The sequence below is a fragment of the Streptomyces sp. NPDC041968 genome (assembly GCF_055589025.1).
Map to the genome: position 1 here is coordinate 1 of NZ_JBVJCB010000017.1, position 56,716 is coordinate 56,716.

General features: G+C 72.8%; 48 protein-coding genes, 1 tRNA gene and 1 pseudogene (1 of these 50 cut by a window edge). 15 read left to right on the plus strand and 35 right to left on the minus strand.

The features are described 5' to 3' along the window. The 3 genes and pseudogenes from proY to clpS form a co-directional block, all read right to left on the minus strand. Window positions 1-282, minus strand: a pseudogene (proY, locus tag ACZ6EG_RS31490) (proline-specific permease ProY); the annotation flags it as partial. A gap of 352 nt (window positions 283-634) precedes the next feature. Continuing rightward, window positions 635-1,249: a DUF2017 domain-containing protein gene (locus tag ACZ6EG_RS31495; RefSeq protein WP_391968204.1), complete on the minus strand. Its 615-nt coding sequence runs from the start codon at window positions 1,247-1,249 to the stop codon at window positions 635-637. Between the two features lie 41 nt (window positions 1,250-1,290). Beyond that, window positions 1,291-1,608, minus strand: a complete 318-nt coding sequence (gene clpS / locus ACZ6EG_RS31500; RefSeq protein ID WP_030180153.1) for an ATP-dependent Clp protease adapter ClpS — start codon at window positions 1,606-1,608, stop codon at window positions 1,291-1,293. Window positions 1,609-1,706: 98 nt separating this feature from the next. Between clpS and ACZ6EG_RS31505 the strand changes: the two genes are divergently transcribed. Together ACZ6EG_RS31505 and ACZ6EG_RS31510 are read left to right on the plus strand one after the other, a co-directional pair. After that, a complete protein-coding gene (locus ACZ6EG_RS31505; RefSeq protein WP_361011098.1) occupies window positions 1,707-3,062 on the plus strand; it encodes a nicotinate phosphoribosyltransferase in 1,356 nt (451 codons plus the stop codon). An 84-nt stretch (window positions 3,063-3,146) separates the two neighbouring features. Continuing rightward, the gene (locus ACZ6EG_RS31510; RefSeq protein ID WP_361011101.1) at window positions 3,147-3,734 is read left to right on the plus strand and encodes a nicotinamidase; all 588 of its coding nucleotides are present in this window, start codon (window positions 3,147-3,149) and stop codon (window positions 3,732-3,734) included. A gap of 53 nt (window positions 3,735-3,787) precedes the next feature. Here the strand turns inward: ACZ6EG_RS31510 and ACZ6EG_RS31515 are convergent, their stop codons facing one another. Both ACZ6EG_RS31515 and ACZ6EG_RS31520 read right to left on the minus strand, forming a co-directional pair. Further along, window positions 3,788-4,129, minus strand: coding sequence for a hypothetical protein (locus tag ACZ6EG_RS31515; protein ID WP_391968205.1), 342 nt, complete (start codon window positions 4,127-4,129; stop codon window positions 3,788-3,790). A gap of 146 nt (window positions 4,130-4,275) precedes the next feature. Beyond that, complete coding sequence (locus tag ACZ6EG_RS31520; RefSeq protein WP_469609779.1) at window positions 4,276-6,627, minus strand: immune inhibitor A domain-containing protein; 2,352 nt, start codon at window positions 6,625-6,627, stop codon at window positions 4,276-4,278. A gap of 409 nt (window positions 6,628-7,036) precedes the next feature. On the opposite strand from ACZ6EG_RS31520, the gene ACZ6EG_RS31525 reads away from it, so the two are divergent. Next, the gene (locus tag ACZ6EG_RS31525; RefSeq protein ID WP_391968207.1) at window positions 7,037-7,327 is read left to right on the plus strand and encodes a hypothetical protein; all 291 of its coding nucleotides are present in this window, start codon (window positions 7,037-7,039) and stop codon (window positions 7,325-7,327) included. Window positions 7,328-7,363: 36 nt separating this feature from the next. Here ACZ6EG_RS31525 and ACZ6EG_RS31530 read toward each other — a convergent pair whose 3' ends face one another. Beyond that, entirely contained in the window at window positions 7,364-8,185 is an 822-nt protein-coding gene (locus ACZ6EG_RS31530; RefSeq protein ID WP_391968208.1) for an RDD family protein, read from the minus strand. A 324-nt stretch (window positions 8,186-8,509) separates the two neighbouring features. Next, the gene (locus tag ACZ6EG_RS31535; protein ID WP_469609784.1) at window positions 8,510-10,144 is read right to left on the minus strand and encodes an RDD family protein; all 1,635 of its coding nucleotides are present in this window, start codon (window positions 10,142-10,144) and stop codon (window positions 8,510-8,512) included. A 253-nt stretch (window positions 10,145-10,397) separates the two neighbouring features. Here ACZ6EG_RS31535 and ACZ6EG_RS31540 point away from each other — a divergent pair, with 253 nt between their 5' ends. Next, on the plus strand, window positions 10,398-10,817 hold the full coding sequence (locus tag ACZ6EG_RS31540; RefSeq protein WP_391968210.1) for an SsgA family sporulation/cell division regulator: 420 nt from the start codon (window positions 10,398-10,400) through the stop codon (window positions 10,815-10,817). A gap of 19 nt (window positions 10,818-10,836) precedes the next feature. On the opposite strand, the gene ACZ6EG_RS31545 is transcribed toward ACZ6EG_RS31540, so the two are convergent. After that, window positions 10,837-12,297 carry an FAD-binding oxidoreductase gene (locus ACZ6EG_RS31545; protein WP_469609787.1) on the minus strand — a complete coding sequence of 487 codons (1,461 nt, stop codon included), beginning with the start codon at window positions 12,295-12,297 and terminating at the stop codon, window positions 10,837-10,839. Window positions 12,298-12,395: 98 nt separating this feature from the next. Here ACZ6EG_RS31545 and ACZ6EG_RS31550 point away from each other — a divergent pair, with 98 nt between their 5' ends. Continuing rightward, window positions 12,396-13,793, plus strand: a complete 1,398-nt coding sequence (locus ACZ6EG_RS31550) for a tetratricopeptide repeat protein (protein ID WP_391968212.1) — start codon at window positions 12,396-12,398, stop codon at window positions 13,791-13,793. 14 nt (window positions 13,794-13,807) lie between these two features. Here ACZ6EG_RS31550 and hppD read toward each other — a convergent pair whose 3' ends face one another. After that, on the minus strand, window positions 13,808-14,953 hold the full coding sequence (gene hppD, locus ACZ6EG_RS31555) for a 4-hydroxyphenylpyruvate dioxygenase (RefSeq protein ID WP_356603905.1): 1,146 nt from the start codon (window positions 14,951-14,953) through the stop codon (window positions 13,808-13,810). Window positions 14,954-15,078: 125 nt separating this feature from the next. Between hppD and ACZ6EG_RS31560 the strand changes: the two genes are divergently transcribed. The 5 genes from ACZ6EG_RS31560 (at window position 15,079) to ACZ6EG_RS31580 (ending at window position 19,329) form a co-directional block, all read left to right on the plus strand. Next, window positions 15,079-15,561, plus strand: coding sequence for an Lrp/AsnC family transcriptional regulator (locus tag ACZ6EG_RS31560; protein WP_356603907.1), 483 nt, complete (start codon window positions 15,079-15,081; stop codon window positions 15,559-15,561). 28 nt (window positions 15,562-15,589) lie between these two features. Continuing rightward, window positions 15,590-16,237 carry an ABC transporter permease gene (locus ACZ6EG_RS31565; protein WP_356603909.1) on the plus strand — a complete coding sequence of 216 codons (648 nt, stop codon included), beginning with the start codon at window positions 15,590-15,592 and terminating at the stop codon, window positions 16,235-16,237. Then, on the plus strand, window positions 16,230-17,480 hold the full coding sequence (locus ACZ6EG_RS31570) for a betaine/proline/choline family ABC transporter ATP-binding protein (protein WP_391968213.1): 1,251 nt from the start codon (window positions 16,230-16,232) through the stop codon (window positions 17,478-17,480). The genes ACZ6EG_RS31565 and ACZ6EG_RS31570 overlap by 8 nt, the downstream gene beginning before the upstream one ends. Further along, on the plus strand, window positions 17,477-18,328 hold the full coding sequence (locus ACZ6EG_RS31575) for an ABC transporter permease (protein ID WP_469609794.1): 852 nt from the start codon (window positions 17,477-17,479) through the stop codon (window positions 18,326-18,328). The genes ACZ6EG_RS31570 and ACZ6EG_RS31575 overlap by 4 nt, the downstream gene beginning before the upstream one ends. Before the next feature lie 113 nt (window positions 18,329-18,441). After that, window positions 18,442-19,329, plus strand: a complete 888-nt coding sequence (locus ACZ6EG_RS31580; RefSeq protein WP_391968296.1) for a glycine betaine ABC transporter substrate-binding protein — start codon at window positions 18,442-18,444, stop codon at window positions 19,327-19,329. Between the two features lie 14 nt (window positions 19,330-19,343). On the opposite strand, the gene ACZ6EG_RS31585 is transcribed toward ACZ6EG_RS31580, so the two are convergent. The 4 genes from ACZ6EG_RS31585 to ACZ6EG_RS31600 form a co-directional block, all read right to left on the minus strand. Further along, window positions 19,344-20,123, minus strand: coding sequence for a S16 family serine protease (locus ACZ6EG_RS31585; protein ID WP_391968215.1), 780 nt, complete (start codon window positions 20,121-20,123; stop codon window positions 19,344-19,346). A gap of 94 nt (window positions 20,124-20,217) precedes the next feature. After that, window positions 20,218-20,877 carry an IclR family transcriptional regulator gene (locus ACZ6EG_RS31590; protein ID WP_383640130.1) on the minus strand — a complete coding sequence of 220 codons (660 nt, stop codon included), beginning with the start codon at window positions 20,875-20,877 and terminating at the stop codon, window positions 20,218-20,220. Between the two features lie 314 nt (window positions 20,878-21,191). Then, complete coding sequence (locus ACZ6EG_RS31595; RefSeq protein WP_383640127.1) at window positions 21,192-22,988, minus strand: DEAD/DEAH box helicase; 1,797 nt, start codon at window positions 22,986-22,988, stop codon at window positions 21,192-21,194. Between the two features lie 153 nt (window positions 22,989-23,141). Then, the gene (locus ACZ6EG_RS31600; protein ID WP_469609799.1) at window positions 23,142-24,593 is read right to left on the minus strand and encodes an MFS transporter; all 1,452 of its coding nucleotides are present in this window, start codon (window positions 24,591-24,593) and stop codon (window positions 23,142-23,144) included. Between the two features lie 218 nt (window positions 24,594-24,811). Between ACZ6EG_RS31600 and ACZ6EG_RS31605 the strand changes: the two genes are divergently transcribed. Next, window positions 24,812-24,883: transfer RNA gene (locus tag ACZ6EG_RS31605), tRNA-Cys, on the plus strand. On the opposite strand, the gene ACZ6EG_RS31610 is transcribed toward ACZ6EG_RS31605, so the two are convergent. The 10 genes from ACZ6EG_RS31610 to ACZ6EG_RS31655 all read right to left on the minus strand — a co-directional run bounded on the left by ACZ6EG_RS31610 (window position 24,855) and on the right by ACZ6EG_RS31655 (window position 36,919). Next, window positions 24,855-25,457, minus strand: a complete 603-nt coding sequence (locus tag ACZ6EG_RS31610) for an SUKH-4 family immunity protein (RefSeq protein WP_391968217.1) — start codon at window positions 25,455-25,457, stop codon at window positions 24,855-24,857. The two genes, ACZ6EG_RS31605 and ACZ6EG_RS31610, sit on opposite strands and share 29 nt — an antisense overlap. A 170-nt stretch (window positions 25,458-25,627) precedes the next feature. Further along, complete coding sequence (locus ACZ6EG_RS31615; RefSeq protein WP_391968218.1) at window positions 25,628-27,943, minus strand: xanthine dehydrogenase family protein molybdopterin-binding subunit; 2,316 nt, start codon at window positions 27,941-27,943, stop codon at window positions 25,628-25,630. Further along, window positions 27,940-29,913 (minus strand): 2Fe-2S iron-sulfur cluster-binding protein, encoded by a 1,974-nt coding sequence (locus ACZ6EG_RS31620; protein ID WP_391968219.1) that lies wholly within the window; start codon window positions 29,911-29,913, stop codon window positions 27,940-27,942. The genes ACZ6EG_RS31615 and ACZ6EG_RS31620 overlap by 4 nt, the downstream gene beginning before the upstream one ends. Then, window positions 29,910-30,803 carry an FAD binding domain-containing protein gene (locus ACZ6EG_RS31625; RefSeq protein ID WP_053131793.1) on the minus strand — a complete coding sequence of 298 codons (894 nt, stop codon included), beginning with the start codon at window positions 30,801-30,803 and terminating at the stop codon, window positions 29,910-29,912. Before ACZ6EG_RS31625 ends, ACZ6EG_RS31620 begins: the two co-directional genes overlap by 4 nt. A 262-nt stretch (window positions 30,804-31,065) precedes the next feature. Further along, the gene (locus ACZ6EG_RS31630; protein WP_469609805.1) at window positions 31,066-32,676 is read right to left on the minus strand and encodes a beta-N-acetylhexosaminidase; all 1,611 of its coding nucleotides are present in this window, start codon (window positions 32,674-32,676) and stop codon (window positions 31,066-31,068) included. 4 nt (window positions 32,677-32,680) lie between these two features. Next, window positions 32,681-33,526: a carbohydrate ABC transporter permease gene (locus tag ACZ6EG_RS31635; RefSeq protein ID WP_361011141.1), complete on the minus strand. Its 846-nt coding sequence runs from the start codon at window positions 33,524-33,526 to the stop codon at window positions 32,681-32,683. Next, complete coding sequence (locus tag ACZ6EG_RS31640; RefSeq protein WP_391968221.1) at window positions 33,523-34,488, minus strand: carbohydrate ABC transporter permease; 966 nt, start codon at window positions 34,486-34,488, stop codon at window positions 33,523-33,525. Before ACZ6EG_RS31640 ends, ACZ6EG_RS31635 begins: the two co-directional genes overlap by 4 nt. Next, the gene (locus ACZ6EG_RS31645) at window positions 34,485-35,783 is read right to left on the minus strand and encodes an extracellular solute-binding protein (RefSeq protein ID WP_469609810.1); all 1,299 of its coding nucleotides are present in this window, start codon (window positions 35,781-35,783) and stop codon (window positions 34,485-34,487) included. Before ACZ6EG_RS31645 ends, ACZ6EG_RS31640 begins: the two co-directional genes overlap by 4 nt. A 187-nt stretch (window positions 35,784-35,970) precedes the next feature. Beyond that, window positions 35,971-36,264, minus strand: coding sequence for a DUF3039 domain-containing protein (locus ACZ6EG_RS31650; RefSeq protein WP_162492103.1), 294 nt, complete (start codon window positions 36,262-36,264; stop codon window positions 35,971-35,973). Window positions 36,265-36,346: 82 nt separating this feature from the next. After that, entirely contained in the window at window positions 36,347-36,919 is a 573-nt protein-coding gene (locus ACZ6EG_RS31655; protein ID WP_391968223.1) for a YqgE/AlgH family protein, read from the minus strand. Window positions 36,920-37,154: 235 nt separating this feature from the next. Here ACZ6EG_RS31655 and murA point away from each other — a divergent pair, with 235 nt between their 5' ends. Further along, a complete protein-coding gene (murA, locus tag ACZ6EG_RS31660; protein WP_053131822.1) occupies window positions 37,155-38,501 on the plus strand; it encodes a UDP-N-acetylglucosamine 1-carboxyvinyltransferase in 1,347 nt (448 codons plus the stop codon). A 188-nt stretch (window positions 38,502-38,689) separates the two neighbouring features. Here murA and ACZ6EG_RS31665 read toward each other — a convergent pair whose 3' ends face one another. The 6 genes from ACZ6EG_RS31665 to ACZ6EG_RS31690 form a co-directional block, all read right to left on the minus strand. Further along, entirely contained in the window at window positions 38,690-38,971 is a 282-nt protein-coding gene (locus ACZ6EG_RS31665; protein ID WP_003990598.1) for an HU family DNA-binding protein, read from the minus strand. Between the two features lie 352 nt (window positions 38,972-39,323). After that, on the minus strand, window positions 39,324-40,739 hold the full coding sequence (locus tag ACZ6EG_RS31670) for an NAD-dependent malic enzyme (RefSeq protein ID WP_391968224.1): 1,416 nt from the start codon (window positions 40,737-40,739) through the stop codon (window positions 39,324-39,326). A 434-nt stretch (window positions 40,740-41,173) separates the two neighbouring features. Beyond that, window positions 41,174-43,501 carry a HelD family protein gene (locus tag ACZ6EG_RS31675; RefSeq protein ID WP_469609815.1) on the minus strand — a complete coding sequence of 776 codons (2,328 nt, stop codon included), beginning with the start codon at window positions 43,499-43,501 and terminating at the stop codon, window positions 41,174-41,176. A gap of 82 nt (window positions 43,502-43,583) precedes the next feature. Continuing rightward, window positions 43,584-44,363: a zf-HC2 domain-containing protein gene (locus ACZ6EG_RS31680; protein WP_391968226.1), complete on the minus strand. Its 780-nt coding sequence runs from the start codon at window positions 44,361-44,363 to the stop codon at window positions 43,584-43,586. 71 nt (window positions 44,364-44,434) lie between these two features. Continuing rightward, entirely contained in the window at window positions 44,435-44,959 is a 525-nt protein-coding gene (locus ACZ6EG_RS31685) for a sigma-70 family RNA polymerase sigma factor (protein WP_007450155.1), read from the minus strand. Window positions 44,960-45,143: 184 nt separating this feature from the next. Continuing rightward, on the minus strand, window positions 45,144-45,734 hold the full coding sequence (locus ACZ6EG_RS31690) for a CGNR zinc finger domain-containing protein (RefSeq protein WP_391968227.1): 591 nt from the start codon (window positions 45,732-45,734) through the stop codon (window positions 45,144-45,146). A gap of 215 nt (window positions 45,735-45,949) precedes the next feature. Between ACZ6EG_RS31690 and ACZ6EG_RS31695 the strand changes: the two genes are divergently transcribed. Continuing rightward, the gene (locus ACZ6EG_RS31695) at window positions 45,950-46,171 is read left to right on the plus strand and encodes a hypothetical protein (protein ID WP_391968228.1); all 222 of its coding nucleotides are present in this window, start codon (window positions 45,950-45,952) and stop codon (window positions 46,169-46,171) included. After that, entirely contained in the window at window positions 46,171-46,353 is a 183-nt protein-coding gene (locus tag ACZ6EG_RS31700; protein ID WP_469609819.1) for a hypothetical protein, read from the plus strand. Before ACZ6EG_RS31695 ends, ACZ6EG_RS31700 begins: the two co-directional genes overlap by 1 nt. Window positions 46,354-46,394: 41 nt before the next feature. Here the strand turns inward: ACZ6EG_RS31700 and ACZ6EG_RS31705 are convergent, their stop codons facing one another. The 6 genes from ACZ6EG_RS31705 to ACZ6EG_RS31730 form a co-directional block, all read right to left on the minus strand. Continuing rightward, entirely contained in the window at window positions 46,395-47,546 is a 1,152-nt protein-coding gene (locus tag ACZ6EG_RS31705; protein WP_469609822.1) for a uroporphyrinogen-III synthase, read from the minus strand. A gap of 104 nt (window positions 47,547-47,650) precedes the next feature. Further along, on the minus strand, window positions 47,651-49,012 hold the full coding sequence (locus ACZ6EG_RS31710) for a nitrate/nitrite transporter (RefSeq protein ID WP_391968231.1): 1,362 nt from the start codon (window positions 49,010-49,012) through the stop codon (window positions 47,651-47,653). A 144-nt stretch (window positions 49,013-49,156) separates the two neighbouring features. Next, window positions 49,157-50,575, minus strand: a complete 1,419-nt coding sequence (locus ACZ6EG_RS31715) for an acyltransferase family protein (protein WP_391968232.1) — start codon at window positions 50,573-50,575, stop codon at window positions 49,157-49,159. After that, the gene (locus ACZ6EG_RS31720) at window positions 50,572-52,767 is read right to left on the minus strand and encodes a bifunctional polysaccharide deacetylase/glycosyltransferase family 2 protein (RefSeq protein ID WP_391968233.1); all 2,196 of its coding nucleotides are present in this window, start codon (window positions 52,765-52,767) and stop codon (window positions 50,572-50,574) included. Before ACZ6EG_RS31720 ends, ACZ6EG_RS31715 begins: the two co-directional genes overlap by 4 nt. Then, the gene (locus ACZ6EG_RS31725) at window positions 52,767-54,194 is read right to left on the minus strand and encodes a DNA polymerase III subunit gamma/tau domain-containing protein (RefSeq protein ID WP_469609827.1); all 1,428 of its coding nucleotides are present in this window, start codon (window positions 54,192-54,194) and stop codon (window positions 52,767-52,769) included. Before ACZ6EG_RS31725 ends, ACZ6EG_RS31720 begins: the two co-directional genes overlap by 1 nt. Window positions 54,195-54,705: 511 nt before the next feature. Beyond that, window positions 54,706-55,677 (minus strand): LysR family transcriptional regulator, encoded by a 972-nt coding sequence (locus tag ACZ6EG_RS31730; protein WP_391968235.1) that lies wholly within the window; start codon window positions 55,675-55,677, stop codon window positions 54,706-54,708. Between the two features lie 83 nt (window positions 55,678-55,760). Between ACZ6EG_RS31730 and ACZ6EG_RS31735 the strand changes: the two genes are divergently transcribed. Further along, window positions 55,761-56,716: the 5' portion of an MFS transporter gene (locus tag ACZ6EG_RS31735; protein WP_391968236.1), read on the plus strand. It continues 358 nt past the right edge of the window; 956 of the gene's 1,314 nt are visible here — the first part of the coding sequence; its start codon is at window positions 55,761-55,763; its stop codon lies off the right edge, out of view.

Genomic DNA, 56,716 nt, shown 5'->3' on the forward strand with positions numbered 1-56,716 from the left:
GGGGCCGAGGAACTCGCGCGAGTACTCGGCGAAGGAGCCGGAGACCGGTCGGTAGAGGAGCAGCTCGCCGAGCGCCCGCATGATGAAGAAGATGATCACGCCCGCGAGGGCGTACATGAGGATGATGCTGGGGCCGGCCTTGGCGATGTTGGCCCCGGCGCCCAGGAAGAGGCCGACGCCGATGGCGCCGCCGATCGCGATCATCTGGACCTGGCGGCTGTTGAGTCCGCGTTCGTACCCCTCTTCGGGGGCCTTCTCCGTGTCGACCTGCGCAGAGGTCATGTGTGGTGCGCCTTTCTCCATGCCGAACCGGGCCTTCTCGCGGCCTCGGATCGGGTCTCGATCCCCCCGGATGATGGAGCTGAGCGGGCCTCACGTCCCGCTCGGTGCCTGGCCGGCGATCCGCCGGCTCGGTGGCGCACCCGGCCGAACATTCGGGTGGTGTTCGCCGGGCGGTCGTGAAGATTTACCACGACGGCCCGGCTGATCACAGGGGCGCTCTGTGACGTGTCCCATAGGCAGAAGCGGACAAAAACCACCCATGGGGTGCAAAAAAGGGCATCGTTTTGACAGGATCGTTATCCGGATTTGAGGGTCCGCTGAGCGGACACTCAGCGTGCCCGTACCGCCACGTTCAGGGCATAAGGGTCGCGACGAGGGACTCCTGGAGACCGCCGAGCCACAGGTAGGCCATCACCATGGGCTTGCGCGGGTCCTCGTCGGGCAGCCGGTAGAGCAGGTCGGTGTCGTCCTCGTCGGCGATCTCCAGCCGGGAGCCGATCGCCAGGCGCAGGTCGTTGAGGGCGCTCAGCCACTGCCGGGACTCCGCGACCGACAGCTTCAGCACCGCGCCGTCCTCGCCCGCCCCCGCGCTCGCCGAGGCGAGGGCGTCCAGGGTGCGGATCACCGCCAGCGCGTTGTCGCGCTTGCCGGCGCGCAGGTCGTTCTCCGTGTAACGGCGGAACTCGGCGGAGTGCGCCCGCTGCTCCTCGGCCTCCGCGGCCTGGGGGGTGCCCTCGGGATCGCCGTAGGCGTCGGGGAACAGGCGGCGCAGCACCGGGTCGGTGGGCGGCTCGCTCGGACCCTCGGCGAAGAGCTCGGCGAGCGGGTCGGCGGAGGCGTCCTCGGCGGGGCCGGGGCCGATCAGCTCCAGGAGCTGCACGGCCAGGGACCGGATGATGGAGATCTCGACGTCGTCGAGGGCGACGGCCGCGCCGCCGCCGGGGAGCGGTTCGAACTGTCCGGGCATCGAGGTGATTCAGCTACTTCCGTCCTGCGGGCGGGCGTGGGTCATTTCCGGTCCTGCTGGAGGGTGGCCCACAGGCCGTAGCCGTGCATGGCCTGCACGTCCCGCTCCATCTCCTCGCGGCTGCCGCTGGAGACGACCGCCCGGCCCTTGTGATGGACGTCCATCATGAGCTTGGTGGCCTTGTCCTTCGAGTAACCGAAGTAGGACTGGAAGACGTACGTCACGTAGCTCATGAGGTTGACGGGATCGTTGTGGACGATCGTCACCCAGGGCACGTCGGGCTCGGGTACGGCGAAGACCTCCTCCGCCGACTCGGTCTTCTCGATCTCCATGGGTGCGGCTGCCGTCACAAGGCCCATGCTGCCACCACAGGGGGGCGGCCGCACAAACGGGTCTGTGGGCCACGCCATGCGACCCGAAATCGTCAGTCTGACGAAATGGGGGTACGATTCCTGCCATGAACACAGCGGACCTTGGGCTGCCGGTGGACGTTCCCTCGACGGCGCTCTTCACGGACCAGTACGAGCTGACCATGCTCCGAGCCGCCCTGAAGGCGGGCACGGCCGAGCGGCGCAGCGTCTTCGAGGTCTTCACGCGCCGGCTGCCGGACGGGCGCCGCTACGGCGTCGTGGCGGGCACCGGACGGGTGCTGGACGCGGTGGAGAACTTCCGCTTCGACGCGGACGTCCTCACCTTCCTGCGCGAGCGGGGCATCGTCGACGAGGAGACGCTGGACTGGCTGGCCCGGTACCGCTTCAGCGGCGACATCTGGGGCTACCCCGAGGGCGAGGTGTACTTCCCGGGCTCGCCGATCATGCGGGTCGAGGGGACCTTCGGCGAGTGCGTGCTGCTGGAGACGGTGATCCTCTCCATCCTCAACCACGACTCGGCGATCGCCGCCGCCGCGTCCCGCATGTCCTCGGCCGCCGGGGGGCGTCCGCTGATCGAGATGGGCGCCCGCCGCACCCACGAACTGGCCGCGGTGGCCGCCGCCCGCTCCGCCTACGTCGGCGGCTTCGCGACCACCTCCGACCTGGCCGCCGGGTTCCGCTACAACATCCCCACCGTCGGCACCTCCGCCCACGCCTTCACCCTGCTGCACGACACCGAGCGCGACGCCTTCCAGGCGCAGGTGGAGTCCCTCGGCCGCGACACCACGCTGCTGGTGGACACCTACGACGTCACCGAGGCCGTCCGCACGGCCGTGGAGGTCGCCGGGCCCGAGCTGGGCGCCGTGCGCATCGACTCCGGCGACCTGCTGCTGGTCGCCCACCGGGTGCGCCAGCAGCTGGACGAGCTGGGCGCCACGGAGACGAAGATCGTCGTCACCTCCGACCTGGACGAGTACGCCATCGCCTCGCTGGCGGCGGCGCCCGTGGACGCGTACGGCGTCGGCACCCAGCTGGTGACCGGGTCCGGGCACCCGACGGCCTCGATGGTCTACAAGCTGGTCGCCCGGGCCGAGTCCGGCGCCCCCGCCGACGCCGCGGGGCCGCTGGTGGCGGTGGCGAAGAAGTCCAGCGGGGGCAAGACGTCGATCGGCGGCCGCAAGTGGGCCGCCCGGCGCCTGGACTCCCACGGGTACGCCGAGGCCGAGGTGGTCGGCACCGGGCCGGTGCCCGAGGACCTCGCCGACCGGCAGCTCCTCGTGGAGCTGGTCAGGGGCGGCGAGGTGGTCGCCCGCGAGCCGCTGGACGCCGCCCGGGACCGGCACGCGGCCGCCCGCGCCAACCTGCCGCTGTCCGCCACCCAGCTCTCCCGAGGGGAACCCGTCATTCCGACGGAGTACGTGCACGAGGGCTCGGGTAGCTAAAGCAGGTGCGGGCCGCGCAGGCCCGCGTCAGCCGCCCGTCCGTCCCCTCCCGCCCCCAGTCGACCCAGTCGAAGGACACCGACCATGCGCCGCGCCCTGATCGTCGTAGACGTGCAGAACGACTTCTGCGAGGGAGGCAGCCTCGCCGTGACCGGCGGTGCGGACGTGGCCGCCGCCATCACCGAGCTGATCGGGCAGGCGCCCGCCGGCTACCGCCACGTGGTGGCCACCCGCGACCACCACATCGCGCCGGGCGGCCACTTCGCCGACAACCCCGACTACGTCCACTCCTGGCCGGCGCACTGCGTCGCGGGCACGGAGGGGGTCGGCTTCCACCCGAACTTCGCCCCCGCCGTCGCCTCCGGCGCGATAGACGCCGTCTTCGACAAGGGGGCGTACTCGGCCGCCTACAGCGGCTTCGAGGGAGCCGACGAGAACGGCACGCGGCTCGCCGACTGGCTGCGGACCCGGGAGATCGACGAGGTCGACGTCGTGGGTATCGCCACCGACCACTGTGTACGGGCCACCGCCCTGGACGCCGCCCGCGAGGGCTTCCGCACCCAGGTGCTGCTCGACCTGACCGCCGGGGTGGCCGCGCAGAGCACCGAGCGCGCCCTGGAGGAGCTGCGGGAGGCGGGCGTGGAGCTGTCCGGGAAGCCGGTCGTGCACTAGCGGGCGTCGAGCCGTCCGGGACGGCGGTCGGCCTCCGGCGGCCGCGTGCTCCGCTACGCCTGGGGCGCCGGGCGTCTGAGCAGGGCGCGGATCGGGTGCCACAGCTCCTGGACCGGCTCCGGACCGCCCGGGACGGCGGCCACCGGCGCCGTGCGCCAGATCAGGCCGTCCGGGTGGTGCAGGACCGCGGTGATCTCGTCGGGGGACGGCGGGGCCGCGTTGCCCCGCAGGTAGACCGCGCGCAGCCCCAGATTGCGCAGCCTGGTCAGGGCGCGCGCCCGGTTCTGGGCGTGGACGAGAAAGCGCAGGCTGCCGTCCGGGCGGGCGGGGCTGGGCAGGTTCAGCGCCACCACCACCGTGCCGTTCGGCAGCTTGCAGAAGCCTCCTGCGGCCATGCGGTCATACCCCCGTGTCTGCCGGTGCCGGTCCGGATGTCGGACCAGGTGTCAATAAGAGAACCACAGGACGCACCTAAACACGGATCGGCGGCGACCCGCCAGGGGGTCACCGCCGATCACGCTCTGACCTGGGCAGATGCTGTTTACCTGCCCGCGGAGCCAACCTCCAGCTCGATCGTCGAGCCGTTCTTGGCCTCCTTCAGGATCTTGATCTTCGTGTTGGTGTCAGTGATCTTGACGCCGCCGGTGGGGTTCGACTCGTCGTAGTAGTCGCTCTTGCGGTCGTTGAAGACGGAGACGCCCTTCGAGCCCGGGAAGTACTTCGCCACGTCGGCCTTGTGCAGCGTGATGGCGTCCGTGCGGTAGAGGCTGAACGGCGAGTCGTACGACTGGATGCGGTTGCGCAGCAGCGTGCCGTCCTTCCACTTCATCGCGGTCGGGTGCGAATCGACGGGCAGGACCAGGCCGGTGCCAGGGTGCTGGCTGGTGTTGTTGTCCGCCTGGGAGGTGTCCCACTTCCAGATCAGCAGGCCGTTCTGGTACGGGTAGTGCTCCACCCAGTCCGGGCGCTCTGTGAAGCCGAAGTTGTACGGGCCGGTCTTCAGGGTCTTGTCGTACGACACGTACTGCCGGTTCTCGGCGAGGTAGTACTGCGCGTAGTCCTTGGTGAAGGAGGCGCCGACGCGGGAGAAGCCGGTGGCCGTCCAGGCGGCGTCCGCGGTCTCGGCGTTGTCGGTGAAGAGCGCCTGTCCGTCCGCGGTGACCGTGATGGCGTCGGCCGTGAAGCCCTTCTGGGCCACGCCGCCGTCCGTCTGGTAGCGGAAGCGGACGTCGACCTTCTGGCCCGCGTAGGCGTCGAGGGAGTACGCGAACTTCTTGTGACCGTCCAGGGTTCCGTGCAGGGCCGGCTTGTCGGCGGCGTCGCGCGGGATCGGCTGACCGTCCACCGTGCCGTCGACGGCGGTCCAGTTGGCGCCGCCGTCGGTGGACACCTCGGTGTAGAGGTAGTCGTAGTTGGCCTCGATGTCGTACCAGCCGTCGAAGGTCAGCTCGGCCTTCGCCTTGCCGGTGAGGTCGACCGAACGGCTCAGCGTGTTCTTGAGGTTGTCACCGCTGCCGCTCCACCACTGCGTGGCGCCCTCGGCGGGCGTGACGATCTCGGTGGTGACCGCCTTCTTCGGCAGCTCGACGACCAGGCCCTGCTTGTGCTTGGTGTTGTACTCCGCCACGCCCAGCTTGTGCCAGGAGCTGACCCCGGCCTTGGCGGTGTCGTAGTTCAGCCAGCCGAGCTGGAGCTTGTCCCAGGCGGTCATGTCGCCGGGCAGGTCGCCGATCTCGTTGCGGCCGGTGCCGAGCCACGAACCGGACGACATCAGTGTCCAGAAGCCGGTGGAGTTGTCGCCGCCGGCGGTGTCGTAGTGGTCCGGCAGACCGAGGTCGTGGCCGTACTCGTGGGCGTAGACGCCGAGTCCGCCGTTCTCCGGCTGGATGGTGTAGTCGCCGACCCAGACACCGGTGGAGCCGATCTGCGAGCCGCCGAGCTTGTTCTGCTCGGGGCCGGTGGCGCCGGCGTCGGTGCCGAAGGCGTACCAGCGGTGGGCCCAGATGGCGTCGGTGCCCTGGGCGCCGCCGCCCGCGGACTCGTCCTCGCCGGCGTGCACGACCTGGAAGTGGTCGATGTAGCCGTCGGGCTCGTTGAAGTCGCCGTCGCCGTCGAAGTCGTAGCGGTCCCACTCGTCGAAGCGGGCGGCGTCGGCCTTGATCTGGGCGTCGGTGCGGCCGGCCGCCTTCTGCTGCTCGACCCAGGCGTTCAGGCCGTCGCTGACGACGTTCCACACGCTGGGGCAGTTGGTGTCGCCGCAGGCGTTGTTGCCGTAGCGGGCCTCGTTGTAGGGGACCTTCACCCAGTCGGAGACCTCGCCCTCGACCGAGTAGCGGCCGGAGGACTGCTTCTCGTAGTACGTCTTGACCGAGTCGACGCCTTCGCCGGAGCCGAAGTACAGGTCCTGGAAGTGCTGCTGGTCGTAGTCCTCCTTCCAGGCCGTGGAGTTGTCGGTCTTGCGGTTGGGCTTGGCGATCTGGTTGTGCAGCGGGCCGGCGTCGCCGCCGTAGCGGCTGTCGACCTTGTCGCCGAACTCGACCAGGATGGTGAAGATCTTGTCCGTCTTCTCCCGGCCCAGCTCGACGTACTTGCTGTCGCCCTTCTTGCTCTTGAGCTGGACGACGTTCGAGCCGTCCTTCTTCTGCACGGAGGCCTTGCCGGATATGACCTGGTTGAGGGCCTCCTCGCGCTGGGCCTTCTGCGTGTCGCTCAGGGGGCCCTTGAGGTCATGGGAGTCCATGCCCTTCGCGGGGTGCGGGTCGTGGCGGTCCACGGCCTCCGGTCGGGCGGGCGAGTCGGCCTGCGCCACACCGGCCGCGGAGAGCGTGGCGGTGGCGGCGGCCAGGGCGACGGTCGTCGCCGCCGTTCTGAACGTCCAGGATCTTCTGGTCACTTGAGTTCCTCCCCCGCGTGCACGTGCGCGGATGGGGGGCCAAGGACAGAGCAGAGTCCGCGCACACGTGGTCAACGCGTGTAGTCAAGTGACGACATTTGACTAGAGGTTCACCGGAAAAGACAGACCTTGACTTGAGCAGGACAAGTGCACTATGCGGAGGGCGGGTTCGCTTTGCGGACACCCCACCGGGACCCGAGCGGCGCCGGACGGGCGCGCGGGACCGTCCACTGACCGGGCACCATGAATCCGTGCGCCCCCCGTGCATCGGCCATGCCGGTTAGGTCACGCTTACTGCTGGTTCCACTCGGGCACACAGCGGGTTAGAGTCGCTTGGCACCACGCCCGGAAGCCGGCGGAAAGCCAGGCTGACAGCCCGTCTCACCCCAGATTGTCTTCCGAGGACACGATGGCCATGCCCCGTCCGACTGCCGCACAGTTCGCCTACGGTACGTGCACCGTGATCTTCTCGACGCTCGCCATGCTGCTGCTGTCCCGGACGAGTTCGGGCCCCGGAGTCGCCGTCGTCGCCGTGGCCGCGCTCGCCCTCGGGCTGCTGGTCGCCCTGCGCGTCCCCCAGACGAGGACGCGCAGGGTGGCCGCCGTGCCGGCCCGCCGGCCCGCCGCGGACCGGGAGCCGGTGCCGGCGGCGCGGGTCTCCGCGGGTGCGGGCGAGACGGCCCGCGGTCGCGCCGCCTGACGCCTCCGTGCCGCCCGGGGCGCCGGCCCCGGGCCGTCAACGGGCGCTGACCACCACCGTCTTGGCCGCCTTGTCGTGCAGGCCCTGCTTGTAGGGCCGGTCGAAGAAGCTCCAGCCGCCCGCGATGATCGTCCAGACGCAGGCGCAGCAGAAGGCGAACGGGATCCACAGCACCAGGGCGCGGATCAGCGACGTCTGCACCGAGGGGGTGGCGCCGTTGTCCAGGTTGGCCACCCGCAGGCCGAGCCACTTCTTGCCGAGGGTCTGGCCCGACTTGCTGGTCATGTAGGTGTCGTAGGCGATGTAGAGCACGGCGGCGATCAGGGACTGCCCGAAGGACTTGCCGACCGAGATGTCGTCGCCGTCCACCTGGTACTCCTGGACGTCGAACGCCCAGCTCAGCAGCCACACGACGATGCCCACGAGGATCATGTCGATGATCCGGGCGAGCGTGCGCCGGCCGCTGTCGGCGAGCGGGGGCATGCCGACCAGTGGATCGGTGGGGTGGTTCCCGCCGCCGTACGGGTCACCCCCGGCGGGACCTCCACCGCCCGGGGGCGGGGCGCCGTAGGGCCCACCGCCGCCGGGGGGCGGAGCACCGTAGGGACCGCCGCCGCCCGGAGGCGGGGCACCGTACGGGCCACCGCCGCCCGGAGGCGGGGACGCGCCGCCGGGGGGCGGGGGCTGGCCGGTGCTGCCGTGCGGGGGTGGACCGTCGTACGGCGAGCCCGTGCCGCCCGCGCCCGGGTCGGGGCCGGGGCCGGGTTCCTGGCCCGGTCCGGGGAACGGGGGACGCTTCCTGAACGGGTCGTCTTCCGGCGGCTGCCCGCCGGAGCCGGGGGGCGGTTCGCTGCTCATGGCCCGAGTCGACCGCGATCACCCCGCGCGCGCATCCGGCGAGCGGCCGTCCGGAGTACGAGCGCCTCCGGCGGTGCCCCGGGGTGGGGCTGCCGGGGCCTGACCCCGGGCCCTGTGCGGGGCCCCGCCGACGGTCCGGAGACGGAACCGCGTCCGCCGGCACGGGAGGGCGCGCACCTGCGGTACAGGCGGGACGTCGGCGTCATGGCTCAGCGGGGTTCCGGGGCCCGTTGGGGCGCGGGCCGGGCCGTGGCTCCGCTCGGGGCGGACGGGGACGCGGCGGGCCCGGCCGCGCGAGCGGTACGGGGGCTGTGCGGGGCCGGGTCAGCCCGCCACGAAGGTGCGGGACGCCTTGTCGTGCCAGCACTGGCGCCACGGCCGGTCGAAGAGGCACCACGCGACGCCGACGACCCCGACCACCAGGAGACCGGGGACGCTGTAGACCAGCCAGCGGCGCAGGGCGGCGCCCAAGGACGGGGGCTCGTGCGCCTCGATGTCCCGCACCTCCAGACCGAGGAGCTTCTTGCCCAGGGTGCGGCCCCACTTGGCGGTGGGCAGCGCCTCGTAGACGACGCCGAAGAGCAGCAGGACGGCCAGCACGATGCCCAGGTACGTGGAGGTCGTGCCGTCCAGCAGCCAGACCGTCACGGTCTCGCCGGAGAGCCTTGCCTCGTCGATCTTGGCGTCGACGTGGTCGATCGCCTTGGTGCCGAGGGGTACGGCGGCGACCGCGGTGACGCCGGCCAGGACGACGGTGTCGATCAGCCGGGCGGCCAGCCGCTTGCCGAGTCCGGCGGGCCGGGCCGCCGCCTGGCGCCGCGCGGCGGCCTGGAACACGTCCTCGACCGGCGGCTTCCAGGGCGCGACGGGCTGCTCGTCCCCGGCCGCGCCCGCGAGCCGGTGCACCTGCTGCGCCCACGAGGACTGGCCCCCGCCGGGGCCGGGCGCGATCGGGGCGGAGGCCGCGGGCCGGGGGGCGGCTGCCTGGTGCGGGACCGCCGGGCCGCCCGGCGTCCCCGGGCCCGCGGGCCCTCCCGGGGCGCCCGTCCGCTGCGGACCGGACGGCGCCGTCGGGGGCTGCGCGGCGGCGCGCGCGGCGGCGGCCTGGCCGGCGGCGAAGCCGGGGGTGCCCGGGGCGGCCGCGCCGGGGCGCTGGGCGCCCGCGCGCGGGGAGACCGCGCGGAAGGTCATGGTGCCCTCGTCCTCCGCACCGCCGTCCGGGGCCGGGGTGTTCCGCCCCCCGGTCACCGGGCGCCGGAAGACGAAGGTGTTGCCGGACTCGCCCCCCGTCCCGCCGGACGCGTTCGCCGCCGGCGCGGAGCGGGCGTCGTCGCCCTGCGCGGGCCGGCCGCCGGCCACGGAGCCCGCGGTACCCGGCGCGTCCGCGGAGGCGCCACCCGGCACCTCACCGGACGCATCACCGGCCGGGGCCCCCGGCCCGCCGGCCGCCCCGCCCGACGCCCCGGCACGGGCACCGGCACGGGCACCGGTCGGGCCCGCGCCACCGTCGGCACCGGGCTCACCGCCGGTGCCCGGGCCGCCGGCCCCGGCCGCCGCTCCCCCGGCCTGACCCGCACCCCGCGCGTGCGGCACCCTCGGGTCCGCGCCCTGGGCGGTCCCCGGCCAGGCGACCCGCTGGTCGGGGCCGTCGGCGAAGCCGGACTGGCGGGAGCGGTCGGCGCCCCAGGCCGTGGCGGGTTCCGGGCGGCTGCCGTGCTGGGACGCGGCGGGCGCCTCCTCGACCGGGTCCTCGTCGAAGAAGTGCGGGCCGGTCTCCTCCACCGAGGGCCGCGCGCCGGCCGGCGGCGCGAGCGGTTCGCCGTCCTCGGGCGCGGGGCGGCTGGTGCCCGGCACCCAGGAGGCGCCGTTCCAGTACCGGACGTATCCGGGGATGGAGGGGTCGGGGTAATACCCTTCGCGGGGCCTGTCGTCGCCGGGGGCCGGGGTTGGGGCGCTCATGTCCGTCGTCCCGTATCTGCTCGGGGGTTGATATGGGGGCTCAACATCTATCAGACGGGCGCAATCCGCACCGCCGGTCCCGCCGGTCCCGCCCCTTTCCGGGCAACCTCGTGCATGGACCTTCACACGCGGGACAGAGGTGGGGGAAAAAGTTCCGCGAACCCGCGTAACGCTCACGGCCCTCGCCGCTCTCCCTCGTGCGGGTCCGGTCCAGGCGGCCCGTGCGGACCCGTACGAGAGAGGACACCCCGCCATGCACCCCAACCCCGCCGTCGTGGAGCGCGAGCTGGAGCTGAGGCTCATCCTGTCGCCCGAGCGCGGCATCCCGGTGCCCGCGCTGCTCGGCTACGCCTCCGACGACCCGTATGCCGTGCACATCACCTTCCACATCGACTCCGGCCATCCGGTGCACTGGACGTTCGCCCGCGACCTGCTGGTGGAGGGGGTGTTCCGGCCCTGCGGGCAGGGGGACGTGCGGGTGTGGCCGTCGAAGGCGGACGGGCGCGGTGTCGTGCTGATGGCGCTGAGCAGCCCGGACGGCGACGCCCTGCTGGAGGCGCCGACGGCGCAGGTGTCGGCCTGGCTGGAGCGCACCCTGCTGACGGTGCCGCCGGGCACCGAGGGCGGGCGGCTCGGCATCGACGACGGGCTGGCCGAACTGCTCGCCCGGTGACGGACCGCGGGCACCGCGGTCAGAAGAGCTTGCCCGGGTTGAGGATGCCCAGCGGGTCGAAGACCTCCTTGACGCCCCGCTGCATCTCCAGGCCCACCGGACCGATCTCCCGCGCCAGCCATTCCTTCTTCAGCACCCCCACGCCGTGCTCGCCGGTGATGGTGCCGCCGAGTTCCAGCCCGAGGGCCATGATCTCGTCGAAGGACTCGCGGGCCCGCCGGGACTCGTCGGGGTCGGAGGCGTCGAAGCAGACCGTCGGGTGCGTGTTGCCGTCGCCCGCGTGGGCGCAGAGGCCGATGGTGAGGTCGTACTTCGCGGCGACGCGTTCGACGCCTTCCAGCATGTCGCCGAGCCGGGAGCGGGGCACGCACACGTCGTCGATCATCGTGGTGCCCTTGACCGCTTCGAGGGCGGTGAGGGACAGGCGCCGTGCCTGGAGGAGGAGTTCGGACTCGGCGGCGTCGTCGGCCGGGACCACCTGCGTGGCGCCGGCGGCCTCGCACAGGGCGCCGACGGCGGCGAGGTCCGCGGCCGGGTCGGCGGTGTCGAAGGCGGCGAGGAGCAGGGCCTCGGTGGTCTCCGGGAGCCCCATGTGGGCGAGGTCGTTGACCGCCTTGACGGTCGTACGGTCCATCAGTTCGAGGAGGGACGGCACGTGCCCGCCCTCCATGATCCGGCAGATCGCGTCGCAGGCGGCGGACGCGGAGGCGAACTCGGCGGCCAGCACCAGCTGCTCGGGCGGCTTGGGGCGCAGCGCGAGGACGGCCCGTACGACGATGCCGAGCGAGCCCTCGGAGCCGACGAAGAGCCGGGTGAGGTCGTAGCCGGCGACGCCCTTGGCGGTGCGGCGGCCGGTGGACATCAGGCGGCCGTCGGCGAGGACGACGTCGAGGCCGAGGACGTACTCGGCGGTCACGCCGTACTTGACGCAGCACAGACCGCCGGAGGCGGTGCCGATGTTGCCGCCGATGGTGCACGTCTCCCAGCTGGAGGGGTCGGGAGGGTAGTACAGGCCGTGTTCGTTCACCGCGCGGGAGAGCGTGGCGTTGACGACGCCCGGTTCGACGACGGCGACGCGGTCGACCGGGTTGATCTCCAGGATGCGGTCCATCCTGGTCAGGGAGAGGACCACGCAGCCGTCGGTGGCGTTGGCGCCGCCGGACAGGCCTGTGCGGGCACCCTGCGGGACGACCGGGACGCGCAGCTCGGTGGCGGTGCGCATGACGTGCTGGACGTCCTCCACGGTGCGCGGCAGGACGACCACCGCGGGGGCGCCGGCGGGGCAGAAGCTCGCCATGTCGTGGGCGTAGGAGGCCGTGACGTCGGGGTCGGTGAGGACGGCGTCGGCGGGCAGGCCGGCGAGCAGCCGGTCGACGAGGGTGCCTGAGGCCGCGGGCGTCCGGACGGCGGCGGCTGCGTCGGCTGCGGCGGCCTCGACGACCGCGTCGGCCTCGTCGCGAGGCGCTTCGATACGGCTCATGATCTCAGGTTCGCACCCGGGGCCATCGGTGTGAACCCCGTGGACGGCAAGCGGAGCAAGCCCGGGTGTGCTCGTCGTACTGACGCACAGTGAGCGGCATGGAGATCACACGCGGGTGGCCTGCCCGCCGCGGGCGCCGGGTGCTGACCGCCTCCGTCGCCGGGGCCGTCGTGCTCGGCGGGGTCCTGGTGCTGCTTCCGTGGCGCGGGGGTGAGGACGCTCCGCCCGCGCCGGGGCCGGCCGCCCTGGCGCGGGGGGCGGTGACCACGGGGGTGCCGGCCGCGCTGCCGGACCTGGCGGTGCTGATCGGCGACCGGGAGCGGCACCTGCGGGCGCATCCGCTGGACGGGGTGTCGTGGGCGGTGCTCGGGACGGCGTACGTCGAACAGGGGCGCCGGACGGCCGACGCCGCGAACTGGCCGAAGGCCGAGAAGGCGCTGCGCACCTCGCTGAAGGTGGGGGCGGAGCGCAATCCGCAGGCCCTGGAGGGGCTGGCGGCGCTGGCGGTGGCGCGGCGGGACTTCCCCGCGGCGAAGAAGTGGGGCGAGGACGCGGTGAAGGCGGCGCCGAAGCGGTGGACGGCGCACGCGGTGCTGATCGACGCGTACACCGGACTCGGCGACCACGAGGGCGTGGGCCGGGCCCTGGACAAGGTGATGAAGCTGCGTCCGGGGACGCCGGCCGTGGGGGCGCGGGCCGCGGCCGTCTACCGGGACCGGGGCTGGCGGGAGGACGCGGCGGCGCGGATCTCGGACGCGGCGGCGGCCGCCGAGGCACCGGCCGAGCGGGCGGCGTACCTGGAGCAGGCGGGGCGGCTGGCGTTCGAGCGCGGGGACCGGGAGGAGGCGCTGCGGTTCTTCCAGGAGGCGCGGCGCATCGACCCCGACCAGCGGGCGGCGCAGGCCGGGCAGGGGCGGGCGCTGGCCGCGCTGGGCCGGACGACCGACGCGCTGTCGGCGTACCAGGCGGCGCTGGCCAAGCGGCCGAGCCCGGAGTACGCCCTGGAGCTGGGCGAGCTGTACGAGTCGCTGGGGCTCGACCAGGCCGCGCGGGTGCAGTACGACCTGCTGCGGGCGCGGGTGCGGGAGGCGGGGGCGGCCGGGGCCGACGAGGAGCTGGTGCTGGGGCGGTTCGAGGCGGACCACGGTGATCCGGAGGCGGCGGTGCGGCGGCTGCGGGAGGAATGGGGGCGGCAGCCCGGGACCGCGGTGGCCGACGCGCTGGGCTGGGCGCTGCACCGGGCCGGTGAGGACGAGGAGGCGCTGGAGTTCGCGACGATCGCGACCGACGGCGAGCAGGGGGGCGGGGTGCGCAGCGCGCCCTACGCGTTCCACCGGGGGGTGATCGAACGGGCGCTGGGACGGTACGGGCCCGCGCGGCGGCACCTTCGGGAGGCGCTGACGATCAACCCGTACTTCTCGCCGCTCGGGGCGCCGGAGGCCGAGCGGGCGCTGGCGGAGCTGGGCGAGCCCTCGGTCGAGGACCCGCCCGGCTGAGCCCTGCGGGGTCGTCAGAGGTTGCCGCGCTTGGCCTGCTCGCGCTCGATCGCCTCGAAGAGGGCCTTGAAGTTGCCCTTGCCGAAGCCCATGGAGCCGTGCCGTTCGATCAGCTCGAAGAAGACGGTCGGGCGGTCCTGGACCGGCTTGGTGAAGATCTGCAGCAGGTAGCCGTCCTCGTCGCGGTCGACGAGGATCTTCAGCTCGCGCAGGGTGTCCACGGGCACCCGGGTCTCGCCCGCCCACTCGCCGAGGGTGTCGTAGTACGAGTCGGGGGTGTCGAGGAACTGGACACCGGCCGCCTTCATCGTGCGCACGGTCTGCACGATGTCGTTGGTGTTCAGCGCGATGTGCTGGACGCCGGCGCCGCCGTAGAACTCCAGGTACTCGTCGATCTGGGACTTCTTCTTGGCGACGGCGGGCTCGTTGATCGGGAACTTGACCTTGAGGGTGCCGTCGGCGACGACCTTCGACATCAGCGCGCTGTACTCGGTGGCGATGTCGTCGCCCACGAACTCCTTCATGTTCGTGAAGCCCATGACCTTGTTGTAGAAGCCGACCCACTCGTTCATGCGGCCGAGTTCCACGTTGCCGACGCAGTGGTCGACGGCCTGGAAGGTGCGCTGGGCGGGCGGCTGGACCATCGGCTCGGCGGCGGCGAAGCCGGGCAGGTACGGGCCGTCGTAGCCGGTGCGCTCCACCAGGGTGTGGCGGGTCTCGCCGTAGGTGGCGATGGCGGCGAGGACGACGGTGCCGTGCTCGTCCTTGACCTCGTACGGCTCGGCGATCGAGCGGGCGCCGTGCTCGACGGCGTAGGCGTGGGCGGCGCGCGCGTCGGGGACCTCGATGGCGAGGTCGACGACGCCGTCGCCGTGCTCGGCCACGTGCTGGGCGAGGAAGCGGCCCCAGTCGGTGGACGGCTTGATCACCGAGGTGAGCACGAAGCGGGCGGAGCCGTTCTCCAGGACGTAGCTCGCGGTCTCGCGGCTGCCGTTCTCCGGTCCGGAGTAGGCGACCAGCTTCATGCCGAAGGCGGTGGAGTAGTAGTGCGCCGCCTGCTTGGCGTTGCCCACGGCGAAGACGACCGCGTCCATTCCCTTGACCGGGAAGGGGTCGGCCTGCCGGGCGGTGTCGGGAGTGTGGTGTGTGGTCTGCGTCATAGCCGCAGGGTCTCCCGCGTCTGCAAGGTGCGCAATAGTTTGCGTTTTCACTGGACAAGCTGACCAGGGATACGGGGTCCTGTGCGGGCGATCTGTACAGGATGACCAGCCGGGAGGGCGCGGGGATGGGGATCGATCCACTGGACGGGCGGATCATCGGGCTGCTGGCCCGGGAGCCGCGGATCGGGGTGCTGGAGATGTCCCGGCGCCTCGGCGTGGCCCGCGGTACCGCACAGGCACGCCTCGACCGGCTTCAGTCGAACGGAGTCATCCGCGGTTTCGGTCCGGAGGTGGACCCGGCGGCGCTCGGCTACCCGGTGACCGCCTTCGCGACGCTGGAGATCCGGCAGGGCCAAGGGGCGGATGTGCGGGCGCACTTGGCGACCGTGCCGGAGGTGCTGGAGCTGCACACCACGACCGGCACCGGGGACATGCTGTGCCGGCTGGTGGCCCGCTCGAACGCCGATCTCCAGCGGGTGATCGACCGGGTTGTCGGTTTTGATGGCATCGTCCGGGCCGCCACGGCGATCGTCATGGAGAACCCGGTCCCGCTGCGGATCATCCCGCTGGTGGAGCAGGCCGCCCGCGACCGGGGCGGCGAGGCCTAGGACCGGACGACCCCGGAGGTGAGCGGACGTGAACTTCTGGGAGTTCGTGGGCAGCCGCCACCAGCAGCTGCTCACCGACGCCTACCAGCACGCCAGCGCGGTCTTCCAGTGCATGGTCGTGGCGACCCTGCTGGGGGTCCTGATCGGCGTCGTCACCTATCGCAGCGAGTGGGCGGGAAACCTGGCGACCCTGACCACGTCGACCATCCTGACCATCCCGTCGCTGGCCATGATCGGTCTGCTCATCCCGATCGTGGGCCTGGGCGTGCCGCCGACGGTGACGGCGCTGACCCTGTACGGACTGCTGCCGATCGTGCGCAACGCGATCGTCGGCCTGCGCGGGGTGGACCCGGCGCTGGTGGACGCGGCCACGGGCATCGGGATGTCCCGCCCGGCGCGGCTGCTGAGGGTGGAGCTGCCGCTGGCCTGGCCGCCGATCCTCACCGGCATCCGGGTCTCCACGCAGATGCTGATGGGCATCGCCGCCATCGCCGCCTACGCCTCGGGCCCGGGCCTCGGCAACGAGATCTTCCGCGGGATCGCGTCGCTGGGCAGCAAGAACGCCCTGAACCAGGTGCTTGCGGGCACGCTCGGGATCATCATCCTGGCGCTTCTGTTCGACGCCGCGTACGTCCTGCTCGGGCGGCTGACCATCCCCAGGGGGATCCGTGTCTGAGAACGGTCACCGTGCCACCACCGGGGCGACCATCGAACTGGACTGCCTGACCAAGCGCTACCCCGGCAACCCGCAGCCGGCCGTGGAGAACGTGTCGATGGAGATCAAGGCGGGCGAGACCGTCATCTTCGTCGGCCCCTCGGGCTGCGGGAAGTCCACCACCCTGAAGATGATCAACCGGCTGATCGAGCCGAGCGGCGGACGCATCCGCATCGACGGCGAGGACGTCACCGACATCGACCCGGTGAAGCTGCGCCGCAAGGTCGGCTACGCGATCCAGTCCTCCGGCCTCTTCCCGCACATGACCGTCGCCCAGAACATCGCGCTGGTCCCGAAGATGATCGGCTGGTCGAAGGGGCGCATCCGGGACCGGGTGGAGGAGATGCTCGACCTGGTCGGACTGGACGCCGGGGAGTTCCACGGCCGCTATCCGCGCCAGCTCTCCGGCGGTCAGCAGCAGCGGGTGGGCGTGGCGCGGGCGCTGGCGGCCGACCCGCCGGTGCTGCTGATGGACGAGCCGTTCGGCGCGGTGGACCCGATCACCCGGGACCACCTCCAGGACGAGCTGATCCGGCTCCAGCACGAGCTGCACAAGACGATCGTCTTCGTCACCCACGACTTCGACGAGGCGATCAAGCTGGGCGACCGGATCGCGGTGCTGCGCGAGCGCTCCCACATCGCCCAGTTCGACACCCCGGAGGCCATCCTCACCAACCCGGCGGACGACTTCGTCTCCGGTTTCGTGGGCGCCGGGGCGGCGCTGAAGCGGCTGAACCTGACCCGCGTGCGGGACGTGGGGATCACCGACTACCCGACGGTGACCGTGGAGGACCCGCTCCAGCACATCTTCAACCAGCTGCGGGCGGCCGGCACCAACGAGATCCTGCTCCTCGACCGGCGCGGGCGGCCCTACAAGTGGCTCAGGCGCGGCGACCTGATGCGGGCCAAGGGCTCGCTGGCGCGGGCCGGGACGCTGGTCCACGACACGGTGACCCGGGACGCGACGCTGCGGGACGCGCTGGAGGCGGTGCTCACCGACAACGCGGGGCGGGTCGCGGTCACCGGGCGGCGCGGCGAGTACGAGGGCGTCGTCGACATGGAGACGCTGATGAACTCCGTGCACGAGCTGCTGGAGGCCGACCGGCTGGACGCGCTGGAGCACCAACACGACCTCCAGGAGACGCGCTCCGAGCAGACCCATGCCGAGCAGGAGGGCTTCGGAGGGGAGGGGACCACGGCGTGAGCACCTCGTCCTCCGGTTCCTCGTCCCGCCCTCCCGCCGGCTCCTCCGACCTGCGCGACGAGGACGACGCCGGGCAGGAGTCGCGTCCGCCGTCCCCGTCGACGGCGGGGCGGCGGATCGGCTGGCGGAAGCTGACCTTCCTGCCGGCGCTGCTGGTCGCCGTGCTGCTGGCGACCTGGCTGTGGTTCCGGCAGGCCGACCTGGACGCGCTGAGCGAGAACGCGCTGGCGGACGGCCAGGTCACCAAGGCCCTGTGGCAGCACGTCCAGCTGACCGTGATCTCCACCTTCTTCGTGCTGATCATCGCGATCCCGCTGGGCATCCTGCTCACCCGCCGCATGTTCCGCAGGGCCACGCCGGTGGCGATGGCGTTCGCCAACATGGGCCAGGCGACCCCGGCGATCGGCCTGCTGGCGCTGCTGGTGATCTGGCTGGGCATCGGCCGCCGGGCCGCCCTGATCGGCATCATCGTCTACGCCGTCCTGCCGGTGCTCTCCAACACCATCGCCGGCCTGAAGGCGAACGACCCGACGCTGCTGGAGGCGGCCCGCGGCATCGGCATGTCCCCGCTGGGCGTGCTCACCCGGGTGGAGCTGCCGCTGGCCGTCCCGTTGATCCTGGCCGGCGTGCGCACGGCCCTCGTCCTCAACGTCGGCACGGCGACGCTGGCCGTCTTCGGCGGGGGCGGCGGGCTGGGCGTGCTGATCACCACCGGGATCACCAGCCAGCGGATGCCGGTGCTGGTGCTCGGCTCGATCCTCACCGTGGCCCTCGCGCTGCTGGTGGACTGGCTGGCCTCGCTCGCCGAACTGCTGCTGCGGCCCCGCGGCCTGGAGGTGAGGACATGAGCGCGTGCCCCCGGAACGGAACCCGACACGGAAGCGGGAGACGCCGTACGTGGCTGGTGACGGCGGCGCTCCTGGTGGCGGCCTCCGGGTGCGGGCTGACCAGCGGCTCCCCGATGGTCGACGACGTCGGGCCCGGCACCATCGGGAAGGGCCGGCCGCTGGAGGGCGCCGACCTGACGGTCGTGTCCAAGCAGTTCACCGAGCAGCTCGTCCTCGGCGCGATCATGGGCATCGCCTTCCAGGCGGCCGGCGCCGAGGTGCTGGACCGCACCGGCATCCAGGGCTCCGTCGGCACCCGGGCGGCGGTCGAGAACGGGGACGCCGACGCCACGTACGAGTACACGGGCACCGCCTGGATCACGTACCTCGGACACGGCGAGCCGATCACCGACCCGCACGAGCAGTGGGAGGCGGTGCGCAAGGAGGACGCCGGGAAGGGGCTGACCTGGCTGGCGCCGGCCCGGCTGAACAACACGTACGCGCTGGCGATGAACCAGGCGAACTACAGGAAGTACGGCACGAAGACGCTGTCCGACGTGGCGGAGCTGGCGCGGACCGACCCGGCGGCGGTGACGCTCTGCGTGGAGGTCGAGTTCGCCAACCGGGCGGACGGGCTGCCGGGCATGGAGAAGGCGTACGGGATGAACATCCCGGCCAGGAACATCACGGACATGGACACCGGCATCATCTACACGCAGACGGCCGACGGCGCCTGCACCTACGGCGAGGTGTACACCACCGACGGGCGCATCAAGTCGATGAACCTGGTGGTGATGGCGGACGACAGGCACTTCTTCCCGAACTACAACGCGGCGCCCATGGTCCGCACCGACGTCCTGAAGAAGTGGCCGGCGATCGCCACCGTCCTCGACCCGGTCACCAAGGCCCTGGACAACGACGTGGCGCGGACGCTGAACGCGAAGGTCGACGTCGACGGGGAGGACCCGCACCAGGTCGCCCTGGACTGGATGGTCGAGAAGGGGTTCGTGACGGAGGACTGAGCCGGGCCGCCGCCTCAGCAGGCGGGGACCTCGCCCTTGCCCGTCTCCAGCGCCTGCAGCGAGTCGACCGCGCCCTTCAGGGTGGTGACCGGGATCAGCCGCAGCCCGTCGGGCAGCTCGGCCCGCGCGTCCGAGCACTCCGCCTTCGGCACCAGGAAGACGGTGGCGCCGTCCCGCCGCGCGGCCTGCGTCTTCAGCGGCACCCCGCCCACGGCGCCGACCCGGCCGGCGGGGGTGATGGTGCCGGTACCGGCGACGACCCGGCCCCCGGTGAGGTCGCCGGCGCCCAGCTTGTCGATGATGCCGAGGGAGAAGAGCAGGCCGGCGCTGGGGCCGCCGACGTCCTCCAGCCGCAGCCGGACGTCCACGTCCGTCCCGTCGAGGTCCAGGTAGCCCAGCGCGGCCGCGGTCGCCGCGTCCTGGGACTCCTTCATCTGCTCCTCGTTGTACTCCTCGATCTCCTCGACGCCGTCCCCGTTCGGGTAGACGGCGTCGCGCGGCATCACGGCCCGGTCGGTGTCGAACCAGCTGCCGAGGACGTCACCGAGGTGGACGCTCGCGTCCGGTCCGGTCGCCTCGATCGTCGTCATCCGCAGCTGCCCGGTCGTCCGGTGCGTCGGCGCGCCCTCGATGGTGATCACCGGGGCGCCCTGGTTCCTCCCGAGCACGTCCGCCGTCAGCCCGGGCTGCGCCACGGAGAACGGCAGCGGCGCGAACACGGCGGTGGCCAGGAGCGCCACGACGGGCAGCGCGCAGACGGCGAGGACCTGGGGGCGCGTGAGACGAGAGAGCACGGGGTCAATCTAACGTGAGGCCGCCGCCGTCCCGGTGCGCGGGCAGGGGTGCCGGGAGCCGTCGCGGCCCCGGGCACCGCCCGCGCGGTCCCGCCTAGCGGAGCGCCTCCGCCACCTCCCGGGCCGCGTCCATCACCCGCGTCCCGACCCGCTCCGGCACCACCTCGGCCAGCATCACCACACCGACGCTGCCCTCGACGCCCGTGACCCCGAGCAGCGGCGCGGCGGCTCCGCAGGCGCCGGTCTCCAACTCTCCGTGGGTCAGGGTGTAGCCGGGCCCGTCCACCGCCTCACCGGCGGGCTGCGTCTGCTGCCGGGCGGACAGGATCGCCTTCCCGGCCGCTCCCCGCTCCAGCGGATGCCGGAACCCGGCCCGGTAGGCGACGTGGTAGTCGGTCCAGGTCGGTTCGACGACGGCCACGGCCAGTGCCTCCGCCCCGTCCACCAGCGTGAGATGGGCCGTGGCCCCGATGTCCTCGGCCAGCGAGCGCAGCGCCGGCATGGCCGCCTCGCGCACCAGCGGGTGCACCTGGCGGCCGAGCCCCAGCACGCCGAGTCCGACCCGGGCGCGTCCGCCCAGGTCACGGCGTACGAGCGCATGCTGTTCCAGCGTGGCGAGCAGCCGGTACACGACGGTCCGGTTCACGCCCAGTTTGTGGGATAGCTCGGTGACGGTCAGCCCGTGGTCCGTGTCGGCCAGCAGTTTGAGGACCCGCAGTCCCCGGTCGAGCGTCTGAGAGGTCTCCGCGGTCACGACGCCCACTCCTTCGTGGTGAGGTCGGCGGCCCTCCTCGCGGGTATGCGTCACCGAGTCCCGTCAGTGACGCGCTTCAGAGGCCGCCGATCGGCAGACGGCCCGGCGTTGCCCGGGCCCAGTCGCTTCACGGCTGCGCTCCGCGGCGGCGCTGCCACGGGGCGTGTGCGTAGCGGGACAGTAGCGACCAGGTTCGCTCAGCGGAAGGCTCCGTCCAGAATCCGGGCGGCGGCCCGTGGGGACTACCTGTGTTTGTCCCGATACGTACGGCGCACGGTGATCACCGCCCGAGCTCCGTCGCGTCGCCCCGGGCGTCACTTCATGCGCGTGGCCCACTCCTGCACCTTGGCGATGCGCTGGCGCAGCTGTCCCCCGGTGGCCTCGGCGCTGGGCGGGCCGCCGCAGACCCGGCGCAGCTCGGTGTGGATCACGCCGTGCGGCTTGCCGCTCTGGTGGACGTAGGCGCCGACCATGGTGTTGAGCTGCTTGCGCAGCTCCATGAGCTCCTTGTGGGAGACGACCGGGCGCCGCTCGGCGGGCATCTCGAGGAGGTCGGCCTCCTCGTCAGGCTTCCTGCGGCTGTGCGCGATCTGCCGTGCCTGCCGCTTCTGGAGCAGCAGCTGCACCTGGTCGGGCTCCAGCAGCCCCGGGATGCCGAGGTAGTCCTGCTCCTCCTCGCTGCCCGGGTGGGCCTGCATGCCGAACTCGGCGCCGTTGTACATCACCCGGTCGAAGACGGCCTCGGACTCCAGCGCCTCGAAGGAGAACTGCTCCTGTTCACCGGTGTCCTCGTCCTGCTCCCGGTTGGCCTCGTCCATCTCCTTCTCGGACTCGGCGTACGGGTCCTCCTCGCCCTCCTTCTTGGGCTTGTCGAGGACGTGGTCGCGCTCGCGCTCCATCTCGTTGGCGAAGGAGAGCAGGTCGGGCACGGTCGGCAGGAAGACGGAGGCCGTCTCGCCGCGCCGCCTGGACCGTACGAAACGGCCGACGGCCTGGGCGAAGAAGAGGGGGGTGGAGATGGTGGTGGCGTAGACACCGACCGCGAGGCGGGGGACGTCGACGCCCTCGGACACCATGCGGACGGCGACCATCCACCGGTCGGTGCTCCCGCTGAACGCGTCGATGTTCTTGGAGGCGCCGGTGTCGTCGGAGAGCACGACGGTGGCCTTGTCGCCGGTGATCTCGCGGATCAGCTTGGCGTAGGCGCGGGCGGAGTCCTGGTCGGCGGCGATGACGAGGGCACCGGCGTCCGGGATGGCCTTCCTGACCTCGGTGAGCCGCTGGTCGGCGGCGCGCAGCACGGCGGGCATCCACTCGCCGCGCGGGTCGAGGGCGGTGCGCCAGGCCTGGCTGACGGCGTCCTTGGTCATGGGTTCGCCGAGCCGGGCGGCGATCTCGTCGCCCGCCTTCGTCCGCCAGCGCATCTGGCCGCTGTAGCTCATGAAGATGACGGGACGCACGACGCCGTCGGCGAGCGCGGAGCCGTACCCGTAGGTGTAGTCGGCGGCGGAGCGCCGGATGCCGTCGTTGCCCTCCTCGTACGTGACGAAGGGGATCGGGTTGGTGTCCGAGCGGAACGGCGTACCGGTCAGGGCGAGCCGCCGGGTGGCCGGCTCGAACGCCTCCAGGCAGGCCTCGCCCCAGGACTTGGAGTCACCGGCGTGGTGGATCTCGTCGAGGATCACGAGGGTCTTGCGCTGCTCGACGCGGTTGCGGTGCAGCATGGGGCGCACGCCGACGCCGGCGTAGGTGATCGCGATGCCGTGGTACTCGCGGCTGAGCGGGCCCGCGCTGTACTCGGGGTCGAGCTTGATCCCTATCCGGGCCGCGGCCTCCGCCCACTGCTTCTTGAGGTGCTCGGTGGGCGCGACGACGGTGACCTGCTGCACGACGTGGTGGTGCAGCAGCCAGGACGCGAGCGTCAGGGCGAAGGTGGTCTTGCCGGCGCCGGGGGTGGCGACCGCGAGGAAGTCCCGGGGCTGCTCCTGGAGGTACTTCTCCATCGCCCCTTCCTGCCAGGCCCGCAGCTTGCTGGCGGTGCCCCAGGGGGCGCGGCCGGGGAAGGCCGGGGAGAGGTGGTGCGAGGTGCTGGAGCTGGCGGTGGTAGTCACGGTCTCCGAAGGGGGTAGAACGGCTCGGCCACGTATGACAACCGGGCCACCCTACCGGCGCCCCGATGCGATCGACGCGCGCACGGGGGCGGGTCGCCCCCGGGTGGGACGCACGTCACAACCGTCCCGCCCGCCACCCCGATCGCCGCGCGCTCACTTCGTCCGCACCCGCGTGGCCACCCACGCCCCCACCAGCGCCACGCCCGCCATCGGCAGGAACACCACCGCGAACGCGGCCGGGTGGGAGCCGGTCGCCTCGGTGGCCGCGTGGCTGACCGTGCCGCCGCCGAGGGCCGCGAAGGCGGCTCCCCCGGCCGACAGCAGGACGACGTTGGAGAGGCCGTCGGAGATCTGGAGGGCGGCGGAGTTGCTGCCCGCCTCCTGCGGGGCGGAGAGCTTGAGCAGGAGGACGCTGGTGGAGGAGATCACCAGGCCCATGCCGAAGCAGCCGAAGCCCCAGGCGACGGCCACCGTCCAGGCGGGTACGGCGTCGATCAGCACGCTCGGCGCCGTGGCGATGGCCGCGGCCACCAGCACCATGCCGAGGGCCATCAGGCGCTCGCGGTACGCCTCGAGACGTGTCCGGGACTGGACCCACGAGCCCAGGGCCCAGGTGGCCCCGCCCGCGGCCAGCGAGAATCCGGCCATCGTGGGGCTGAGCCCCCGCTGGGTGACCAGCATCAGCGGGACGAAGGACTCGGCGGCGATGAAGGCGCCCGCGGCGACACCGCGCAGCAGGACGACGGAGGGCAGGCCGCGCACCGCCCGGTAGGTGCCGCGGGGCAGCAGCCCGAGCACGGCCGGGACGAGCAGCGCCACCCCCACCGCGCCGGGCAGCAGCGCGGACCAGCGCAGGTCCTGGGCGGCGTACTGGAGCAGGCCGGCGCCCAGCGAGATGGCCAGGGCGAGCCGGATGCGGCGGCGGTCGAAGGAGCCCGGCGCGTCCGCCCCGCCCACGGCGCCGGACGCCCGGCTGCGTATCTGCGGCAGCGCGAGGGCCAGCGGGAACACCACCAGCACCGGGATGCCGACGAACACCCAGCGCCACCCCAGGTGCTCGGTCACCGCTCCGGAGGCGAGCGGGCCCACGATCGACGGGACGACCCAGCCCGCCGCGAAGGCCGCCATGATCGCGGGCCGCAGCCGCTCGGGGTAGGCCCGCCCGACGACGACGTACAGCGCGACGATCACCAGCCCGCCGCCCAGGCCCTGCACCGCCCGCCCCAGGATGAACAGCCACATCGCCCCGGCCGTCCCGGAGAGCACCAGCCCGACCGCGAAGGCCGCGATCCCGCAGGTCAGCGGCGCCAGCGGGCCCCGCCGGTCGGACCACTGGCCGGAGAGCACCATCCCGAACAGGCTCGTCGTGAAGTACCCCGAGAACGCGAAAGCGTAGAGCGACACCCCGTCCAGCTCCCGCGCCGCCACCGGCATCGCCGTACCGACCGCCGTCGCCTCGAAGGCGATGAGCACGACGACGGAGACGATGCCGATGCTCAGCGCCCGGTAGGCGCGGCTCAGCACGGTCTCGCCGGGCGGCGTGGTGTGGGCGGCGGGCACGGTGGTGATCGCGACGTCGGTGTCGCGGGGCTCAGGGACGGTCATGGACGCCAGAGTAAGGGCCACAGGCCACTTTGACCCCTGTCGGAAGTCGGTACCGGACCGGGACCTCGGTCGTACGCCCCGCCCGCCCCGCCGGGCCGTTCGTGAACGGCGTGTGGCAGTCGCGTTGCGGCGGTCCCGGACGCCTTGAGCCGCTCCCCCGCGCCGCTCTACGGTCGGATCACCGGGTTCGGCGCGGGTCCGCACCGAACCCGGAACACGGCCGTGTGCCCGAGTGGTTCAGGGGCTCGCCTGCAAAGCGAGTTACGCGGGTTCGAATCCCGCCACGGCCTCCGGAGCGGCTGCGCGGCGCAGCAGCCACAGGGTGAAGACGAGGGTCGAGACGTCCGGGGTGAGGGGGCGCAGGCTCGCGGTGCACGGGTGCCAGGTCAGGACGGTGCCCGTGGGTCCGTCCACGACCACGTCGCTGCCGTCGGGCAGGCGGCCCAGTCGGACGAGGTGGCCGGCCGCCCCGGTCGGGACGGCGTGCCCGTAGTGCTCCGCCAGGGTCGGCAGCGCCATCCCGTCGTCGTCCGTCGCGAGCGGGAACGCGTCCTCCGGCAGTCCCGTCTCCCGCAGGAAGCGGCGGGTGGGCTCGTGGGTGAGGACCGGCGGGAAGTCGATGTCCTCGAAGCGGGCCACGCGGCCCCGGCCGAACTCACGGACCAGCAGCCGGTACGGCAGGTCCAGGGCCAGGCCCGACGCCGGACGACGGCCCGCCGACAGGACCAGGCAGCCGATCACCGCCGCCGACGTCCACAACAGCGGCGTACCGCGCTCCGAGCGCTCCGCGGTCGCGCCGCACGGCAGCGCCCGCGCCGTCCTCCTCGCCCGCGCCGTCGTGTCCTGCGTCGTGACCCCGTGCATCGTCTCCCCCGAGTGTGCGTGAGTGGCCGTGTGCGGTGGGAGCGGCAGTCGTGCCCACCGCTCCGCAGCCTACGGGCCACCACTGACAGCGCCCCGGCCCGCCGGACGCGCCCGTCCCTCGGGTAGGACGCGTCCCGCGGTCGACGCGTTGCCTCACGCGCGCGGGGACGTCAGGTCCCCGTCACCACCGCGGCCTGCGGCCGGATCGGCAGGCGGTTCACCGGGCGTCCCGTGGCCGCGCGCACGGCGGAGGCGACGGCCGCCGGGGAGGCCACCACCGGCACCGCGCTGACCGACTTGGCGCCGAAGGGGGCGACCACGTCGCGCTCCTCGACGAGCTTCACGATCCGGATGTCGGGGGCGTCCAGCGCGGTCGGCAGGGCGTAGCCGGTCAGGTCGGGGTGGCGGACCAGGCCGCGCGGGGTGCGCAGGTTCTCGGTCAGCGCGATGCCGACGCCCTGGGTGACGCCCGCCTCGATCCGGGCGGTCAGCTGGGCCGGGTTCAGCACCCGTCCCACGTCCTGGGCGACGGCCAGTTCCACGACCCGTACCGAGCCGATCTCGATGTCGACGTCCACCACCGCGCGGATCGCGCAGAACGACATGCCGACGAAGGCGTCGCCCTGTCCCGCCTCGTCCAGCGGCTCGGTCGGGTGCGGGCGGCACTGGGCGGTCGCCCACAGCTCCTTGCCCTCCAACGCCTCGGCCACCGTGGTGGACAGCACGCCGTCGTACGAGGTGATCTTGCCGTCGGCGATCTGGAGCAGCTCGGTCGACATCCCGAACTGGTGCGCCAGGGGCTGGAGGAGCTGGGTGCGGACCATCTTGGCGGCCCGCTCCACCGCGCCGCCCGACACCCAGGTGTGCCGGCCGCGGCAGCCGGCGCCGGCCGGCGGCTGGTCGGTGTCGACGGGCGCCACGTGCACCTCGTCCACGCCGAGGGTCTCCTGCACGATCTGCCGGGCGAGCGTGGTGAAGCCCTGACCGGTCTCCACCGCCGCGCACAGCACCGTCGCCACGCCTCCCTGGACCTTGACGGTGGCCGTGGAGACCTCGTCCGCGCCCTCCGCGCCCAGCATGTGCACCATGCCGATGCCGTAGCCCACACCCCGGCGCACCGCGCCCGGTTCGCCCGCGCCCTCGGGGCCGCCGGGCAGCAGCCACTCGTCCTCGGGGGTGTCCTTGGGCAGCGCGGGGAGGGGGAAGTCGCGGACGGCCTGGAGGAGTTCGGCGACCGGGGCGGGGCACGTGACCGTCTGGCCGGTGGGGAGCACGTCGCCGGTGGCCAGGACGTTGCGCAGGCGCACCTCGGCCGGGTCCAGGCCGAGCTTCTTGGCGACCTTGTCCATCTGGGCCTCGTAGGCGGCGCACACCTGCATGGCGCCCTCGCCGCGGACATGGCCGGACGGCGGGTTGTTGGTGCGCACCGCCCAGCCCTCGATGAAGGCGTTCGGGACGACGTAGGGGCCGCAGGCGAAGGCCACCGCGGCGGCCAGGGCCTCGGCGGAGGTGTCGGCGTAGGCGCCCGCGTCGAGCAAAATCTGCGCCTCGACCTTCACCACCCGGCCCTCGGCGTCCGCGTGGTGGCGGTAGCGCAGGAGGGTGGGGTGCCGGTGGACGTGGCCGAGGAAGGACTCCTCGCGCGTGGCGGTCAGTTTCACCGGGCAGCCGGTCTTCAGCGCCAGCAGGCCGAGCGGCAGCTGGAAGCCCTGGTCCTCGCGGTCGGCGGTGGCGCCGGGCACGCCGGTGACGACGATCTTCACCTGTTCGGGTGTCAGGCCGTAGCAGGCCGCGGCCGTGTCGCGGTCGCGGTGCGGGTCGGTGGAGGCCAGGTACAGCTCCACACCACCGTCGGGACGCGGCACCGCGAGGCCCGCCTCGGCACCGATCGGGGCCGGGTCCTGGCGGCCGATGCGGTACAGGCCCTCGACGACGACCTCGCCGGCCGCCTCGGGGTCCCCGTGCCGCAGCGGGATGTGCCGGATCAGGTTGCCATCGGGGTGCAGCGGCTCGGCCTCGAAGGCCTGCTCGGGGTCGGTCACCGGGTCGAGCACCTCGTACTCCACGATGACGGCGGCGGCGGCCATCCGCGCGGTGTCCGGATGGTCGGCGGCGACGGCGGCCAGGGGCTCGCCGTGGTGGCGTACGACCTCGGAGGCGAACACCGGGCGGTCGGCCCGGCCGCGTCCGTGCAGGGCGGTGCCGGGCACGTCCTCGTGCGTGACGACCGCGCGGACGCCGGGCATCTCGCGCGCGTGGGTGGTGTCGATGGACACGATGCGCGCGTGCGGGTGCGGTGAACGCAGGACGGCCGCCCACAGCAGGCCCTCGGCCCACAGGTCGGCGGCGTAGGGGAAGGTGCCCTCCGTCTTGGCGCGCGCGTCGGCGGGCGGCAGGGAGGCGCCGAGGCCGTGCGGGATCGGCTCGGGGACGGGAGGCGCCTCGGCGGTTCCCGCGGCCTCCGCAGTCGCGGCGTCGTTGCTCACGCGTGGCCTCCGTCCTGACCGTAGGTCCGGTCGTCCTGACCGTAGGGCTGATCGCCCTGGCCGTAGGGCTGATCGCCCTGCCCGTAGGTCCGGTCGCCCTGCCCGTAGGTGTGGTCGCCCTGACCGTGGGCCTGGCCGTCCCGGTCGTAGGGCCCGTCGTGCGGTTCGTGGGGGTGCGTGTCCGGCGTCCCGGGCGGTCCCTGGGACCCGAACGCCGACGGGTTGACGCCGCCCGCGCCCGGACCCGCCTGGTGCGGGATGCGCGGCTCGTCGGCGTCCGCGGCGGTCGTCTCCGCGGCGGAGTGCGCCTCGCGTTCGGCGACGACCTCCTTGACCGCCTCCAGGACGCCCCGGTAGCCGGAGCAGCGGCACAGGTTGCCGCACAGGGCCTGCCGGGCCTCCAGCTCGGTCGGCGCCGGGTTGCCCTCCAGGAGGTTGTGCACGGTCATCGCCATGCCCGGCACGCAGAAGCCGCACTGGACGGCGCCCCGCCGGGCGAGCGCACGCTGCACGTCCGACGGCTGCCCGTCGGCGGCCAGGCCCTCGACCGTACGCACCTCGCTGCCCGCGGCGGTCACGGACGGGACCAGGCAGGAGGCGACCAGCCGCCCGTCGACCTGCACGTTGCAGGCGCCGCACTCGCCCTGCGAGCAGCCGTCCTTGGCGCCCGCCAGACCGAGCCGCTCGCGCAGCACGTACAGCAGCGACTCGCCGATCCAGGCGTCGGTGACGGGCCGGTCGGCACCGTTGACGCGCAGCACGTACGAGGCGAGGGGGTGCTCCTCCTGCGGGCCCGCGGGAGGCGGCTCCCCGGACGCGGCCGGGCCGCCCGGGGCGTCGGTGTGGGACGTCTCCACCGGCTCGGGACGGGCTTCCGGCTCCTGTTCCGGCTCCCGCTCCCCCGCCTCCTCCGGCGCGGCTTCCGAGGGCGGGCCCGCCACGGGCTCCTCGGCGGCCTCCGGGCTGGATTCGGCATCCGCACCCTCGGATTCCCGCTCCGGGGCCTCTGAGGGGCCCTCAGCGGCCTCCGCGGCCCCTCGACGCCCGTCGGCCGGGGCCTCGTCGGGCGCCTGGACCGGGTGCGGCGCCGGGTGCCCGGCCGCGGCGACGCTTTCCGGGGGCGGTTCCTCGGTGTACGGCCCGACGGCGGGCCCGGGTGCGGGGCTGGGGGCCGACGGCGCCTCGGGCGGCTGCTCGGCGGCCGGGGTGCCCTGTGCGGCGCGGTCGTCCCACGGCTGTCCGGCCGGCTGCGGTGCCCAGGGCGCGGGGGCGCCGCCGGGCAGGGTGGCCGGTGCGGTACCGCCCCACTGCTCGGCCAGGGAGGACGTGGTGAACTCCCCCGACTCGTCCGGCAGCTCGCCGTCGGCGACGGGGATGGACCACTGCCCGGTCACGTCCTGGCCGGGCGCGGGCGCCGCGCCCCCGTCCGCGGCGGCCTCGGGGAAGTCCCACTGGCCGGTGGCGCCGGGCCGGTAGGCGAACCGGTCGCCCTGCCCGGCGTGCGCGTCGTACCGCGCCGCCTGCCCGTACGGGTCCTGCTGCGGGTACGGGGCGGCGTACTCCGGGTGCCCGGCGTGCTCCGGCTGCCCAGGGTGCCCCTGACCGCCGTGCCCCTGATCACCGTGTCCCTGACCGCCCTGCTGGGCGCCGCCCTGCTGCGCACCCGTGTCCGGATGGCCCCACTGGGTGCCGTCGACGGGCGCCGAGGGCATCGTCCAGGTGCCGGTGGCCGCCGGGTCGGTGCCGGCGGTGGTGGCGGGCGCCACCGTTATCTGCGGCGGCACGTAGCCGTGCCCGGGCGCGGCGAGCGGGCTGTCGGCGGAGGCCAGGAGGGCGTCCACACCGCCCTCGGGGAGCTTCACGAAGGCGGTGGCGCCGTCGTCGTAGTCCCCCTGGGGCAGCGGGTCCCAGCGTCCACCGCTCGGGGGCGTGCCCTGTCCGTGCCGGTCGTCGTGCTGGTCGTCGGTCACGACAGCGCCCTCCCCAGTGCTCGTCGGGCCAGCGCGGCGACGGTGCGCCGCAGGTGCAGTACGGCCGGCGGGAGCTGCGGTACGGAACCGTCCTCGGCCGGGGCCGCGTCGGGGATGCAGGCGGCGGCGACGTACTCGCCGAAGGCGCTCAGCGCCTCCGGGACGATCGCGCGGCCGTTGTCCCAGTCGATGAGGGAGGCCACCCACTGCTCGGCCTCCAGGGGGCGCAGCGGCATCGGCGCGATGGCGCCGACGGCGCACCGCACGCCGCGCCGGGCCGGGTCGAGGACCAGCGCCACCGAGGCCATCGCGCGGCCGGGGCCGGTCCGGCCGGTCGCCTTCAGGAAGACCTGCGGGGCGTGCAGCAGCGGCACGCGCACGTAGCCGATGAGCTCGCCCGCGCGGAGCAGCTCCATGCCCGCCAGCAGGTGCGAGACCGGCATCTCCCGCCGGGCGCCGTCCGCGCCCGCGATGATCAGCGTCGCCTCCAGCGCGGCGAGCACCGGCAGCGCGTCACCGGTGGGGGCGGCCGAGGCGATGTTGCCGCCCAGGGTGCCCGCGTTGCGGATCTGCGGCGGTCCGGCGGCGCGCGCGGCGGCGGCCAGGGCCGGGATCAGCGCGGCGAAGTCGGGGCGGCCCATGCGGGCGTGTGTGAGTCCCGCGCCGAGCAGTGCGTGACCGTCCTGGTACTGCCAGCCGCGGATCTCGCTGATGCGGCCGAGTCCCACCAGTGCGGCGGGCCTGAGCTGCCCGGAGTTGACGGCGGCCATCAGGTCGGTGCCGCCCGCCACCGGCACGGCGGCGGGCACGGCGGCCAGGGCCGCCACGGCCTCGTCCAGTGTCGTGGGCAGCGTGACGGCCTGCGCCGCCTGCGGTGCGTGCGTGGTCAAACCGACTGCCCCTTCCCGCTGTCCCACCTGGTCTCGCCCATGTGGCCGTACGGTACGACCTGACAGGGCGGACGTGGCAACTCTGGCACATCTTCGCAGGGCCCGAACGCGGGGGTCCGCTAGGAGGCATTCGCCCACCTCGTCGGCGAAATGGACCGTTTTCCTACGAGATCCACGCTGATCGGACGAGAATCGCGACTGTTCGATATCAGCGAGGTGGGCCGGAGTTGCCAGTGTTGGGGAGCGTTTCGAGGTGTTTCGCCTACTTGTTGGGCGGCGGCCCGTCGATCGGCCGGCCGAGCACGCCGGGCCGCCGCTGCCAGGGCAGCGGACCACCGGGCGGCCGGTAGGCGACGCCCAGGGCGTCAAGTCGCCGGTAGTGGGCCGCCATCCGCCGCTCGAAATCGTCGAAGTCCCGGTCCGCCGGGGCGGGCAGTTCGCTCCAGGCCACCTCGGCGAACGCGGCGAGCCTCGGGAACAGCTGGTAGTCGACGCGTCCCTGGTTCTCCATCACCTCGCTCCAGGCGTTCGCCTGGGTGCCGAGCACGTGTCCGGCCTCGTCCGGCGTCAGCTCCGCCGGAACCGGTTCGAACCGGTAGACGTCCTCCAGGGTGCGCACGAAGCCGATCGGCACGGGCTCGTCCTCGCCCGGGTGCTGCCGGTGGTCCAGGTACACCTGCTGCTCGGGGCACATCACGACGTCGTGCCCCGCGCGCGCGGCGGCGACCCCGCCCGCGTACCCGCGCCAGGAGGAGACGGCCGCGCCCTCGGCGAGTCCGCCCTCCAGGATCTCGTCCCAGCCGATGAGCCGGCGTCCGCGTGCGGTGAGCCAGGTGTCGAAGTGCCGGATGAACCAGGACTGGAGTCCGTCCTCGTCGGCGAGTCCGAGTTCCCCGATGCGCGCCTGCGCGGTGGCCGAGCGCCGCCACTGGTCCTTCGGGCATTCGTCGCCGCCGACGTGGATGAACGCGGAGGGGAAGAGCTCCAGCAGTTCCTCGAACACGCCCTCGTAGAACCGCAGGGTGGTGTCGGTGGGGGCGAGGACGTTCTCGCTGATGCCCCAGGTGTCCCACACCGTGAGGGACGCGGTGTCGACGAGGTCGGTGTTGCCGAGTTCCGGATAGGCGGCGATGGCGGCCTGCGAGTGTCCGGGAACGTCGATCTCGGGGACGACGGTGATGTGCCGTTCGGCGGCGTAGGCGACGATCTCCCGGATGTCGTCCTGGGTGTAGTAGCCCCCGTGGGGTTTGTCCTCCCACAACGGCGAGGCCCGGTGGCCGTACTTGGTGCGGGACCGCCAGGAGCCGGTCTCGGTGAGCTTCGGGTGGCGCTTGATCTCGACACGCCAGCCCTGGTCGTCCGTCAGGTGGAAGTGCAGAACGTTGAGTTTGTGCGCCGCCATCAGGTCCAGGTACCGCAGGACGCCATCCTTGGGCATGAAGTGCCGGGCCACGTCCAGCATCAGGCCCCGCCAGCCGAAGCGGGGCGCGTCCTCGATCCGGACCAGGGGCAGCCGCCACCGGCGGCCGGGCAGCGGGGCGCGCCGGAAGGCGTCCGGGCCGAGCAGTTGGCGCAGCGTCTGGGCGCCCCAGAAGAGGCCGGCCGGACCCCCGCCCGCGAGGTCCACGCCGGCCGGGGTGACGACGAGGCGGTACCCCTCGGCGGCCAGTCCGCCGTCCAGGGACAGCCGGACGGTGTCGTCGCCCCCCGCTCCGGGCGCGAGGGGCAGGCCGGTGGCGGCGCCCAGGGTGGCGCGCAGCCAGCGCTCGGTGTCCTCGGTGCCCTCGCCCGCCACCACCGAGGTGCCCGGACCGAGTTCGAAGGATCCGCCGTCGGGGCGGGTCAGCCGGCGTGGCTGGGGGATCGTGTCCATCACGTCAGTCCTTCACCGCTCCGCCGAGGCCGGAGACGAGTCGTCGTTGCACGAGTACGAAGAAGACCAGCACCGGAATCGTCATCACGGTGGAGCCGGCCATCACCCCGCCCCAGTCGGGGTCGTCCGGCTTGTAGAAGACCAGCAGCGCCATCGGCAGCGTCGACTGGGAGGTGTCGCTGATGATGAACGACTTGGCGAACAGGAAATCGTTCCAGGTCGAGATGAAGGAGAAGACGCTGGTGGCCACGAGCCCCGGGAAGACCAGGGGGAAAAGGATCTGCCACAGGAATCGCGCCCGGCTCGCCCCGTCGATGTAGGCGGCCTCCTCAAGGGCCTCGGGAACGGCTTTGACGAAACCCCTCAGCATCCAGATCGCGAACGGCAGCGAGAAGGCGATGTGGGGCAGGATCAGCGACCCGAGCGTGTTCAGCTGCCCGAAGTCCCGCATGAGGAAGAACAGCGGGATGGTGAGGGCCTCCACGGGCACCATCTGGGCCACCAGGAACATGATCAGCAGGGTGGTCCGGAAACGGAACCGGAAACGCGTCACCGCCGTCGCCGCGAGGAACGCGATCAGTGCCGAGGCGATCACCACGGTGCCCGCCACGAGGAGGCTGTTGAGGAAATAGCGGCCGAATTCCTGCTGCCCGAAGACCCGCCGGAAGGAGTCCAGCGAGGGCTCCAGGGTCCACGGCCGCGGTGCGTCCGACTCGATCTCCCCGGCCGGTTTGAAGGCGCTCAGCACCATCCAGTACAGCGGGAAGGCCACCACGACGGCGATCAGCAGGGCCGAGGCCTCGGCCGCCAGCCGCCACGGACGGCGCACACGCGCGCGCACGAGATTCACAGCTCCTCCCCCTGGCGGCGCAGCAACCGCAGGTAGACCAGTGTCACGGCGAGCAGGATCAGCAGCATGACGACGCCGATCGCGGAGCCGAGGCTGTACTCCGAGGACGCGAACGCCTTCTGGTAGGCGTAGACGTTGAGGACGAGGTTCTGGCCGGCGATGCCGCCGCCGTTCGTCATGACGTAGATCTGGGTGAAGACCTTGAAGTCCCAGATGACCGACTGGATGGTGACGACCACCAGGATCGGCCGGAGCATCGGGGCGAGGACCGAGCGCCAGATGCGCCACTGCGAGGCGCCGTCCAGCGCGGCGGCCTCCAGCACCTCGGCGGGGACGGCCCGGATACCGGCGTAGACGGTGACCATGACGAACGGGAAGGAGCACCAGACCACTTCGAGCAGGACCAGGGCGAAGGCGCTGAAGCGCCCGTACGTCCAGGAGTGGTCGCCGAGGCCCAGCATCCGGTTGACCGGACCGAAGTCCGGGTCGAAGAGCAGCAGCCACACCGTCGACCCGGTGACCGCGGGGGTCGCCCACGCGCCGAGGGCGGCGAGCATCAGCGCGAGCCGCGGCAGGGCGCGCACCCGGGTGAGGAGCACGGCGAGGGCGCACCCGACGGCCAGCGTGGAGACCACGCAGGCCGCGGCGAACACGACGGTGGCGAGCAGCACCCGCCAGAACTCGCCGTCCCCGAACAGCTCGGCGTAGTTGCCGAACCCCTGGAAGGTGGTCGGTTCACCGCCGGAGACCTGGGCCTGCGTGTACTCCAGGAAGGAGATCAGCCCGAGCTGGTAGACGGGGTAGACGAGCAGGCCGCCGAGGACGACGAGGGCGGGCGCGAGATAGAGCCAGGGGGTGCCGGCAGCGCCCCGAGAGGGGCGCGGGGAACTGCGCGACGAGCCACCACGCCGCCGCACCGGCGGACGCACCGCGCCCTCCGAGCGGGAAGACGCCCCACTCATCCGGCGGAGCCGAACGCCGCGTCCATCTTCTCGGCGGCATCGCGAACGGCAGCGCTCACGTCCTTCTTGCCGCTGACCACCTCCTGGAACATGGTCGGCAGCACCAGCGAGGAGTCGATCGTCGCCCAGGCCGCCGAGGCCGGCACGAACTTCGTGCCCGCGGCGAGGGTGTCGACGAACGGCTTCACGAACGGCTCCTCGGCCGCCACCTGCTGCCGCACGTCCGTGTAGGTCGGCAGGAAGCCCATCGCGTCGAACAGCTCGCCCTGCGCCCGCTTGGACGCGAGCCGCTTCATCAGATCGACGGCGAGGGTGCGGTGGGAGGTGCTCTTGAGGACGCCGATGTTGTTGCCGCCCGCGAAGGCCGGTGCGATCGAGCCGGGTTCGACCCCGGGCAGCGGCACGACCGCGTACTTGCCCTTCACCTTCCCGGCCTCCACGGCCTGGTGGCTGAAGTCGCCGCCGATCGCCATGGCCGCCTTGCCCGAGGCGAAGGCGGTGACGGTGTCGTTGCCGCCCATGCCGGCGCACTTGGCGGCGGGGCAGTTGTCGTCGCCGAAGAGGGAGGTGTACGCCTCGACGCCCTTCCGGGCGGCGGCGCTGTCGAGGGCCGAGGCGTACGAACCGCCCTTGCCGGTCGCGAGTTCGCCGCCGTGGGCCCAGAGGAAGGGCATCGCGCCGTAGGTGTAGGCGCCGCCGACCGCGATGCCGTAGAGGTCGGGCTTGGCGGCCCGGACCTGCTTCGCGGTGGACGCCAGTTCCTCCAGCGACCTGGGGGCTTCGAGGCCGAGTTCGTCGAAGACGTCGGTGCGGTAGTACAGGGCGCGGACGCCGACGAAGTAGGGGGCGCCGTAGACCTTGCCGTCGACGGTGACCGACTGCCGGGCGGTGGGGTCGGTGTCCTTGGCCTCGTCCCAGGCGTCGAACTCCTCGGTGACGTCCGCGAGTCCGCCGTCCTTGACATAGCCGGCGGTGTCGGTGTTGCCGTACTCGATGACGTCGGGGGCGCTGTCGGGGTCGTTGAAGGCGGCCTTGATGCGCTGGGCGCGGGTCTCGACGGGGATGTACTCGACGTCGACCTCCGTTCCCTCGTGCGCCTTCTCGAAGTCGGCCAGGACCGCGTCGACGACCTTCTGCTTGGGCTTGGTGTCGACCTCCTGGAAGAGCCAGACCCGTAGCGTGCCGCTCTTCTCGTCCTTGCCGGAGGAGGAGTTGTCGGAGGTCTGGGGGGCGCAGGCGGTCGCGGTGACGGCGACCGCGGCCAGCAGTACGGCCAGGCGGGGGGCGAGCTTCATGGAGTGGTCCTCCGGACGTGCGTTGCAACATATGCAATGACGGTTTCGCTCTGCACAACACCCCGGAGGTTATGGAGTACAGGAACCTGTCCACAAGAGGTCTCCACCACTTCGTGACACGCGACGGCCCCCGGAGTGCGCGCGGGCGCACTCCGGGGGCCGTCGGAACGTCGGGCCGGGAGGTCTGCTACTTCTTGTCGCCGCCCTTGCCGCCCTTGCCCTCGTCCCCGCCGCCGCTCATGGACTCGTAGATCTCCTTGCACATGGGGCAGACCGGGTACTTCTTCGGGTCGCGCCCCGGTACCCAGACCTTGCCGCACAGCGCCACGACGGGGGTGCCGTCGAGGGCGCTCGCCATGATCTTGTCCTTCTGGACGTAATGGGCGAAGCGCTCGTGGTCACCGTCGCCGTGGGACACCTGCGGCGTCGGCTCTACGAGGGTCCCCGTACCAGTCCCGCGCTCGGGCTCGAGAGTGCTCATGAGTGCCAGGGTACTGAAAGCCGGGGTTCCGTAGCCCACACGGACCGGCCGGGACAGCGAGGCGTGGACCGGCGGGGCCGGATCAGTTGAGCGAGGGGTCGTCCGGGTAGGTCGCCACCATCGCCAGGTCGCCCCGCTGACGGCGCAGGACCTCCCGCCACAGCCGCTCGGGCACCGGACACGACACGTCGCCGGGCTCCGACTCGACCACGTACCAGGCACCCTCCTCCAGCTCGCCCTCCAGCTGCCCGGGGCCCCAGCCCGCGTACCCGGCGAAGATCCGCAGGGCGCCCACGGCCGGGGCCAGCAGCTCCGGCGGCGCCTCCAGGTCCACCAGACCGATCGCGCCGTGCACCCGCCGCCAGCCCAGCGGCGCCCGCTCGCCGGACGTCCCGCCGGGGACGACGGCGACGCCCAGCGCCGAGTCGAGCGACACCGGGCCGCCCTGGAAGACCACGCCGGGTTCGCCGGCGAGATCGGCCCAGCCCTCCAGGATGTCGCCCACGTCGACGGGCGTCGGCCGGTTGAGGACGACACCGAGGGAGCCCTCCTCGTCGTGGTCGAGGAGGAGCACCACCGCACGCTCGAAGTTCGGGTCCGCAAGGGCGGGCGTTGCCACGAGCAGCCGCCCCGTGAGCGAGGACACCTCGGTCATGCCAGACATGATCCCGCATGTTCCCCTCCCGTGGGGAGGCAATCGGAGGCACGGGGGTGAACACGTACCCCGCGCGCGCCCCTCGGTCGTGACCCCCCGTGTGCGCCGGGGAACACCGCGTGTTGTGACAAACCCATGACGTCGGTCGGCCGTGCGCGGACTTACTCGGCTGGGGTACAAGGCGATTACCCTTTCCCTTCTGGCCCCTGCCCGAACCCCACGGAACGCGAGATTCATGACCGTCAACGGCGCTGATGACGTACTGCTTGTCCACGGCGGAACCCCGCTCGAGGGCGAGATCCGGGTCCGCGGTGCGAAGAACCTCGTGCCGAAGGCGATGGTGGCCGCCCTGCTGGGCAGTGCGCCGAGCCGGCTGCGCAATGTGCCGGACATCCGCGACGTGCGGGTCGTACGCGGACTGCTGCAACTGCACGGGGTGACCGTCCGTCCCGGTGAGGAGCCCGGCGAGCTGGTGCTCGACCCCTCGCACGTGGAGAGCGCGAACGTCGCCGACATCGATGCCCACGCGGGCTCGTCGCGCATCCCGATCCTGTTCTGCGGCCCGCTGCTGCACCGCCTCGGGCACGCCTTCATCCCCGGCCTCGGCGGCTGCGACATCGGCGGCCGGCCCATCGACTTCCACTTCGAGGTGCTGCGCCAGTTCGGCGCGAAGATCGAGAAGCGCGCGGACGGCCAGTACCTGGAGGCCCCGCAGCGGCTGCGCGGCACGAAGATCCGGCTGCCGTACCCGTCCGTCGGCGCCACCGAGCAGGTGCTGCTGACGGCCGTGCTGGCCGAGGGCGTCACGGAGCTGTCCAACGCCGCCGTGGAGCCGGAGATCGAGGACCTGATCTGCGTCCTGCAGAAAATGGGCGCGATCATCGCGATGGACACCGACCGCACCATCCGCATCACCGGTGTGGACGAGCTGGGCGGCTACACCCACCGCGCCCTCTCGGACCGCCTGGAGGCCGCCTCCTGGGCCTCCGCGGCGCTGGCGACCGAGGGCAACGTCTACGTGCGCGGCGCCCAGCAGCGCTCGATGATGACGTTCCTCAACACCTACCGGAAGGTGGGCGGCGCCTTCGAGATCGACGACGAGGGCATCCGCTTCTGGCACCCGGGCGGCCGGCTGAAGTCCATCGCCCTGGAGACGGACGTGCACCCCGGCTTCCAGACGGACTGGCAGCAGCCCCTGGTGGTCGCCCTGACCCAGGCCACGGGCCTGTCCATCGTCCACGAGACGGTCTACGAGTCCCGTCTCGGCTTCACCTCCGCGCTCAACCAGATGGGCGCCCACATCCAGCTCTACCGCGAGTGCCTCGGCGGCTCCGACTGCCGCTTCGGCCAGCGCAACTTCCTGCACTCGGCGGTCGTCTCCGGACCGACCAAGCTGGAGGGCGCCGACCTGGTCATCCCCGACCTGCGCGGCGGCTTCTCCTACCTCATCGCCGCCCTCGCGGCCCAGGGCACCTCCCGGGTCCACGGCATCGACCTGATCAACCGGGGCTACGAGAACTTCATGGACAAGCTCATGGAGCTGGGAGCCAAGGTGGAGCTGCCGGGCAAGGCGCTCGGCTAGCCCGCCACCGCACCGACGCCGATGGGGCGGTCACCCAAGTCCGGGTGACCGCCCCATCGGCGTTGTGCTGTGCGCCCCGGAAGGGGCGCGGGGTACTGCGCGACCGGCCCCACACGGCCCGCGGCCGCAGGACGACCCGTACACCGTGCGAACGGCCCGCGCAGAACCCGGCGCTCGAAGCGGAGCGCTTACTTACCCTTGGCGGCTTCCTTGAGCTTGGAGCCCGCGGAGACCTTGACGCTGTAGCCGGCCGGGATCTGGATCGGCTCGCCGGTCTGCGGGTTGCGGGCGGTGCGAGCGGCACGGTGCGTGCGCTCGAAGGTCAGGAAGCCGGGGATGGTGACCTTCTCGTCGCCCTTGGAGACGATGTCGCCGACGACGTCGGCGAACGCGGCCAGCACGGCGTCGGCGTCCTTGCGGGTCACCTCGGCGCGGTCGGCCAGCGCGGCCACCAGCTCACTGCGGTTCATGTTGTTACTCCCGTGTTCTTCTTGCCGTTGAGGCGTGCCACGCGGCGGAGCCGCATGTTGGGCACAGCGATGCCGATGCTGCCAGGGGCCTCGGACACTCCCCGGACCCGGGTCGGTCGTCAGACCCTCGCGCCCAGGGAGGCATCCTGCCTCCACCTGCGGCGGTAAAGCCAATCCGGCACCCCCAGGAGTCGTGAGAACACCCTTGGGAGTCACACGATGAGAGGGCCTGAGCCTTGCGCCACCCTAGAGGGCGATCCGAGGCCGTCCGTTCCGCGACGCGCCGGTGGGGCGGCCCGCCGTGATGATCCTCACCACCACGCCACAGGCCGCCTGCCCGCGTCCGGGGAAACTACGCCACCACCCCGGCGGCCTTCGCCGCCTCGCGCACGGCGCCCGCGACGGCACCGGCGACCTTGTCGTTGAAGACGCTGGGGATGATGTAGTTCGGGTTGATCTCGTCCTCGGTCACCACGTCCGCGAGGGCGTGCGCGGCGGCCAGCATCATCTCGGTGTTGACCGTGCGGGACTGGGCGTCCAGCAGACCGCGGAAGACGCCCGGGAAGACCAGCACGTTGTTGATCTGGTTCGGGAAGTCCGAGCGGCCGGTGGCGACGACGGCCGCGGTCTGCCGGGCGATCGCCGGGTCGACCTCGGGGTCGGGGTTCGCGAGCGCGAACACGATCGCGCCGTCCGCCATGGCCGCCACGTCCTCGCCGTCCAGGACGTTCGGTGCGGAGACGCCGATGAAGACGTCCGCGCCGTGCACGGCCTCCTTCAGGGTGCCGGTGAGGCCCTCGGGGTTGGTGTTGTCGGCGATCCAGCGCAGCGCCGACTCGGGCGCGGCGTCGACCAGGTCCGCGCGGCCGGAGTGCACCACGCCGTGGATGTCGGCGACGACGGCGTTCTTCACGCCCGCGGCCAGCAGCAGCTTCAGGATGGCCGTACCGGCGGCGCCGGCGCCGGACATGACGACCCGGACGTTCTGGATCGGCTTGTCGACGACGCGCAGGGCGTTGGTCAGGGCCGCGAGGACGACGATCGCGGTGCCGTGCTGGTCGTCGTGGAAGACCGGGATGTCCAGGGCCTCGCGCAGCCGGGCCTCGATCTCGAAGCAGCGGGGGGCGGAGATGTCCTCCAGGTTGATGCCGGCGAAGCCCGGGGCGATGGCCTTGACGATCTCGACGATCGCGTCGGTGTCCTGCGTGTCCAGGCAGATCGGCCAGGCGTCGATGCCGGCGAAGCGCTTGAAGAGGGCCGCCTTGCCCTCCATCACGGGCAGCGCGGCCTTGGGACCGATGTTGCCGAGGCCCAGCACCGCCGAGCCGTCCGTCACGACCGCAACGGAGTTGCGCTTGATGGTCAGGCGGCGGGCGTCCTCGGGGTTCTCGGCGATCGCCATGCAGACGCGGGCCACGCCGGGCGTGTAGATCATGGAGAGGTCGTCACGGTTGCGGATGGGGTGCTTGGACGCCATCTCGATCTTGCCGCCGAGGTGCATCAGGAAGGTACGGTCGGAGACCTTGCCCAGGCTGACGCCCTCGATGCCCCGCAGCTGCTCCACGATCTCGTCGGCGTGGGCGGTCGAACCGGCGGCGATGGTGACGTCGATGCGGAGCTTGTCGTGGCCGGAGGCCGTGACGTCGAGGCCGGTGACGGAGCCGCCGGCGGACTCCACCGCGGTGGTGAGCTGCGAGACCGCGGTCCCGCCCGCGGGCACCTCCAGTCGGACCGTCATCGAGTAGGAGACGCTGGGCGCCGTTGCCATGGCCGACTTCCTCTGCTTTCACCGTGTAGCTGCGTTGTGCCGTCCGATCGTCGCACCTACCACCGAGTACGTGGTAGCCGCCCCGGATTGCGAACTTTGAGTTCGCGCGCCGTTCCCGCACCGGAGGGCGACACTTTCGGAAAACGACTTCCACCATACGAGAAGTCGGGCCCGTACGGAAGGGGGAACCCGAAGCGGCGCCCGGGTCCGCGAAAGAACCCGCGGGAGGGGAATTGTCTTGCGGGGATCGTTTGTTACCGTGGACGTGGCACCGGCCCGATCCAAGCCCCCGGGCCCAACCTTCGTCGCTACGAGCGACCACTTGCCGCGAGGCGAGCATGGCGGGTCGGTGCCACCTGAACGAGACGAGAGGCCCGCGCCGACGGCGCGGGCCTCTCGCATGCTCCGGTGCGGGCGGTCCCCGCTTGGGCGCCTCAGTCGCGGAGCAGGTCCGGCACCCCCGCGGCGTCCGGTTCGTCCCGCTCGCCGGAGACGATCGTCAGCTGCTGGGTGGCCCGGGTCAGGGCGACGTAGAGCACGCGCAGCCCGGCGGGCGACTCGTCGGCGATCTCGGCGGGCGAGACGACGACCGTGGCGTCGTACTCCAGGCCCTTGGCCTCCAGGCTGCCGAGCGCCACCACGCGGTCGCCGAGTCCGGCCAGCCAGCGCCGGGCCTCCTCGCGGCGGTTCATCGCGACCACGACACCGACGGTGCCGTCGACGAGGTCCAGCAGCCGGGCCGCCTCCGCCCGGACCGCCCGGGCGAGGCTCTCCTCCACCACCGCGAACCGCGGTTGCACGCCGGTGGAGCGCACCGCCGTCGGGGACGGGGAACCCGGCATGGCGAGGGCGAGCACCCTGGCCGCAAGCTCGGCGATCTCCGCCGGGTTGCGGTAGTTCACGCTGAGCTCGAAACGGCGTCGCGGGCGGGTGCCGAGCGCCTCGTCACGGGCCGCCGCCGCCTCGTCCGGGTCGGACCACGAGGACTGCGCCGGGTCGCCGACCACGGTCCAGGTGGCGTGCCGGCCGCGGCGGCCCACCATCCGCCACTGCATGGGCGTGAGGTCCTGCGCCTCGTCCACGATGACGTGCGCGTACTCGGTGCGCTCCTGCGCGAGGCGCTCGGCGCGCTCCCACTGGGTCTCCTCGCGCTGCGGCATCAGCTCGTCCAGGCCGGTCAGCTGGTCCAGCGGGTCCAGCTCGCGCCGCTTGCGGGGGCGGGCCGGGGTACCGAGCACGGCCTGCAGCTCGTCGAGCAGGGCGATGTCGTGCACCGAGTGGCCCTCGCGGCGCAGCGAGCGGGCCACCTTGCGGACCTCGCCCGGGTTGAGGATCCGCCGGGCCCAGCGGCCCAGGCGCCGCTCGTCCGCCATGGCCGCCAGCACCGCGCCCGGGGTCAGCTCCGGCCACCAGGCGTCGAGGAAGGCGATGAACGGGTCCTCGGAGCTGACGTCCTCGTCGAAGGAGGAGCGCAGCTCGGCGGTCAGCTCGGGGTCGGAGTGCCGGGTACCGGCGCCCGACTTCTGCCACAGCGCGTCCAGGATCAGCCGGCGGGCGCGGGGGCGCAGCAGGTTGACGGGCGCGGTGCCGCCGAGGACGGTGCGGCGGATGCCGGCCAGCTCCTCGCCCTCCAGTTCGAGGCGGCGGCCGAAGGCGACGACCCGCAGCAGGGTCGGCGAGCCCTCCGGCTCCAGCGCCCCGCGCGCGGCCCTGCGCAGCACCCGGAGCATGCGCGAGGAGCCCTTGGCGCGGGCGGTGGCCGGGGAGTCGTACAGCGTGGCCTCGGCGCCGTCGACCAGCGAGCCGATCGCGCGGATCGCGACCTGCCCCTCCTCGCCGAGGGAGGGCAGCACGCCCTCGGTGTACGCCACCAGCAGCGGGGTCGGCGAGACGATCAGGATGCCGCCCGCGTACCGGCGCCGGTCCTGGTAGAGCAGGTACGCCGCCCGGTGCAGGGCGACGGCGGTCTTGCCGGTGCCGGGGCCACCCTCGACGTACGTCACGGAGGCGGCGGGGGCGCGGATGACCAGGTCCTGCTCGGCCTGGATGGAGGCCACGATGTCCCGCATGGAGTGGGTGCGGGCCTGGCCGAGGGCGGCCATCAGGGCGCCGTCGCCGACGACGGCCAGCTCCTCGCCGTCCAGGCTGGCGCGGACCTCGGGCCGCATCAGGTCGTCCTCGACCCCGAGGACGCGCCGCCCCTTGGAGCGGATCACCCGGCGGCGCACGACCCGGCCGGGGTCGACCGGCGTGGACCGGTAGAACGGGGCGGCGGCGGGCGCCCGCCAGTCGATGACCAGCGGCGCGTAGTCCTCGTCGAGGACGCCGATGCGGCCGATGTGCAGGGTCTCGGCGATGTCGGCGGTCCGGTCGGGCCGCAGGGCGCCCTCGGCGGGCTCCACCGCCGTGTACGCGCCGTCCGGGCCCTTCTTGCCGTCCTTGCCGAGCAGCAGGTCGATCCGGCCGAAGAGGAAGTCCTCGAACTCGTTGTTCAGACGGCTGAGGTGGACGCCGGCCCGGAAGACCTGCGCGTCGCGCTCGGCCAGTGCGCCGGGCGTGCCGACGTGGCCGCGCTGGGCGGCGTCGTGCATGAGGAACTCGGCCTCGTGGATCTTCTCCTCGAGCCGGCGGTACACCCGGTCCAGGTGTGCCTGCTCCACGCTGATCTCTCGGTCCCGTACGGAGTCCTCCCGTGCGGACTTCTCCCGTACGGAGTCGTGCACCGAGTCGACCGCTGAGTCCTGTTGCGCCTGTGCGGCCACCGGGCCCCCTTCTGACGTGCTGGGCAGCCGTCAAAGGTACGCGAAGGGGGCGCCGGAAGCTACGCCACGCCGGGTGCCCGCGCTACGCGTCCACCTCCACCAGCCGCTCGCCGTCGAAGGTCATGACCTCGAAGTGGTCGATCTGGTTGGGTTCGAAGGCGGCGCCGCCGTGCACGTAGAGCGGCTTCTTCGCCTTCTCGGTGGTGGCGTCCGGGATGCCGTACCCCCAGTCCGGGACGGTCCAGGAGCTGAGCGTCTCGCGCTCGCCGTTCTTGCCGACGGCGATCAGGGAGCACTTCTGGGGTCCCTTGACGTTCTTCAGTTCCAGGACCGCCTCGGTGCCCCAGGCCTTCTTCTCCAGCGCCACGGTCGCGCTGACCTCGGTGGCCGGGTCGGTCGCGGTGACCCGGTCGGGCATGGCGGCGAAGGCGGACTCGGCGGGGCCGGCGGCCGTCCGCGTCGCCTCGGTCTTCCGGCCGCCACCACCGTCGTCACCGCCTGCGGTGGTCGCCACCGCGGCGAACGGGCCGCCGATGATCAGCGCGGCCGCGGTGCCCACCAGGTAGAAGTTGCGGCGCCGCTTGCTCGCCCGGCGCTCGGCGACCTCGTCGACGAGCTTCTCCGCCAGCCGCGGGCCCGGTTTCACCGTCAGCGACTCGGCGATCGCGGGTGTGCCGGTGCCGGGGAGGTCCGCGAGCGCGGCCATCATCGGCTCCATGCCGGCCAGCTCGTCGAGCTGCTGGGCGCACCACTCGCAGCCGGCGAGGTGGGCCTCGAAGGCGGTGGCCTCCGCGTCGTCGAGGATGCCGAGGGCATAGGCGCCGACGGTCTCGTGCTCGTTCGGCGCCGGTGATCCCTGCATGGGGACAGAATTACCCGTATCACCCGGGCCGAATCCCCCGCCGAATCCCTGAACTCCCCCGTACCCGCTCATCACGCCGTCACCCCCCGCTCCTCCAGAGCCAGCTTCATCGAACGCAGGGCGTAGAACACCCGGGAGCGCACGGTGCCGCTGGGTATGCCCAGTGTCTGCGCCGCCTCGTTGACGGTACGCCCCTTGAAGTACGTCTCGACGAGGACCTCACGGTGAGCCGGGGTCAGGTCGTCGAGCGCGTCCGACAGCGTCATCAGCCACAGCGCCTTGTCGATCTCGTCCTCCGCGGGGATGACCTCCAGCGGCGACGGATCGACCTCCTGCGGCCGGGCCTGCCGGCTGCGGTGGCCGTCGATGACGATGCGCCGGGCGACCGTCACCAGCCAGGGGCGTACCGATCCGGTCGCACGGTTGAGCTGACCGGCGTTCTTCCAGGCACGGATGAGCGTCTCCTGGACGACGTCCTCGGCGCGCTGCCGGTCCCCCGCGACCAGCCGCAGCACGTACGCCAGCAAGGGGCCCGCGTGCTCCCGATAGAGGGCGCGCATCAGCTCCTCGTCGGGTTCCGAGGACGACTGGGACATGCGATGTCGGGCCCTCGCACCACGTTCACCGGCCACGACGGAATCCTTGCGCACGCCCACCTCCGATGTCCGGGGGTTCCCCCAGTCGATCGCTCGCCCATCCGGTACGTGCGCGAAGTGCGGGGCGTTCAAAGCGCGTCGACAGTTTTCCGAGGGACGCGTGACGAAGGGGACGCGGGGGGACTTACCGGGCGAGGGCGGCGCGCCTGCGGTGCCGGGCGACGCGTTCGCGGTTGCCGCAGATCTCGCTGGAGCACCAGCGCCTGCGTCGGCCCCGGGAGGTGTCCACGTAGACGATCGGGCAGTTGTCGCCCTCGCACTGCCTGAGGCTCGCCCGTGCGACGGGGTCGGTGAGCAGCTCCACCGCGTCCCGGGCGAGGGCGCCGAGGAGGGCGGCGCACTCCGGCGGCCCGGTCAGCTCCCGTACCAGCGCGCCGTCCTCGCCGTGGACCGCGCGCGGGGCGGGGGGCGCCGCGGCGGCGAGGGTGTTGACGCGGTCGAGCGCGAGGTCGTACGGGTGGGCCCGGGGCGCCGGCCGGCCGCGCACCAGTCTCGTCGTCTCGCGGCGCAGTTCGCGGAAGGCGGTCAGCCAGGAGGGATCGGCGTGGGTCAGCGGGGTGCCGGGCGGGACGAGTCCGGAGCCGGTGATCCAGGCGCGCAGCACCTCGACGGACTCCAGCCGCTCCACGGGGTGGGTGGTGGCGATGAGGTCCAGGCAGATCCGCCCGGTGTCGAACCGCAGCTCGTACGGGTCGGTGGCCGTACCCAGTGCCATGTTCCTGTCACCGCCTAGGGGTTGACCGGTGGGGCGGGCCGGAGGGGGGACCATGTGGTTCGCTCCCTCTACAGTGCCTGCCCGCTCCCGCGCCCGGAACCCCCCGTACCGCCCTGCCGTGAGCGGGGCCGGCGCACCGGCCGGGCGCGGGGCGGGCCGGGCGCCTCCCGGCCCCCGACTCGGGGCACCGGCCCGCGACTCGTACCGTGAGACGGGTGCTTGGGGCCGATCCGGCCGGGCCGTCCTCGAAGTCCCCGGCGCTCCCCCCCTCGAAGGGCTCGAGCGAGGTCCACGACGAGGGCCCCGACGACGACCTGGCGGAGTACGCGGCCGAGACGTACTTCGCCGCGGAGCCGGCCCACCCCGAGGTGTACGCGCTGAAGCTCGCCGACGGGGCACGCTCGGCCTCTTCCCGACCGCGCACACCAGCGAGCTGATGCTCAAGCCGCGGTACCTGAGCGGCTTCGACATCACGCCCGACGACGAGGAGGCCCGCTACGACGCCACGAAGCGGGACGTGGTCACCGACGAGTTCCAGGGCCAGGCGCTCGCCGTGCTGGACCCGCAGGACAAGCCGCGGGAGACCGCCGTCGAGTACCGCATGGTCGACTCCCGGTGAGAGGCGTGCCCCGCGCGGACGCCACCCGCACGGGGCACGCCTCACCCGTCCGTGTACTTGGCGTCCGTGGCCGGGTCCAGGGCCAGGCGGTAGCCGCGCTTGACCACCGTCTGGATCAGCTTCGGGGTGCCGAGGGCGGTACGCAGGCGGGCCATCGCCGTCTCGACGGCGTGTTCGTCGCGGCCGGTGCCCGGCAGGGCGCGCAGCAGGTCCGCGCGGGGCACGACCCAGCCGGGCCGCCGGGACAGCGCCCGCAGCAGGGACATGCCGGCGGGCGGCACGGCCCGCAGCTCCCCGTCGACGAGCACCGCGTGGCCGCGGATCTCCAGCCGGTGCCCGGCGACCGGCAGGGCCCGGGCACGGCCCGGCAGTTCCTGGCAGAGCAGCTGCACGAGAGGGCCGAGCCGGAAGCGCTCGGGCTGGACCGTGTCGATGCCGTGCCCCTGGAGCGGCACCGCGGTGACCGGGCCCACGCAGGCGGGCAGCACGTCGTGGCCGAGCGCGGCGAGCAGCTCGGGCAGCAGGCCGCGCTCCTCGGCACGGGACAGGAGGGAGGCCGCGGCGGGCGCGCTGGTGAACGTCACGGCGTCCAGGCCCCGCGAGACGGCCGCGTCCAGCAGCCGGTCGACCGGGCCGAGGTCCTCCGGCGGCAGCCACCGGTACACCGGCACCCCGACGACCTCGGCGCCGCCCGCCCGCAGCGCCTCCACGAACCCCGGCAGCGGCTCACCGTGCAGCTGGACCGCGATCCGGCGCCCGTCGACGCCCTGCTCCAGCAGCCGGTCCAGCACCTCGGCCATGGACTCCGAGGCCGGTGACCACTCCTCCGTCAGGCCGGCGGCCCGGACCGCGCCCTTGACCTTGGGCCCCCGGGCGAGCAGTTCCACGGACCGCAGCCGCTCCAGCAGGGCGTCCCCGAGCCCCCAGCCGTCGGCGGCCTCGACCCAGCCGCGGAAGCCGATGGCCGTGGTGGCGACGACGACGTCCGGCGCCTGGTCGATGAGCTGCTTGGTCGCGGCCAGCAACTCGCTGTCGTCGGCGAGCGGCACGATCCTGAGCGCCGGGGCGTGCAGGACTACCGCACCGCGCCGCTGGAGCAGCGCGCCCAGTTCGTCGGCCCGGCGGGCGGCGGTCACGCCCACGGTGAATCCGGCGAGGGGGCCGTGGTCGGATCGCTGTCGTTCGTCGTCCATCACTCTCGTCCCGATCGTCCCGGTCGTCGTGCTGCGTGCACGGCGACCGAGCCTGTCAACGGTGCGTGACAGGCTCGGTTCCGCTTCATGTCACCAGTGTTACGTCATACCTCGGCGTAGCTGAGCCGGGCCTTCGGCTCGGCCGGGTGCGACGGGCCGTCCGGCACCGGCGGGGCCGGACGGCGAAGGTATACCGCCCAGGTGACGGCGAAGCAGACGGCGTAGTAGGCGAGGAAGGCGACGAAGGCGCCGGTGCCCGAGCCGAGGGAGAGGAAGGACTGCCGGAAGGCGAGGTTGATGGCGACGCCCCCGAGCGCGCCGACCGCGCCGATCAGGCCCATGGAGGCACCGGAGAGCCGCCGCCCGTGCGCCACGGCCTCCTCGCCGGTCAGCCCCCGGGCCAGCGCCTTGTTCTGGAAGATGCCGGGGATCATCTTGAACGTGGACCCGTTGCCGAGCCCGCTGAGCACGAACAGGACGACGAAGACGGCCACGAACAGCCCGAGCGACCCGGCCATGCTGGCCGCGACGAGTACGGCGGTGGCGGCGGCCATGGCGACGAAGTTCCACAGCGTGATCCGCGCGCCGCCGTACCGGTCGGCGAGCCTGCCGCCCAGCGGCCGGATCAGCGAGCCGAGCAGCGGGCCGATGAAGGTGAGGTACGCCGCCTGGAGCGGGGTGCGCCCGAACTGGGTCTGGAGCACCTGCCCGAAGGCGAAGCTGTAGCCGATGAAGGAGCCGAACGTGCCGATGTACAGCACCGCCATGATCCAGGTGTGGGCGTCCCGGGCGGCGTCCTTGGCGGCCCCGGTGTCGTTCTTCACGGTGGCGAGGTTGTCCATGAAGCAGGCGGCGAGGACGGCGGCGACCAGGATCAGCGGGATGTAGATGCCGAGCAGGACCCGCGGACCGCCGCTCGCCCCGATGATCGCGAGGGCGGCCAGCTGGATGACAGGCACGCCGATGTTCCCGCCCCCGGCGTTGAGGCCGAGCGCCCAGCCCTTCTTCCGGAGCGGGAAGAAGGCGTTGATGTTGGTCATGGAGGAGGCGAAGTTGCCGCCGCCGACGCCCGCGAGCAGGCCCACCAGGAGGAAGGTCGAGTACGACGTCCCGGGCTCCATGACCAGGAAGGCGGCGACCGTCGGCACGAGCAGCAGCCCGGCCGAGATGATCGTCCAGTTCCGCCCGCCGAAGACCGCGACCGCGAAGGTGTACGGCACCCGGACCACGGCCCCGACCAGCGTCACCACGGACGTCAGCAGGAACTTGTCGGCCGGCGTCAGCCCGTACTCCGGGCCCATGAAGAGCACCAGCACGGACCACAGCGTCCAGACCGAGAACCCGATGTGCTCGGAGAGGACGGAGAAGAAGAGGTTACGCCGGGCGACGCGCTCCCCCGTCTCCTTCCAGAAGGTCTCGTCCTCCGGATCCCAGTGCTGGATCCAGCGGCCGCCAGGGACTGTCATGACGCCTCCACGGTGCTCCGTAGCTCGGTTGCACCGACGGTAGGCAGCACGCGTTTCGGGCCTGTGGGGCTGTGGATGACCGCGAGGGAACGTTGCTCTCACCCGGCACCGGGGGGCGGTGAGAGGTCGCCGCACGGCCCGCCGTCAGCCCCGGTGGGCCGCCCGGGAACGCGAGGGGGCCGCGGCGCGTTTCGTGCCGTTCGGCCACAGCCGCGGCTTCCGCTTCGCCGCGAGGTCCTCGACCCAGCCGACCGCCAGGACCATCAGGCCGATGAGGGGCCAGACGAGGGCGAACATCCAGATCGTGTACGCGCTGTCGAGGGCGCCGACCGCGCGCTCGCTCTGCATGAACGGGAGCTGGTAGGCCAGGTCGATGATCGGCACCGTCGCCATGATCAGCAGGTTGTGCCACAGGTAGATGGTGACCGCGCGGTTGTTGGAGAGGGTCACCAGCTTGTCCCACCTGGCCAGGCGGCCGGGGAGTTCCTGCCACGACGGGGAGTACTGGAGCAGGATCACGACGAACCCGAACGACCAGGTGGCCTGGGCCAGCGGGATGTCGTTGAGGTCCCAGCCGTCGGGGCCCAGGTGGTTCGAGGCCCACCACAGGCCGAAGGCCATGACCAGGGAGGCGCAGGAGACGGAGACGTACCGCGGGATCCGCTTCAGCAGGCCGTCGTGGTGGGCGAAGCCCAGGACCCAGCAGCCGCCGTAGACCGCGAAGTCGGTGACCGCGTTGCCGGTCTCCCCGGGGATCTTCACCAGGTCGGTGCCGACGACCGCGGTCAGCGCCAGCGGGGCCAGCAGCGTCGGCCAGGGGGCCTTGCGGAACAGCCACAGCAGCAGCGGCGAGGCGATGACGAACCAGAGGTAGGCCCTCAGGTACCACAGCGGCCCCGCGGCCTGCACCGCCCAGGTGTCCTCCAGCAGGCCGGACGCGGAGCCGACGTGCCAGGGGTAGGGCGGGGCGCCGATCGGGACGAGGTAGTTGAACAGCTCGATCAGGCCCCAGGTGCCGCCGCGGTCGGGGTCGTCCGCGGGGTTCCAGCCGTTGGCGAACATCATCGTCAGCACGACGACGGCGAACACCCACATCGGCGGCAGGAGCCGGCGCACGCGCCCGCGGATCACGCCCAGGGCCGGACGCTTCAGCGAACGTGCCATCAGCGAGCCGGCGAGCGCGAACATCACGCCCATCGACGGGAACACCACCGAGAGCCAGGCCCAGCCGAAGAGGTGGTAGACGACGACCCGGACCAGGGCGATGGAGCGCAGCAGGTCCAGGTACCGGTCGCGGCCGCCCTTCCCGGCGGCGGGGGCGGCCGGGGCGGGCTCGGCCGCGATGGCGGTCGCGGGGACGGTCGCGGGTGCGGGAACCGGCGCGGGCTCCGTCGTGCGCTGCCGCGGGACGGCGTACGGCGTCCCCGCCGCTCCGTCCGGCATTCCGGTGGCCCCGTTCGGCATCCCCGCGGCTGTGCCCGGGCCACCCGCGTACGGGGTGCCGTAGGGGCTGCCGGCCGGTTCCGGGCTCGCACCCGTACCGGTCGTGTGTCCGTGGGTCATGCCACGGGCCTCCGATCGTCGTGACGCGCCGCACGCTGCTGCGGCACGGTGCCGCCGGGCGCCCCGACGACACCGGTGCGGCGCAGCTTCTGCCAGCGCAGCCGGCCGCCGGTGAGCGCCGTGATCCAGGACTGGAGCAGCACGACGTACATGAGCTGGCGGTAGAGGATCTGCTGCAGCGGCAGCGAGATCAGGTGGGTCATGCGCTCGCGGTCGAGCCGGAAGGCGTACGCCGCGCAGACCGCCTGGATGGCGAGGACGCCCAGCCACGCCGTGATCGTCTTCTGCGTGGGGCCGAAGACGATGCCGTAGAGCAGGAAGACGTCGATCAGCGGCGCCAGCAGCGGGGCCAGGACCATGAACAGGGAGACGAAGGGCAGGCCCACGCGGCCGAAGCGGCCCGAGGGGCCCTTCTCGATCACCGCGCGGCGGTGCTTCCAGATGGCCTGCATCGTGCCGTACGACCAGCGGTAGCGCTGCGACCAGAGCTGCTGCACGGTCTCGGGGGCCTCGGTCCAGGCGCGGGCGTTCTCGGCGTAGACCACGCGCCAGCCGGCGCGGTGCAGCGCCATGGTGACGTCGGTGTCCTCGGCGAGGGTGTCGTCGCTCATGCCGCCGATGGGGGCGAGGGCGGAGCGGCGGAAGGCGCCCACGGCGCCCGGGATGGTCGGCATGCAGCGCAGCACGTCGTACATCCGGCGGTCCAGGTTGAAGCCCATCACGTACTCGATGTGCTGCCAGGCGCCGATGAGGCTGTCCTTGTTGCCGACCTTCGCGTTGCCGGCCACGGCGCCCACCTTCGGGTCGCCGAAGGGCTGGACGAGTTCGCGGACGGTGGACGGTTCGAAGACCGTGTCGCCGTCCATCATCACGACGATGTCGTGACTGGCGTTGGCCAGGCCCCGGTTGAGCGCGGCGGGCTTGCCCGCGTTGAGCTGGCGGATCACCCGGACGCCCGGCAGTCCCATCGCCTCGACGATCCGTGCCGTGCCGTCGGTGGAGCCGTCGTCGACGACGATGATCTCGACGGGATGGTCACTGGCCATCAGCGACAGGACGGTGTTCTCGATGCACTTGGCCTCGTTGTACGCCGGGACCAGCACCGTCACCGGCTGGGTCACCGGTGGGCCCCAGCGGAAGCCCTTGCGGCGGACCCGGCGGGCGTGGATGCCGGAGAGCAGCAGCATCAGCACGAAGCGGCCGATGACCAGGGTGCCGATGATCGCGAGCCCCACCACCAGGCCGTCGGTGAGCTTCTCCGACGCCTGGACGAGGAAGACCCAGGCCTTGCCCTTCCACAGTTCGGCTCCGGTCACCGGGCTCATGGCGCTGGGCGCGTCCAGGGCCTCGGTGAGGTTGTCGAACTCGTAGCCCTTCTTCTGCAGGTCGGGCAGGAACCGGTCCAGCGCGGCCACGGTCTGGCTGCGGTCGCCGCCCGAGTCGTGCATCAGGACGATGGCGCCGTCGCCGTTCTTCGGCGTGGCGCGGCGGATGATCTCGTCCACGCCGGGCCGCTGCCAGTCCTCACTGTCGGTGTTGTTGACGACGGTGATGTAGCCGCGGCTGCCGATGTACTCGGTGACCGGCCAGGACTTGTTGTCCATGGCGTCGGCGAAGGAGGAGTACGGCGGCCGGAAGAGCGAGGTGCGGATGCCTGCCGCGCCGGTGATCGCCAGCTGGTTCTGCGACAGCTCCCGGTCGATGCGCTCCTTCGACTGGAAGGAGAGGTCGGGGTGGTTGAAGGTGTGCAGGCCGACCTCGTGGCCCTCGTCGACCATGCGCTGGACGAGGTCGGGGTAGCGGGAGGCCATGGTGCCGGTGACGAAGAAGACGCCGTGCGCGTCGTGCTTCTTCAGCACGTCCAGCACCCGCGGGGTCCAGGTCGGGTCGGGGCCGTCGTCGAACGTGAGGACCAGGTGGTGGTCGGGCACGCTCAGGCTCTCGGTGCGGCCGCCCCGCACGTCGATGACCGGGCCGCCCTCGAGGATCTTCTCCGGCACCCGGTCGGTGGCGGCGGGCGGCTGGACGCGGTGGTCGGCGAGGATCTCGCTGTGCACGTAACCGCGCAGCATGAGCATGGCCGCCAGGGCGACCAGGACGAGCAGCGGAAGCAGCAGGCGCAAGGGCAGGCGGCGGCGAGAGCCCTCACGGGCGCGGCGCGCGGCCCCGTGACGGCGGGTGCGGGATGCCATCAGAGGGTGTTCTCCGGGGACAGGGACGAGGACGTGGAGGTGTGGTCCGGACCCGCTGGTCCGGCGACGGCCGCGGGCCCGTCGGCGGGCCCGGCGGCGGAGAGCGGGTCTCCCGCACCGTTGACGGTCGTGTCATCGCCGCCCGGGTCGGTGCCGGTGGTGGGGTCGACGGTGGGGCCGGTCGGTTCGCCGGTGGGCTCGCCGCCCCCCGTGGGGACCGACGGGTCCGGGCTGGCGGGGGGCGGCGCCTGCGTCGACTGCGTCGGGTCGGGATCGGTGGCGCCGCCGCCCGGCTGGGTGCCGGCCCCGGTCTCCGAGGGACCGGAGCCCGTGCCGGTGCCGGGCTGCCGCGCGGTGCCGGACGTGCCGGGCGCGGAGGCGCCGGAGCCGGGCGTCGTGCTCACTCCGCCGTCGGTGGTGGGGCTGGTCTGCGGGGCCGCGCTGCCGGTGCCGGAGGGCGGCGCCGACTGCGAGGGCAGCGGCGTGGTGTCGACCTGGCCGGCCGGCTTGCCCTCCTGCTGGCCCTCCACGGGCAGCCAGGGCGCGTTGGAGTTGCCGGACAGCAGGGTGGAGACGATGACCACGGCGTAGACCGCGCAGGCGACGCCGACGGCTATGCCGAGGCGTCGGTAGAGGCGGTTGCGGCGTCCCGAGGCGTCGACGAAGACGGGCCCGTCGGAGTTCTCCGAGCGGCTCTTGCGGTGCTGCCCGCTCTCGGCCCGGCGGATCACGCCGTCGCCGAGCTGGACGGCGTCGAGCTGGACCGTCACCTCGTGCGGGTCGTGCGTGTGATCGCCGGCGTCGGCGACGACGGCGTCGACGTCCGGGGTCTCCTGCCAGGGGTCGCGGAGGACGGTGGTGGCGGGGCCGGACACGCTCGTCGGGAAGGCGCGGGTCGGTTCGGCCGGGGAGCCCGGGACGACCGGGGGGAGGATGTCGGTCACGTCGGCGTCCACGCCGGTGTCACCCGGGCGGTTCCCGGCGGGGGTGACGCCGACGGGGGGGCTGACGGGGGGACTGACGGGGGCGGTCCGGGCCTGGTGCGCACGGGTCGGGTCCGCGCCGGCCGCGTTGGGGCCGGCCTGGTTCACGCCCGGCTGCCTCGGAACGGCCTGGTTCACGCCCGGCTGCCTCGGAACGGCCGGGTGGACACCGGCCTGGTCCGTGTCGGTCGCCGGGGTGGGGCTGCCCCAGGTGATCCGGGGCCGGTGCGACGGGTCGGTGGCCGGGCTCCCGCCCGTGGCGCCCCAGCCCGCCGGGCTGCCGCCCGCCGGACTCGGGTACGCGTGGGCCGGTCCCCCGTCCGTTCGGTCCATGCCGGTGCGGTCGCCGCCTATTCGGTCCGTGCCCGTGCGGTCCCCGCCCGTCCGCGAGCCGAGGATCTCCGTCGCGCCCGCGCTCCCGTGGGGGTCGAGCGGTCGGGTCACGGCGGTCTCCGATGACGGCTGGGCGGAACTCCACGCCCCGCCGGCACCCGCGGCGGCACCCCCGAGGCCCGCGCCGGGGCGACGCGCGGCGTCACCGGCGGCCCCGAACCATCCCGCGCCGCCCCCGTCCTGACCCGCGGAGCCGGCGAACCCACCGCCCGGGACGGACGAACCGAATGAAGCGGACGAGCCGGGCGGCATCGCGGCGTGCGGAATCTCATCGGTCACCGGAAAGGCCCGAGTGGGCGCAAACACGTCGGTGGCATCGGCATCCTGTCCCGAACCCGGGAAATCGCGCATCCCGGACACAGTCTCGGACTCCTCCGCTTGGGCGTCTTTTTGCCATTTCTTCACGCGCACGCACTTCCCCCCACGGGACGGTTCCGGGTGCGCGTACGACGCCGAGCACTCGCCGGCCGAACCGGCCCTCACCTGGTTCGAGCGCCCCCTGTACCACACCGTGCTCAGGTCAAGAATGTAGCGCACGCGGAGGATGTGTGGTTCCCACGTGTCACTTATGGGCGGACATCACACCGGCGTCGACGGCCGGAATCCACCCCTCGGCGGGTCGGCGCAACCAGCCCTCCTCCGCCGCGACCTGCGCCGCCGCCCGGCGGAGCGCGTCAAGGGCCGGGTGTACCAGCCCCTTTCGCCACACCAGTGATACGGGCGACAGCGGCACCGGATCGACGAGCGGGCGCACCACCGTCGACGCCATGGCCGGAAAGCTCGCCACGGCGAGGATCGGATTGCGCGTCTTGTCCATGATCCGTTGGAATTCCTCCTCCCCGACGGCCAGCGGAACGGGTGGTGCCACCGCGATGCCGCGTCCCTCGAACAGGTGGTGCGCGAGGTCCGTCCACTCCGGCGTCCGCGGGTTGCCGGCGCCGGCGTACACGGTCTCGCCCGCGAGCGCGGCGAGCGGCACCTGTGCCAGCCGGGCCAGCGGGTGGTTCTCGGGCAGGACGACCGCCATGGGCTCGTAGCGCACCGGCTGGTGGCCGAGGCCGGCCCGCAGCGCCGGGGAGAGGCCCGCGAACCGGCCGAAGGAGGCGTCGAGGCGGCCCGCGAGCAGTTCGGCGGCGGCGTAGGTCAGTCCACTCTCGTAACGCGCCATCAGCTCCGCCTGGGGCGCCAGGTCCCGGGCCCGTTCCAGGACCAGGCGGTGGGTGGCCAGCCCCGGGGAGTTGAGGTCGACCAGCAGCGGGCGGGCCTGCCCGAAGGCGGCCAGAAGGTCGTCCTGCGCCTGGAGGACGCGGCGGGCGTACGGCAGCAGCCGCTCACCGTCGGCCGTGAGGGTCACCTGCCGGGTGGTCCGGACGAACAGCTCGGCGCCCAGTTCCCGCTCCAGGCGCCGTACGTCCCTGCTGAGCGCCTGCTGGGCCACGTACAGGCGGGCGGCGGCGCGGGTGAAGTGCAGGTCCTCGGCGACGGTGACGAAGGCGCGCAGGAGGCGGGGATCGAGGTGGGCGGGTGCGGGCATCCGGCGAACTTACAACAGGGGTGCGTGAATGGGGCGGGAGAAGGTGTTGGACCCCGTGATCACCCCGGGGCGACGGTGGGCGCATGCCGCAACCGCCTTCCGTACGCCCGTCCACGCCCCCCGCCCTCCTGTCCCTGACGGCGGACACCCTGGTCGCCGCCGACTTCCGTCCGCGCTCCCGGCACCGGCCGCCCGGCCCGTACCGGCGTCTCCTCTCCACCCCCGGCGCCCGCGGCTTCACGATCGGGAATCTCATGGCGCGGATGCCCATGGGCATGTTCAGCGTGAGCGCGGTCGTGATGATCGCCGGGGAGCACGGTTCCTACGCCCTGGCCGGCGCCGTCACCGCGACGGGGCTGGCGGCGACGGCGGTCGTCGCGCCGTGGACCGCGCGACTCGTCGACCGGCACGGCCAGGCCAGGGTGGCGCTGCCCGCCACCCTGGTCGCCGCCCTGGGTTCGCTCGCCCTGCTGCTGTGCGTCCGGTACGACGCGCCCGCCTGGACGCTGTTCGCCGCGTACGCGGCCACCGCGACGACGCCCAACACCGGCGGCATGGCCCGCGCCCGCTGGGCCCACCTGCTGCGGGGCAGGAGGGACGCCGCCGAGGCCCTGCACACCGCGAACTCCTTCGAGCAGGCCGCGGACGAGCTGTGCTTCATGCTGGGGCCGGTCCTCGCCGCGTTCCTGTGCACGACGTGGTTCCCGGAGGCGGGCACGCTCGTCGGCGTGGTCCTGCTGGTGACCGGCATGCTGGTCTTCACCGCCCAGCGCTCGACCGAGCCGCCGGCCCGGCCGCGCCCGACCGCGAAGGCGCCCCTGCGCGTCCCCGGCATCCCGCCGCTGCTGGCCGTGTGCCTGGCGACGGGCGGGGTGTTCGGGGCCATGGAGGTCGTCACGATCGCGTTCGCGGACGCACAGGGGCACCGAGCGGCCGCCGGTGTGGTCCTCGGACTCCAGGCGGCCGGCTCCTGCGCGGCGGGGCTGGTGTACGGGGCGACGAGGCCCACCGGGTCGGCCGAGCACCGCCTGCCGTGGTG

Bases quoted from the DNA above. Each gene is read 5' to 3' on its own strand.
- ACZ6EG_RS31495 (WP_391968204.1), bottom strand. From the start codon at position 1,249: ATGCCCGGACAGTTCGAACCGCTCCCCGGCGGCGGCGCGGCCGTCGCC.
- clpS (WP_030180153.1), bottom strand. From the start codon at position 1,608: ATGGGCCTTGTGACGGCAGCCGCACCCATGGAGATCGAGAAGACCGAG.
- ACZ6EG_RS31505 (WP_361011098.1), top strand. From the start codon at position 1,707: ATGAACACAGCGGACCTTGGGCTGCCGGTGGACGTTCCCTCGACGGCG.
- ACZ6EG_RS31510 (WP_361011101.1), top strand. From the start codon at position 3,147: ATGCGCCGCGCCCTGATCGTCGTAGACGTGCAGAACGACTTCTGCGAG.
- ACZ6EG_RS31515 (WP_391968205.1), bottom strand. From the start codon at position 4,129: ATGGCCGCAGGAGGCTTCTGCAAGCTGCCGAACGGCACGGTGGTGGTG.
- ACZ6EG_RS31525 (WP_391968207.1), top strand. From the start codon at position 7,037: ATGGCCATGCCCCGTCCGACTGCCGCACAGTTCGCCTACGGTACGTGC.
- ACZ6EG_RS31530 (WP_391968208.1), bottom strand. From the start codon at position 8,185: ATGAGCAGCGAACCGCCCCCCGGCTCCGGCGGGCAGCCGCCGGAAGAC.
- ACZ6EG_RS31535 (WP_469609784.1), bottom strand. From the start codon at position 10,144: ATGAGCGCCCCAACCCCGGCCCCCGGCGACGACAGGCCCCGCGAAGGG.
- ACZ6EG_RS31540 (WP_391968210.1), top strand. From the start codon at position 10,398: ATGCACCCCAACCCCGCCGTCGTGGAGCGCGAGCTGGAGCTGAGGCTC.
- ACZ6EG_RS31545 (WP_469609787.1), bottom strand. From the start codon at position 12,297: ATGAGCCGTATCGAAGCGCCTCGCGACGAGGCCGACGCGGTCGTCGAG.
- ACZ6EG_RS31550 (WP_391968212.1), top strand. From the start codon at position 12,396: ATGGAGATCACACGCGGGTGGCCTGCCCGCCGCGGGCGCCGGGTGCTG.
- hppD (WP_356603905.1), bottom strand. From the start codon at position 14,953: ATGACGCAGACCACACACCACACTCCCGACACCGCCCGGCAGGCCGAC.
- ACZ6EG_RS31560 (WP_356603907.1), top strand. From the start codon at position 15,079: ATGGGGATCGATCCACTGGACGGGCGGATCATCGGGCTGCTGGCCCGG.
- ACZ6EG_RS31580 (WP_391968296.1), top strand. From the start codon at position 18,442: ATGGTCGACGACGTCGGGCCCGGCACCATCGGGAAGGGCCGGCCGCTG.
- ACZ6EG_RS31600 (WP_469609799.1), bottom strand. From the start codon at position 24,593: ATGACCGTCCCTGAGCCCCGCGACACCGACGTCGCGATCACCACCGTG.
- ACZ6EG_RS31610 (WP_391968217.1), bottom strand. From the start codon at position 25,457: ATGCACGGGGTCACGACGCAGGACACGACGGCGCGGGCGAGGAGGACG.
- ACZ6EG_RS31630 (WP_469609805.1), bottom strand. From the start codon at position 32,676: ATGGACACGATCCCCCAGCCACGCCGGCTGACCCGCCCCGACGGCGGA.
- ACZ6EG_RS31640 (WP_391968221.1), bottom strand. From the start codon at position 34,488: ATGAGTGGGGCGTCTTCCCGCTCGGAGGGCGCGGTGCGTCCGCCGGTG.
- ACZ6EG_RS31645 (WP_469609810.1), bottom strand. From the start codon at position 35,783: ATGAAGCTCGCCCCCCGCCTGGCCGTACTGCTGGCCGCGGTCGCCGTC.
- ACZ6EG_RS31650 (WP_162492103.1), bottom strand. From the start codon at position 36,264: ATGAGCACTCTCGAGCCCGAGCGCGGGACTGGTACGGGGACCCTCGTA.
- ACZ6EG_RS31655 (WP_391968223.1), bottom strand. From the start codon at position 36,919: ATGACCGAGGTGTCCTCGCTCACGGGGCGGCTGCTCGTGGCAACGCCC.
- murA (WP_053131822.1), top strand. From the start codon at position 37,155: ATGACCGTCAACGGCGCTGATGACGTACTGCTTGTCCACGGCGGAACC.
- ACZ6EG_RS31665 (WP_003990598.1), bottom strand. From the start codon at position 38,971: ATGAACCGCAGTGAGCTGGTGGCCGCGCTGGCCGACCGCGCCGAGGTG.
- ACZ6EG_RS31670 (WP_391968224.1), bottom strand. From the start codon at position 40,739: ATGGCAACGGCGCCCAGCGTCTCCTACTCGATGACGGTCCGACTGGAG.
- ACZ6EG_RS31680 (WP_391968226.1), bottom strand. From the start codon at position 44,363: ATGCAGGGATCACCGGCGCCGAACGAGCACGAGACCGTCGGCGCCTAT.
- ACZ6EG_RS31685 (WP_007450155.1), bottom strand. From the start codon at position 44,959: ATGTCCCAGTCGTCCTCGGAACCCGACGAGGAGCTGATGCGCGCCCTC.
- ACZ6EG_RS31690 (WP_391968227.1), bottom strand. From the start codon at position 45,734: ATGGCACTGGGTACGGCCACCGACCCGTACGAGCTGCGGTTCGACACC.
- ACZ6EG_RS31700 (WP_469609819.1), top strand. From the start codon at position 46,171: ATGCTCAAGCCGCGGTACCTGAGCGGCTTCGACATCACGCCCGACGAC.
- ACZ6EG_RS31705 (WP_469609822.1), bottom strand. From the start codon at position 47,546: ATGGACGACGAACGACAGCGATCCGACCACGGCCCCCTCGCCGGATTC.
- ACZ6EG_RS31710 (WP_391968231.1), bottom strand. From the start codon at position 49,012: ATGACAGTCCCTGGCGGCCGCTGGATCCAGCACTGGGATCCGGAGGAC.
- ACZ6EG_RS31715 (WP_391968232.1), bottom strand. From the start codon at position 50,575: ATGACCCACGGACACACGACCGGTACGGGTGCGAGCCCGGAACCGGCC.
- ACZ6EG_RS31720 (WP_391968233.1), bottom strand. From the start codon at position 52,767: ATGGCATCCCGCACCCGCCGTCACGGGGCCGCGCGCCGCGCCCGTGAG.
- ACZ6EG_RS31730 (WP_391968235.1), bottom strand. From the start codon at position 55,677: ATGCCCGCACCCGCCCACCTCGATCCCCGCCTCCTGCGCGCCTTCGTC.